This is a genomic window from Streptomyces sp. NPDC047061 (genome assembly GCF_040643955.1).
Classification (GTDB): domain Bacteria; phylum Actinomycetota; class Actinomycetes; order Streptomycetales; family Streptomycetaceae; genus Streptomyces.
Window position 1 is genome coordinate 1 of sequence record NZ_JBEYVI010000032.1, and the last position, 57,671, is coordinate 57,671.

30 protein-coding genes (1 of these 30 running past the window's edge) are annotated in these 57,671 nt (G+C 73.4%); 12 read left to right on the top strand and 18 right to left on the bottom strand.

The features are described from left to right. Positions 1-121: 121 nt before the first annotated feature. From ABZ887_RS35260 to ABZ887_RS35275, 4 genes are all read right to left on the bottom strand, one after another. Positions 122-2,122 carry an ATP-dependent DNA helicase gene (locus ABZ887_RS35260; RefSeq protein WP_361298695.1) on the bottom strand — a complete coding sequence of 667 codons (2,001 nt, stop codon included), beginning with the start codon at positions 2,120-2,122 and terminating at the stop codon, positions 122-124. A gap of 201 nt (positions 2,123-2,323) precedes the next feature. Beyond that, on the bottom strand, positions 2,324-3,157 hold the full coding sequence (locus ABZ887_RS35265) for a GNAT family N-acetyltransferase (protein WP_361298698.1): 834 nt from the start codon (positions 3,155-3,157) through the stop codon (positions 2,324-2,326). A 135-nt stretch (positions 3,158-3,292) separates the two neighbouring features. Next, complete coding sequence (locus ABZ887_RS35270; RefSeq protein ID WP_361298701.1) at positions 3,293-5,383, bottom strand: IucA/IucC family protein; 2,091 nt, start codon at positions 5,381-5,383, stop codon at positions 3,293-3,295. A 398-nt stretch (positions 5,384-5,781) separates the two neighbouring features. Then, complete coding sequence (locus tag ABZ887_RS35275; protein ID WP_361298704.1) at positions 5,782-7,335, bottom strand: diaminobutyrate--2-oxoglutarate transaminase family protein; 1,554 nt, start codon at positions 7,333-7,335, stop codon at positions 5,782-5,784. Between the two features lie 431 nt (positions 7,336-7,766). Here ABZ887_RS35275 and ABZ887_RS35280 point away from each other — a divergent pair, with 431 nt between their 5' ends. After that, positions 7,767-8,990, top strand: a complete 1,224-nt coding sequence (locus ABZ887_RS35280) for a hypothetical protein (RefSeq protein ID WP_361298707.1) — start codon at positions 7,767-7,769, stop codon at positions 8,988-8,990. Positions 8,991-9,168: 178 nt separating this feature from the next. Here ABZ887_RS35280 and hflX read toward each other — a convergent pair whose 3' ends face one another. The 6 genes from hflX to miaA form a co-directional block, all read right to left on the bottom strand. Further along, complete coding sequence (hflX, locus tag ABZ887_RS35285; RefSeq protein ID WP_361298710.1) at positions 9,169-10,662, bottom strand: GTPase HflX; 1,494 nt, start codon at positions 10,660-10,662, stop codon at positions 9,169-9,171. A gap of 189 nt (positions 10,663-10,851) precedes the next feature. Continuing rightward, complete coding sequence (locus ABZ887_RS35290) at positions 10,852-12,399, bottom strand: M1 family metallopeptidase (protein WP_361298713.1); 1,548 nt, start codon at positions 12,397-12,399, stop codon at positions 10,852-10,854. A 69-nt stretch (positions 12,400-12,468) separates the two neighbouring features. Continuing rightward, on the bottom strand, positions 12,469-14,640 hold the full coding sequence (locus ABZ887_RS35295; protein ID WP_361298716.1) for an HD domain-containing protein: 2,172 nt from the start codon (positions 14,638-14,640) through the stop codon (positions 12,469-12,471). Positions 14,641-14,918: 278 nt separating this feature from the next. Next, complete coding sequence (gene dapF, locus ABZ887_RS35300; RefSeq protein ID WP_361298719.1) at positions 14,919-15,824, bottom strand: diaminopimelate epimerase; 906 nt, start codon at positions 15,822-15,824, stop codon at positions 14,919-14,921. A 131-nt stretch (positions 15,825-15,955) separates the two neighbouring features. Next, positions 15,956-16,462 carry a hypothetical protein gene (locus tag ABZ887_RS35305; RefSeq protein WP_089104357.1) on the bottom strand — a complete coding sequence of 169 codons (507 nt, stop codon included), beginning with the start codon at positions 16,460-16,462 and terminating at the stop codon, positions 15,956-15,958. 107 nt (positions 16,463-16,569) lie between these two features. Next, complete coding sequence (miaA, locus tag ABZ887_RS35310; RefSeq protein ID WP_361298722.1) at positions 16,570-17,508, bottom strand: tRNA (adenosine(37)-N6)-dimethylallyltransferase MiaA; 939 nt, start codon at positions 17,506-17,508, stop codon at positions 16,570-16,572. A 183-nt stretch (positions 17,509-17,691) separates the two neighbouring features. Here miaA and ABZ887_RS35315 point away from each other — a divergent pair, with 183 nt between their 5' ends. Further along, entirely contained in the window at positions 17,692-17,988 is a 297-nt protein-coding gene (locus ABZ887_RS35315) for a hypothetical protein (RefSeq protein ID WP_361298725.1), read from the top strand. 33 nt (positions 17,989-18,021) lie between these two features. Further along, the gene (locus ABZ887_RS35320; RefSeq protein ID WP_361298728.1) at positions 18,022-18,327 is read left to right on the top strand and encodes an antitoxin; all 306 of its coding nucleotides are present in this window, start codon (positions 18,022-18,024) and stop codon (positions 18,325-18,327) included. Positions 18,328-18,405: 78 nt separating this feature from the next. Here ABZ887_RS35320 and ABZ887_RS35325 read toward each other — a convergent pair whose 3' ends face one another. From ABZ887_RS35325 to miaB, 3 genes are all read right to left on the bottom strand, one after another. Further along, positions 18,406-19,185: a class III extradiol dioxygenase subunit B-like domain-containing protein gene (locus tag ABZ887_RS35325; RefSeq protein WP_361298731.1), complete on the bottom strand. Its 780-nt coding sequence runs from the start codon at positions 19,183-19,185 to the stop codon at positions 18,406-18,408. A gap of 10 nt (positions 19,186-19,195) precedes the next feature. After that, positions 19,196-19,474 carry a hypothetical protein gene (locus ABZ887_RS35330; protein WP_361298734.1) on the bottom strand — a complete coding sequence of 93 codons (279 nt, stop codon included), beginning with the start codon at positions 19,472-19,474 and terminating at the stop codon, positions 19,196-19,198. 62 nt (positions 19,475-19,536) lie between these two features. After that, a complete protein-coding gene (miaB, locus tag ABZ887_RS35335) occupies positions 19,537-21,063 on the bottom strand; it encodes a tRNA (N6-isopentenyl adenosine(37)-C2)-methylthiotransferase MiaB (RefSeq protein ID WP_361298737.1) in 1,527 nt (508 codons plus the stop codon). A gap of 374 nt (positions 21,064-21,437) precedes the next feature. On the opposite strand from miaB, the gene ABZ887_RS35340 reads away from it, so the two are divergent. Together ABZ887_RS35340 and ABZ887_RS35345 are read left to right on the top strand one after the other, a co-directional pair. Further along, a complete protein-coding gene (locus ABZ887_RS35340; protein ID WP_361298740.1) occupies positions 21,438-23,111 on the top strand; it encodes a hypothetical protein in 1,674 nt (557 codons plus the stop codon). 165 nt (positions 23,112-23,276) lie between these two features. Next, entirely contained in the window at positions 23,277-24,443 is a 1,167-nt protein-coding gene (locus tag ABZ887_RS35345) for a beta-propeller fold lactonase family protein (protein ID WP_361298742.1), read from the top strand. Between the two features lie 34 nt (positions 24,444-24,477). Here the strand turns inward: ABZ887_RS35345 and ABZ887_RS35350 are convergent, their stop codons facing one another. Together ABZ887_RS35350 and ABZ887_RS35355 are read right to left on the bottom strand one after the other, a co-directional pair. Further along, the gene (locus ABZ887_RS35350) at positions 24,478-24,711 is read right to left on the bottom strand and encodes a hypothetical protein (RefSeq protein ID WP_361298745.1); all 234 of its coding nucleotides are present in this window, start codon (positions 24,709-24,711) and stop codon (positions 24,478-24,480) included. Further along, the gene (locus ABZ887_RS35355) at positions 24,708-25,451 is read right to left on the bottom strand and encodes an RNA polymerase subunit sigma-70 (protein WP_361298748.1); all 744 of its coding nucleotides are present in this window, start codon (positions 25,449-25,451) and stop codon (positions 24,708-24,710) included. Before ABZ887_RS35355 ends, ABZ887_RS35350 begins: the two co-directional genes overlap by 4 nt. A gap of 136 nt (positions 25,452-25,587) precedes the next feature. Between ABZ887_RS35355 and ABZ887_RS35360 the strand changes: the two genes are divergently transcribed. The 3 genes from ABZ887_RS35360 to ABZ887_RS35370 all read left to right on the top strand — a co-directional run bounded on the left by ABZ887_RS35360 (position 25,588) and on the right by ABZ887_RS35370 (position 30,299). Then, the gene (locus ABZ887_RS35360; protein WP_361298751.1) at positions 25,588-27,285 is read left to right on the top strand and encodes an ABC transporter ATP-binding protein; all 1,698 of its coding nucleotides are present in this window, start codon (positions 25,588-25,590) and stop codon (positions 27,283-27,285) included. Next, positions 27,282-29,129 (top strand): ABC transporter ATP-binding protein, encoded by a 1,848-nt coding sequence (locus ABZ887_RS35365; RefSeq protein WP_361298754.1) that lies wholly within the window; start codon positions 27,282-27,284, stop codon positions 29,127-29,129. The genes ABZ887_RS35360 and ABZ887_RS35365 overlap by 4 nt, the downstream gene beginning before the upstream one ends. A 99-nt stretch (positions 29,130-29,228) precedes the next feature. Then, positions 29,229-30,299, top strand: coding sequence for an iron-siderophore ABC transporter substrate-binding protein (locus tag ABZ887_RS35370; protein ID WP_361298756.1), 1,071 nt, complete (start codon positions 29,229-29,231; stop codon positions 30,297-30,299). Positions 30,300-30,357: 58 nt separating this feature from the next. Here the strand turns inward: ABZ887_RS35370 and ABZ887_RS35375 are convergent, their stop codons facing one another. Both ABZ887_RS35375 and ABZ887_RS35380 read right to left on the bottom strand, forming a co-directional pair. Then, a complete protein-coding gene (locus ABZ887_RS35375; protein WP_089104367.1) occupies positions 30,358-30,561 on the bottom strand; it encodes an MbtH family protein in 204 nt (67 codons plus the stop codon). A gap of 62 nt (positions 30,562-30,623) precedes the next feature. Further along, a complete protein-coding gene (locus ABZ887_RS35380; protein ID WP_361298759.1) occupies positions 30,624-52,652 on the bottom strand; it encodes a non-ribosomal peptide synthase/polyketide synthase in 22,029 nt (7,342 codons plus the stop codon). Positions 52,653-52,848: 196 nt separating this feature from the next. On the opposite strand from ABZ887_RS35380, the gene ABZ887_RS35385 reads away from it, so the two are divergent. From ABZ887_RS35385 to ABZ887_RS35395, 3 genes are all read left to right on the top strand, one after another. Further along, positions 52,849-53,874 carry an iron ABC transporter permease gene (locus tag ABZ887_RS35385; RefSeq protein ID WP_361298762.1) on the top strand — a complete coding sequence of 342 codons (1,026 nt, stop codon included), beginning with the start codon at positions 52,849-52,851 and terminating at the stop codon, positions 53,872-53,874. A gap of 125 nt (positions 53,875-53,999) precedes the next feature. Further along, the gene (locus ABZ887_RS35390) at positions 54,000-54,995 is read left to right on the top strand and encodes an iron chelate uptake ABC transporter family permease subunit (protein ID WP_361298955.1); all 996 of its coding nucleotides are present in this window, start codon (positions 54,000-54,002) and stop codon (positions 54,993-54,995) included. 4 nt (positions 54,996-54,999) lie between these two features. Continuing rightward, positions 55,000-55,935, top strand: coding sequence for an ABC transporter ATP-binding protein (locus ABZ887_RS35395; protein ID WP_361298765.1), 936 nt, complete (start codon positions 55,000-55,002; stop codon positions 55,933-55,935). 150 nt (positions 55,936-56,085) lie between these two features. On the opposite strand, the gene ABZ887_RS35400 is transcribed toward ABZ887_RS35395, so the two are convergent. After that, positions 56,086-57,039: a methionyl-tRNA formyltransferase gene (locus ABZ887_RS35400; protein ID WP_361298768.1), complete on the bottom strand. Its 954-nt coding sequence runs from the start codon at positions 57,037-57,039 to the stop codon at positions 56,086-56,088. Positions 57,040-57,123: 84 nt separating this feature from the next. Between ABZ887_RS35400 and ABZ887_RS35405 the strand changes: the two genes are divergently transcribed. After that, a protein-coding gene (locus tag ABZ887_RS35405) for a lysine N(6)-hydroxylase/L-ornithine N(5)-oxygenase family protein (protein WP_361298771.1) crosses the window boundary here: on the top strand, positions 57,124-57,671 show its beginning. 796 nt of this gene lie beyond the right edge of the window; the window shows 548 of its 1,344 coding nt (coding positions 1-548); it begins with the start codon at positions 57,124-57,126; its stop codon lies off the right edge, out of view.

Sequence of the window (57,671 nt, forward strand, 5' to 3'; positions counted from 1 at the left end):
GGGGGGGTTTTTTTTTTTTTTTTTTTGGGTGTTTTCCTCCCCGGTCGGGGGGGGGGGGGGGGCCCGCGGCCGCCCGGCGGGGGGGGGGGCGGGGGGGGGGGCCCCCCCCCCCCCCCCACGGTCATTCCGTCTCCGCCTGGCGCGCCACCGCGTCGATCGCCGCCAGTGACTTCCGCGCCTGGTTACGGTCCGTGGTGTACCAGAAGTCGGGCAGTGAGGACTTGAGATAGCCGCCGTACCGCGCGGTGGCCAGCCGCTGGTCGAGTACGGCCACCACGCCGCGGTCCCCCGACGCACGGACGAGCCGGCCGGCGCCCTGGGCCATGAGGAGCGCGGCGTGGGTGGCGGCGACCGCCATGAAGCCGTTGCCGCCGGCGTCCTCGACGGCCTTCTGCCGGGCACTCATCAGCGGGTCGTCCGGGCGCGGGAACGGGATCTTGTCCATGACGACCAGCTGGCAGCTGGGGCCGGGGACGTCGACGCCCTGCCACAGTGACAGCGTGCCGAAGAGGCAGGCCCTGGGGTCCGCCGCGAAGTTCTTGATCAGTTCGCCAAGGGTCTCCTCGCCCTGCAGGAGTATCGGGAACTCGGGAATCCGGACCCGCAGTTCCTCGGCGGCCTGCTGGGCGGCCCGCATCGAGGAGAAGAGACCGAGGGTGCGGCCGCCGGCAGCCTGGATCAGCTCGGTCAGTTCGTCGAGCATGTCGGCGCGGTCGCCGTCCCGCGCGGGACGCGACAGATGCTTGGCCACGTAGAGAATGCCCTGTTTCGGGTAGTCGAAGGGTGAGCCTACGTCGACGCCCTTCCACTGCGGGAGGTCGTCGCCCTCGGTGCCCTCCGGGGCGAGGCCCAGGGAGGCGCCGACGCCGTTGAAGTCGCCGCCCAGCTTGAGGGTCGCCGACGTGAGGACGACCGAGCGGTCCGCGAAGAGCTTCTCCCTGAGCAGGCCCGACACCGACATCGGGGCGACACGGAGGGAGGCGCCGCTGTGCCGATATGCGGCTCCGCCGCGGGGCTCGTGGCGTTCGTACCAGACGACGTCCCACTCGGAGCCGCCGACGATCCGCTCCGCCACGTCGTGCACGGTCTCCACCGAGGCCAGCGCCTGTTTGCGGACCGCGTCCTCGTCCTGGACCGACTTGTCGCGGGTCGTACCGATCGCGGAGATCACGGTCCGGGAGGCGTCCCTGAGCGCCGCCAGGGCGTACCCGAGATCCTCCGGAATCTCCTCCAGGCGCCCCGGCAGGGCCAGCTCCATCAGCCGTTCGAAGCCCTCGGCGGCGGTCTGGAGCTGGTCGGCGGCCTTCTCGTCGACCAGCTTGGCGGCGCGCCGAACCGCACGGTTGACCTGGCCCGGGGTGAGCTCGCCGGTGGCCACCCCGGTGACCCGGGAGACCAGCTCGTGTGCCTCGTCCACGATCAGCACCTCGTGCGGCGGGAGCACCGGGGCGCCCTCGATGGCGTCGATCGCGAGCAGGGCGTGATTGGTGACGACCACCTCGGCGAGCTTCGCACGCTCACGGGCCATCTCGGCGAAGCACTCGGCGCCGTAGGCACACTTGGACGCGCCGAGGCACTCCCGGGAGGAGACCGAGACCTGCGCCCATGCCTTGTCGGAGACGCCCGGTGTGAGGTCGTCGCGGTCGCCGTTCTCGGTGTCGTCGGCCCAGTCGCGCAGTCGCAGCAGGTCCTGGCCGAGCTTGCTGGTGGGCGCGGCCGCCTCGAACTGGTCGAAGAGGCCCTCCTCCTCGTCCTGGGGCACGCCCTCGTGCAGCCGGTGCAGGCACAGGTAGTTCGACCTGCCCTTGAGCATGGCGAACTCCGGGCGCCGGCGCAGCAGCGGGTGCAGGGCGTCGACGGTGCGGGGCAGATCCCTCTCGACGAGCTGTCTCTGCAGGGCGAGGGTCGCCGTCGCCACGACGACCCTCTCTCCGTGTGCGAGCGCGGGCACCAGATAGCCGAGCGACTTTCCGGTGCCGGTGCCGGCCTGGACCAGCAGATGGGATCCGTCGTCGATCGCTCCGGCGACCGATTCGGCCATGGTCACCTGGCCGGGGCGCTCCGTGCCGCCGACAGCTGTGACAGCGGCATGCAGGAGTTCAGGGAGTGAGGGCTTCGTCATAGCGCGACCACCCTACGGCCCGGCACTGACAATCGGGCGATCAAGGCGGGGACGTGGGGTGGGATCACGCCGGGGGCTCCGGACAGGCAGGCCAAGGGGGACGGCCGGGCCGGGGAACGGGCCGCCCGGAATTCTTTCGGACGGCCGGGAACTTGATCGGTCGCCGCTTCGTACTACATGTGTACACACAATTACTCAGCGCTACATCAGATGACGTAGGGACCGGTCCCGGATCATGAGGGCGGCCCGTTTGCCCGGCAGATCGACCTCGGCGGCGTAGCGGTAGCCGGCGTTGAGGAAGGCGGCCACGGAGGGGGTGTTATGAAGATCGGGTTCCGCGACGACTCGTGCACAGGCGGGGCGGTGATCGAGTACGAGATCGGCCACGGCCCTGAGCAGAGCGGACCCCAGTCCCCGTCCCCGGTCGGCGACATCGCCGACGAGAAGGTGGACACCGGTGTCGTGCGGGCGGGCCGGATAGTGGCGCGCGAGCGGGTCCAGGTCGGCTCGATAGATCTCCCAATAACTCATCGCGATGCCGTCGAGCATGCCCAGGCACGGCACGCTGCGTCCGTCTCCCGCGAGCTGGGCGCGCAGATGCTCCTCCGTCTGCGCGCGTGAGCCGGCCAACTGCCAGAACGCGGCCACGGCGGGGTCGTTCATCCAGCCGCTGATGATCGGCAGGTCGCGCTCGACGTGCACCGGCAGCAGCTGGAAGGCGCCGACCGGGGTCTGGGTGGGGCCCCAGCTGCCGACCTGGTCGAGCAGATCGAGCGCGTCCGGCGGGCCCGGGCGGCCGAGCGGTCCGGGCGAGCCGAGGACGCCGGGTGAATCGACCGGGCCGAGTCGGTCGTGGGTGGGCCCGTGGGTTTGTTGTCCGGCATCGGGAGTCTTCCCGGCGACGAGGGCGAGGAATTCGTCGGACAGGCGGAGGTCCAGGGTGTCCTCGCAGTCCCTGATGTCCTCGGCGGGTCCGGAACGGCCGGGGTGGACCGGGGCGGGGCCGGTGTCGGCGCTCGCGTCGGCGGGAGGCATCGTGCGCTCCTCTCAGGAGACGAGGTGGGTCATGTTCCTCGGTCGGTGAATGAAGGCGGTGAATGAAGGCGGTGGCTGAAGGGCGTGGGAAGAAGGGCGGTGATCGGTTGGGCGTCGGTGACGTTGTCGGTGGGGTCAGGAGGGCGCGGAATGAAGGGGGTTGGTGATGGTGACGTAGACGGACTGGGTGTCGACCGGGCCCACGAGTTCGTCGAGGCCGTGCAGCCGGGTCAGCAGGTTGGCCTTGCAGCGCAGGACGGGTGAGTCGAGCAGGCGGGCAGGGAGGGAGGTGCGCAGCGGGGCCGGGCCGGCGGCGGCGTCGGTGAGGAACCGGCGGAAGGCCGCGAGCAGCAGGCGCTCGTCGGCGAGCCGCTGGGAGCCGAACGCGCCGATCAGGCCGAGCACGTTGTTGATGCCGAGGTAGTAGGCGAAGCGTTCGTCGGTGACCTCGTCGGAGACGAAGGTGTCGCTGTGCTCGCCGATGCCGGGCAGCCGGGCGGCGAGGTCATCCCGTCGGGACTCGCGGAAGTAGTAGCCCTGGTTGTCGCGGTAGCGGCCACCGGCCGGCCAGCCGTCGTCGTCCAGCAGGAGCAGGGTGTTCTGCTGGTGCGCCTCCAGGGCGATGCCGGCCTCGCTGTCGAGCCAGAGCACCGGGCGGACGACCTGCTCCAGGTAGCGCAGGAACCACTCCGCGCTGACGGCACCGACCGGGCGGCCGGTGCGTTCGGCGAGCCGGGAGACCACCCGGGCCAGCCGGGAGCGGTTCGGCCGAGGCCGGCCCTTCGCCCCCGGGGCGTCGAGGGGCAGGGGTGTGACCAGCCCGGCGACGCAGGAGACATCGTCGGTCGGCGTGAACGGGTTGTGCCGGATCACCACGTCGAGTCCGGGTACCGGTCGGCCGTCCAGGCCGTCGACGGCCAGCCAGGCGGGGTCGCGCACGATGTCGAAACCGGGATGGGCGGCCTGCCACTGCTTGGCGAGGCCGGTGCGCAGCAGGCGGTGCACCTCGACGCCGCGGTGGAGTTCCTTGCGGAGGTTCTCCCGACGGGAGTTGGTGATGCGCAGGCCGAGCGACAGCTTGAGCATGGCGGGGGCACCGGTGCGGTGGACGGTTCGTACGGAGGAGGTGGGATGCCAGGGCGCGCCGAGCGGGCCCAGGTCGCGGAGGAGTCCGGCGTCGAGGAGCGCGGCGGTCTCCTCGCGGAGGCCGATCTCGCGGGCCTGCCAGGGGTGCAGGGGCAGGGCGGCGGCGCAGCCCTCTGGCAGGGGCAGGACCGTGCCGGACAGGCGTTCCATGAGGTGCGACGCGGGGAGGGGACGGCCTCGCTCGGTCCAGGCCGAGTCGGTGACGAGCAGGGAGGAGGCGACCGCCATCCAGTGCAGCGGGAAGGAGCCGCGCAGCTCCGGTGAGTAGAGCCGGGCTTCGGACTCGGTCAGGCCCTCGCGGCTCTTCGGGGTCGGGTGCAGCGGGTGCCCGAGGAGGAGTGCCTGCTCGGCGGTGAGGAAGCGGTCGGGGCCGTCGGCGGGGTGGGCGCGCCGGTCCGCGATGAAGGTGGCCGTGCGGCGCAGGGAGTCGGCGACCCTGGCCACGAGGTCGTCGCCGTCGGGGGTGGCCCACGCGTTGGGGGTGCCGTCGGCGGCGTGGCCGACCGGGCCGCGGACGGGGGCGGCGGCGCCTCCGGCGAGGCCGGTACTGTCCCCGGCGTGGCCAGTGCTGCCTCCGGCGTGGCCGGAGCCGCTCGCGGTGTGGCCAGTGCCGCCCGCGGTGTGGCCGGAACTGTCCTCGGTTCGGTCGGCCGTGCCCGCTGCTGCTGCGGTCGTTTCGCGGGTGAGCAGGGCGGCGAGGGTGACCGCGTCGACGGGTGGGGCAGTGTCGGGGGCGCCGGCCAGGCGGGGCGGGTCGAAGCGGTGCCAGCCGGCCGGGGACCAGTGGCGGACCGGGGTGATCAACGCCGTACCGCTCGCGGGCAGCGGGATGCGGAGGGTGCCGGTGGCGGGCGCGGGCAGGTTCGTCTCGCGGACCCAGCAGCGGAGCAGGTTCTCCACGGCAGCGGCCTGGGCGGCGATGTGTGGGGCGGGGTGTTCGAGGAGGTCTCCTGTGTCGTCGCGCGGTCGCTCGGGCTGGGCGCTGCGGCCTCGCTGCTGGGGGACCGACTCGGCGAGCGGAACGGGGCGCCCCGGCGGGCCCTGCTCTCCGTTGTCGTCGGGGGTGGGGGTGGCGTTCAAGGAGGGTTCCTCGGGGGGGCTCGGGCGGTGCGGGCGCTCGGCGTCGGGCCGGCGAACCGGGCTGGTCGGGTGGTGATCGGGTGGTGAGTCGAGTGCTGAGTGTCCTGATGAGAGGGGTGTGGATGATGTGGGGTTCGGTTGGCGGGGCCGTCGGCCGGGTCCGGGATCACGGGCCGGCTGGTCCGTCCTGGCTGCGCCGGTCGGCCGGCCTGCTGTCGGCGATTCGGCGGGCACGTCCCGCCCGGGGGTTCTGGGCGGTGGGGGTTGTGTGGGTGGTCTGGGTGCTCTGGGTGCTCTGGGCGGTCCGGACAGCCCCGGCGGCGATTCCCCTCCCGGAAGTTCGGTCGGCCGGTTCGTGTCGGGGGTGCCGCCCGGTCGTGGCGTTCCCGGTGTGCCGGTCAGTCGGCCGGCTCCTTGCGGCCCTCGGGGCGTCGCGGCCGAGCGCCGTGGGCGGCCGGGTCGCGGGCCACGGCTGCCACGGCGTCGGCGAGGCGGTCCAGTACGGCGGCCGCCTGTTCGTCGGTGATGGTCAGTGGCGGGAGCAGGCGTACGACACCGGCGTGGCGGCCGCCGAGTTCGACGATCAGGCCGCGTTCCAGGCAGGCGCGCTGCACGGCCGAGGCAAGTTCGGGGGCGGTGGGGCGGGGCCCGGGCCGGGCTTCACCGTCCCACTCGCTCACCGCATCGCCGGACATCCGCACCGCGCCGCCGGGTCCTCGAGCCCCCGCCTCCCCCATGGCCTCCTTCGCCTCCATCTCCTCCTTCCCGTCCTTCGCGCGCCCCTCCGCCGGCCCCGCGGGTCCCTCCCCCTCCGGGTCCACCAGCTCCACGCCGATCATCAGCCCCCGCCCCCGCACATCCCCCACGCACGCGAAGTCGTCCTGGAGTCGGCGCAGTTGGGTGAGCATCCGGGAGCCGAGGAGGCCGGCTCGTTCGGCGAGGGCGTTCTCGCGGACGTGGGCGAGGGTGGCGGTGCCGGCGGCCATGGCGAGCTGGTTGCCGCGGAAGGTGCCGGCGTGGGCGCCGGGTTCCCAGACGTCGAGGTCGTCGCGGTAGACGACGACGGCGAGGGGGAGGCTGCCGCCGATGGCTTTGGAGAGGACCATCACGTCGGGGGTGACGCCGCTGTGCTCGACGGCCCAGAAGGCGCCGGTCCTGCCCACCCCGGTCTGGATCTCGTCGGCGATCAGGGGGATGGACCGGTCGGCGGTGAGCTGGCGCATCCGGCGGAGCCAGTCGTCCGGCGCGGGGATCACCCCGCCCTCGCCCTGGACGGGTTCGAGGATCATGCCGGCGGGGAGGGGGATGCCGGACTTGGGGTCGTCGAGGACGGTCTCGGTCCAGCGGGCGGCGAGTTCGGCGCCGCGGGGGCCACCGACGCCGAACGGGCAGCGGTAGTCCTGGGGATAGGGCAGCCGGGCGACGCGCACGTCGCCCGCCCCGCCGGAGGCGGCCAGGGCTCCGGCGGTCATCCCGTGGTAGGCGCCGGTGAAGGCGAGGATGCCGGTGCGGCCGGTCGCGGCCCGGACGAGCTTGAAGGCGGCCTCGACGGCGTCCGTACCGGCGGGCCCGCAGAACTGGACGCGGGCGCGGTCGGCGAGGCCGGGCGGCAGAGTGCGGAACAGTTCGGTGACGAAGGCGTCCTTGACGGGGGTCGCCAGGTCGAGGACGGAGAGCGGGGCGCCGGAGTCGAGGACCTTGCGGATCGCCTCCAGCACGACGGGGTGGTTGTGGCCGAGGGCGAGGGTGCCGGCGCCGGAGAGGCAGTCCAGGTAACGGCGTCCGTCGGCGCCCTCGATGGTCAGGCCGCGGGCCCGCACCGGCACGATGGGAAGGGCGCGCGCGTAGGTACGTGCCCGCGACTCGCGCGCCGACTGGCGCCTCAGGATCCCCTCGTGCGCCGCGCGCGCTCCCCCGAACGCCCCCTCGGTCACCGACTCCGTCACGGCCACGGCTCGCTGTCCTCCCCGCTGTCCAGAGGCGACTTGATCGGCGGGCACCGGGCGCAGGCAGCGGGCCCCCCACCGTTACCAACCCCGGACCGGCCGACGGGTTACGGGTCGCCTCAAGATCCTTGCCGCGAGCTCGCCCTTCCCGGCCCATCCGCCGCTCGACCCGCCGGACACGGATCCACCTCCCGACCGCCTCCCGAACGCCCTCCCGACCGGCCCCCGGCCATGTCTCGCCAGGCGAATCGAGCGGTGCACAGCTTGGGCGAACGCGCGACGGCACCGGCTACATGCGACGCGTGGACCCCACGTACGAACTGGGGTTGCCTGGCTGGTGAGGCCGTAGCGAAACCGTTGCCCTTCCATCGGAAGCGGCGCACAGCGAGCGCATAGTGTGACGCTGAAGTTCCTTACCAACAGGGGGAGTCACCACCATGCGATCCATCCGGCCGTCGTTCACCCTTCGAGGTGGAAGGGGCGCGCCCCGTGCGCTGGCGGCCGTCGCCCTCGCCTCGGCGCTGTCGCTGACCGCCACCGCCTGCGGCGGCTCCGGCGACGACAACGCGGGCGGCCCGGCGTCCGCGTCCGCCACGGCCGACACCGGCGACGGCAAGATCAAGATCCCGGACGACATCAAGAACAAGCTCAAAGAGCACGGGATCGACATCGACAAGTGGAAGAACGGCGCGTGGAAGAACTGGGACAAGGACGACTGGCTGCGTGAGGCCAACGACTTCGTCAACCCCATCATCAAGGGCCTGTGGGACCCGAACCGGATGCGGGACGCCGACGACCCCGACAAGGACAAGGGCGTCGACGACAACGACCTCTCGGGTGACCAGGGGGTGACCGACCCGACGCCGGAGCCTGTTCAGGCGAAGGCGGTGCGGCCGGCGTACCACGCGAGTGCGGCCACGGCCGGGAAGGTCTTCTTCGACTCCCCCGAGGGCACGATGGTCTGCTCGGCGACGGTCGTCGAGGACCCCGCGCACCCGGGCAAGTCCAACCTGGTGTGGACGGCGGGGCACTGTGTGCACGCGGGCAAGAACGGCGGCTGGTACCGCAACATCGCGTTCGTGCCGTCGTACAACGACAAGGGGCTGACCGGTTCGGCGCTGGCGGCGGCGACCCGTTCGCAGGTCGCACCGTACGGCGTCTGGTGGGGTGACGGGGCGCAGACCTCGCAGCAGTGGATCGACCAGGGCGGTGAGACGGGCGGCGACGGTGCGTCGTACGACTACGCCGTGATCCATGTGACGCCCGAGCAGGGCAGCGGCGGCAAGTCCCTGGAGGAGACGGTCGGTTCGGCGCTGCCGGTGAACTTCGACGCGCCCGCGGTGCCGAAGGTGTCCAGCATCACCGCCACCGGGTATCCGGCGGCGAAGCCGTACGACGGGTCGCTGCTGTACCAGTGCGCGGACCGGCCGGGGCGGCTGTCGGTCGACGCGGCGGCGCCGACGATGTACCGGATCGGGTGCACGATGACCGGTGGGGCGTCGGGTGGCGGCTGGGTGGAGACGGGCGCCGACGGCAAGCCGGCGTTGGTGTCCAACACGTCGATCGGGCCGGTGAGTTCGGGGTGGCTGGCGGGGCCGCGGTTCGGTGATGTGGCCAAGGGTGTGTATGAGGGGGTCAGTAAGGAGTTTGCAGACCAGTGAGGGGGGTGGGTGTCGCCCTCGCGCCCTGGCACACAGGGTGCGTGGGCGGCTGACTCGCCGTCGTGGCTGATCGCGCCCACGCGGCGGAGCCGCATATCGACAACAGCCCCGCGCCCCTGAAGGGGCACGACAAGGCCCGCCCCCTTGAAAAGGGAGCGGGCCGCTGGCTTACGAAGTGTCAGGCAGCCGGAGCCGGCACGTACGGCGCGAGATCCGCCGCCAGTTCCTCGTGGACGCGGACCTTGAGGAGGGTGCCCTCGGCGGTGTGTTCCTCCGAGAGGACCTCGCCCTCGTTGTGGGCGCGGGCCACGAGCTTGCCGTGGGTGTACGGGACCAGGGCCTCGAGCTCCACCGACGGGCGGGGCAGCTCGTCGTCGATCAGGGCGAGCAGTTCCTCGATGCCCCGGCCGGTGCGGGCCGAGACCGCGAGGGAGCGCTTCTCGTTGCGGAGCAGTCGCTGGAGGACCAGCGGGTCGGCCGCGTCCGCCTTGTTGATCACGACGATCTCGGGTACGCCGGTGGCGCCGACGTCCCTGATCACCTCGCGCACGGCGGCCAGCTGCTCCTCCGGGACCGGGTGCGAGCCGTCGACCACGTGGAGGATCAGGTCGGCGTCGCCGACCTCCTCCATGGTGGAGCGGAACGCCTCGACCAGGTGGTGGGGCAGGTGGCGGACGAACCCGACGGTGTCGGTCAGCGTGTAGAGGCGGCCGCTCGGGGTCTCCGCGCGGCGGACCGTCGGGTCCAGGGTCGCGAACAGCGCGTTCTCGACCAGGACGCCGGCGCCCGTGAGTCGGTTGAGGAGGGAGGACTTGCCCGCGTTGGTGTAGCCCGCGATGGCGACGGACGGCACCTTGTTGCGGCGGCGCTCCTGGCGCTTGATCTCGCGGCCGGTCTTCATCTCCGCGATCTCCCGGCGCATCTTCGCCATCTTCTCGCGGATCCGCCGCCGGTCCGTCTCGATCTTGGTCTCACCGGGACCACGGGTGGCCAGGCCGCCGCCCTTGCCGCCGCCCATCTGGCGGGACAGCGACTGACCCCAGCCTCGCAGCCTCGGCAGCATGTACTGCATCTGCGCGAGCGAGACCTGTGCCTTGCCCTCTCGGGACTTGGCGTGCTGGGCGAAGATGTCCAGGATGAGGGCGGTCCGGTCGATGACCTTGACCTTGACGACGTCCTCCAGCTGGATCAGCTGGCCCGGGCTGAGCTCACCGTCGCAGATGACGGTGTCGGCGCCGGTCTCGAGGACGATGTCACGCAGCTCCAGGGCCTTGCCGGAGCCGATGTAGGTGGCCGCGTCGGGCTTGTCGCGGCGCTGGATGACGCCGTCGAGCACGAGCGCGCCCGCCGTCTCGGCGAGGGCGGCCAGCTCCGCGAGGGAGTTGTCCGCGTCCTGCACGGTGCCCGAGGTCCACACCCCGACCAGTACGACGCGCTCCAGGCGGAGCTGTCGGTACTCGACCTCGGTGACGTCCTCGAGCTCGGTGGAGAGGCCCACGACACGGCGCAGGGCCGCGCGCTCGGAACGGTCGAACTGATCGCCGTCCCGCTCTCCGTCGATCTCGTGGCTCCAGGCGACATCCTCTTCCATCAGGGCATCGGCCCGAAGACCGTCGGGGTAGTCCTGCGCGAGGCGCCTGGTGTCCTGGGAAGAGGAAGAAGAGGAGGTCATTGGGTCCTTACGTCGATGTGGATACCGAAGCCGGCGTTCAACTGTCTCAACGTACGAGTACCCCGGGAGATTCCCCTCGACCCGTACCGTGCCGACCTGTACCGACCTGAGCCGGCCTGTGCCGACCCCACGATGGTCGCACGGTACGCCCCGTCCCGGCATCGTGTTATTCGGGGGGCCGCCCCGCCGTCACTTCCTGGTCTGCTTCTTGGGGGCCGGTACCTGCTTCCAGTCCGGGTGGCCGGGCATCAGCGGGGTCTTCTCGCCGTAGAGCCAGGCGTCGAAGAAGCCGCCGAGGTCGCGGTTCGCAACGGCGGAGGCCAGGTGGACGAAGTCGGCCGTGGTCGCCGTGGCGTCCCTGTGCTGCTGGACCCAGATCCGCTCCAGGCGCTCGAAGGCCGACTTGCCGATCTCCTGGCGCAGGGCGTAGAGGGCGAGAGCGGCGCCGTCGTAGATGTTCGGGCGGAAGATGCTGATCTTCTGACCCGGCTTGGGGGCCTTGGGCATGGCCGGCGGTCCGCCTTCGGCGCGCCAGCGGTCGGAGAGGCCGTACGCGGCCTTCATGCGGTTGATCATGGGCTGGTGGCCCTTCTCCTCCGCGTACAACTCCTCGTACCAGGTGGCATGGCCCTCGTTCAGCCAGACGTCGGACCAGACGTGCGGGCTGACGCTGTCGCCGAACCACTGGTGGGACAGCTCGTGCACCATGATCGACTCGATGTACCACTTGGGGTACGCGGGCTCGGTGAACAGGTTCTTCTCAAAGAGGGAGAGGGTCTGGGTCTCCAGCTCGAAGCCGGTGGAGGCCTGCGCCATGAGCACGCCGTACGTCTCGAACGGGTACGTGCCAACCTTGCTCTCCAGCCAGGCGATCTGGTCCGGGGTCCTGGCCAGCCAGGGTTCGAGCTTCTTGGCGTCGGCGCTCGGGACGACGTCCCGGACGGGCAGCCCGTGCGGTCCCGCGCGGTGCAGTACGGCGGAGCGGCCGATGGAGACCTGGGTCAGCTCGGTGGCCATGGGGTGCCGGGTGCGGTAGGTCCAGGTGGTCGTGCGGCCGGACCGGGCCGTCTCGGTGGGCAGCCCGTTGGCGACGACGGTGTAGCCGTTCGGGGCGGTGACGTGGAAGGTGAACATCGCCTTGTCGGACGGGTGGTCGTTGCACGGGAAGACCAGGTGGGCGGCGTCGGCCTGGTTGGCCATGGCGAGCCCGTCGGTGGTGCGCACCCAGCCGCCGTCCTGGCCCTTGGCGGACACCGGGTCGCTGGTGTGCTTCACCGTGATGCGCGTCCAGTCGCCCTGTCGCAGCGGACTGCCGGGCGTGACGACCAGGTCCTCACCGGCGCCTTCGAAAGAAGCGGGCCGCCCGTCGACCTCGACGGACTGGACCTTGCCGTGCGCGAAGTCCAGGTTGAGCCGGTCCAGGCCGGTGGTGGCGACGGCGTTGATGGTGGTGACGGCCTGCAGCGGCTTGTCGTTGCTGCCGGGATAGGTGAAGGAGAGGTCGTACGACGCCACGTCGTACCCCGGGTTGCCGAGGTACGGGAAGAGCCGGTCGCCCAGGCCCAGCGGGACCGGCGGGGCGCTCGCGCCGAGAAGGGCGACGGAGACGGCGGAGGCGAGGAGAGCGGCGGCCCGCCGGTGCCGGAGCGGGCCGGTGACGCGCCGGGCCGGGCGGGTGCCTTCCGGCAGCGGGCGGGTACGTCCCGGCAGCGGGCGGGTGCGGAGGGTGAGCGGCATGGACCACCGCTACCAGCGCACCCCACCCTCACGTCGACGAATCGCGACCAATCCACTCGAACGAGTAGCTCACTGGTGTTGCGCTCGGCCGACGTCGTACACACCGGGCACGTTGCGCATCGCGCGCATCAGGGCGGGCAGGTGGGCCGCGTTGGGGAGCTCCACGGTGTACGTGTGGCGGACGCGCTGCTGGCTGGGGGGTTCCACGGTCGCCGAGACGATCTCGGCGCCCTCCTGGGCCATCGCCTCGGTGAGGTCGGCGAGCAGATGGGGGCGCCCGAACGATTCGGCGACCAGGGTGACCCGGCAGGCCGTGCTGTCGCCCCAGCTCACGGCCACCTCGGGGCGCCCGGAGCTCTTCATGTGCAGCACCGAGGCGCACTCCACGCGATGCACGGTGACCGCTCCCCCGCGCACGGCGAAGCCGGTGACCTCGTCGGGCGGTACGGGGGTGCAGCAGCCGGCGAGCCGTACGGTCGCTCCGGGGCGGTCGGCGACCACGGCGCTGGCGGTCCGGGCGGCGCTGCTCGGGGCGCCGCCGGGGGCCGGAGAGTCGAGTACGGGACGGCTGATGACCGGGGCCGGCGGCTCTTCGGCACGGTCCGGGTGGGCGGCGAGCCAGCGCTGGATGGCGATCCGGGCCGCCGGGGTGTGGGCGTGCTCCAGCCATTCCCGGGAGGGCTCGGAGGCCGGGTCCTGGCCCATCAGGAGCTGGACGGTGTCGCCGTCCCTGAGGACCGTGCTGAGGGTCGCTAGGCGGCCGTTGACGCGGGCGCCGATGCAGGCGTGGGCGTCCTCGCCGTACTGGGCGTAGGCGGCGTCGACGCAGGTGGCGCCCTCGGGGAGGCCGAGCGCGCCGCCGTCCGGGCGGAAGACGGTGATCTCGCGGTCCTGGGCGAGGTCCTCGCGCAGGGTGGACCAGAAGGTGTCGGTGTCCGGAGCGGCCTTCTGCCAGTCGAGGAGACGGGAGAGCCAGCCGGGGCGGGTGGGGTCGGCGCGCTCGCCGTTCTCCGGGTCCTCCGCGGAGTCGGAGGCGGGCGTACCGGTGGCAGGGGCGTCGGCGCCGGGGGTCTCGGCGGCCGGGGCGTAGGGATTGCCGAGGGCGACCACGCCGGCCTCGGCGACCTTGTGCATCTGGTGGGTGCGGATGAGGACTTCGACGACCTGTCCGTCGCCGCGGGCGACCGCCGTGTGCAGCGACTGGTACAGGTTGAACTTCGGTACGGCGATGAAGTCCTTGAACTCCGAGACCACCGGGGTCAGACAGGTGTGCAGTTCACCGAGGACGGCGTAACAGTCCGCGTCCTCGTTGACCAGCACGAGCAGCCGGCCGAAGTCGGCGCCGCGCAGTTCGCCGCGTTTGCGGCTGACGCGGTGGACGGAGACGAAGTGCCGGGGGCGGATGAGGACTTCGGCCGGGATGTCGGCGTCGCGCAGCACTCCGCGGACCTCGTCGGCGATCTCGGCGAGCGGGTCGCCGGTGCGCGCCGCGTTCCCGGCGATCAGCTCGCGGGTGTGCTCGTACTCCTCGGGGTGCAGGATGGCGAAGACCAGGTCCTCCAGCTCGGTCTTGAGCGCCTGCACGCCGAGCCGCTCGGCGAGCGGGATGAGCACGTCACGGGTGACCTTGGCGATGCGCTCCTGTTTCTCGCGGCGCATCACGCCGAGGGTGCGCATGTTGTGCAGACGGTCGGCGAGCTTGATCGACATCACGCGGACGTCGCTGCCGGTGGCGACGAGCATCTTCCGGAACGTCTCGGGTTCGGCGGCGGCCCCGTAGTCGACCTTCTCGAGCTTCGTCACCCCGTCGACCAGGTAACGGACCTCCTCGCCGAACTGTTCCCGTACCTGGTCCAGCGTCACATCGGTGTCCTCGACGGTGTCGTGGAGCAGGGACGCCGTCAGGGTCGTGGTCTCGGCGCCGAGTTCGGCGAGGATGAGGGTGACCGCGAGGGGGTGGGTGATGTACGGCTCGCCGCTCTTGCGCATCTGGCCGCGGTGCGAGGACTCGGCCAGGACCCAGGCGTGGCGCAGGGGTTCGAGGTCGGCGTCGGGATAGTGGGCGCGGTGCGCCTCCGCGACATGGCCGATGGCATCGGGGAGCTTGCCGCGGGCGGCGTTGCCGAGCAGCGCGGCCCGGCCGAGCCGGCGCAGGTCGATCCGGGGGCGGGCCTTCCTGCGGACCGCCGCTGTGGGCGCTGCAGGACCGGGCGTCGCAGGGTTCGTGGCCTCCGCACTCATGGGCACACCTCCGGCTCGTGGACCGGCGGACGGGGCCCCAGGGCATACGCGGCTCAGGGATTGGCGACGTTCCCCCGTCCGTGCCGGTGCTTGATGCTACCGAGCCCATCGCGCCCGATTGACCGGCTCCCGCCGAGCGTGAAACGGATCACCCAATCGAGCGACGATTTCGAGGTTTACGATTTTGCGCCACCTGTTCGGGGGGTGGCCGATGTTTCTCGCCACCGCGGCAACGCGGGCCGTGGATCCGGGCGTTGGAGCACCGCCCGGACCACGGTTTACGACATGCGGTCAGCTCGGCGGACGGCGCTTTCCAGCCACTCCGTACTGATCTCGCCCGTGGCGACAATCACTGCGGGGCCGGTCATCTCGATCTCGCCGTCGGGCCGCTCGGTGATGACGAGCCGTCCGCCGGGCACGTCCACGGTGTACGTCGCCGGGGCACCGGTGACCGTGGGGTCGCCGCCGTCACGGCGGGCGGCGGCCACGGCGACCGCGCAGGCGCCGGTGCCGCAGGAGCGGGTCTCACCGGAGCCGCGCTCGTGCACGCGCATCGCGACGTGGTGGGGGCCGCGGTCGACGACGAACTCGACGTTGACCCCTTCGGGGTAGGCCGACGGGGGGCTGAAGGGGGGCGGGCTGTAGAGGTCACCGGCGTCCGCGAGGTCCTCGACGAAGGCGACGGCGTGCGGGTTGCCCATGTTCACGTTCCGCGCGGGCCAGGTGCGGTCGCCGACGCTCACGGTCACGTCGCCCTCGGGGAGGCGGGCGCGGCCCATGCCGACGGTGACGTCCCCCGCGGCGGAGCCGCTGTCGGACACGGTCTTCGCGATGTGCACGGTCTTGACGCCGCCGCGGGTGGCGACGGCGAGGTCCCCCTCCGTGACATGGCCGGCGTGCTGGAGGTAGCGGGCGAAGACGCGGACGCCGTTGCCGCACATCTCGGCGATCGAGCCGTCGCCGTTGCGGTAGTCCATGAACCACTCGGCGTCGGCGGCCATCCCCTTGGCCTCGGGGTGCGCGGCGGACCGCACGACGTGCAGCACGCCGTCGGCACCGATGCCGGCGCGGCGGTCGCAGAGGGCAGCTACGGCGGCCGGGGTGAGGTCCAGGGCGTTGTCGGGGTCCGGGACGATCACGAAGTCGTTCTCGGTGCCGTGGCCCTTGAGGAAGGGGATGCTCATTCTTCGAGGGTAAGGGAGGGTTGCGTGGTGGTTCGGGTGCGGGTGGGTGGGGGCTGGTCGCGCCCACGCGGCGGAGCCGCAGATGAATACAGCCCCGCGCCCCTTTCGGGGCACTCCGGTCCGGGGCGTTTTCAGCGCAGGCGCGCTACGCGCCACACCGCCAGGACGGCCACGATCGCCACCAGGACCACGTAACCGATCACCACGCGCCAGTCGGGCCGCCGGCCCGAGCCCCGTGCCGGGAGGCCGGGCCACGTGTAACCGACCTTCCTCGCCGCCATCATTCCCCAGCCCGCCGCGCAGGAGCAGATCAGCAGGCCCAGCATCGCGATCACCGCGCCGCTGTCGCCGAAGTCGAAGGCCAGCGGGAAGGCGAACATCAGGGAGCCGACCGCGGCCAGGCCCACGATGGGGGCCAGCTGCCACAGGCGCAGGCGGCGCTGCGGGCGGAGCTCCACCTCGACCTCGGGGCCGCTCGCGAACATCTCCTCCGGCTCGGGGCCGTCGGCGGTGACGCCGCCGCCCACCGTGTCGTCCGGACCGTCGGAGCTCAGCCGGTCCTCGGCCTCCACTGCCTCACTGGCCCCGACTGCGACGTGCTCGGTGTCTTGTGCGGTGTCGCGAGGGCCGGCCTCCATCGCCACGCGCCCTCCCAACCTAGGACTCCACTTGCGATCGAAGCTCGATGATGGCACGGCGCCGGAGGCGTCGATGACCCGTGGCGCATCCCGATGCAATGACGTGATCAGGCTGTGACCGGTCGTTCGACCAACGCCAGGGCCAGCCGCGGAAGTTCCTCGCGGTCCGCTGCGGCCCCACTCAACCAGTGCACCCGGGGATCGCGCCTGAACCATGAATCCTGGCGGCGCGCGAAGCGCTTGGTGGCACGAACGGTCTCGGCCCGCGCTTCCGCTTCCGTGCACTCGCCGGCGAGCGCCGCCAGCACCTGCTGGTAGCCGAGCGCGCGCGACGCCGTGAGTCCCTCGCGCAGCCCGTGCGCCTCCAGCGCGCGCACCTCGTCCACGAGACCGGCCTCCCACATCCGGTCGACGCGCAGCGCGATGCGCTCGTCGAGTTCGGGGCGGGCCACGTCGACGCCGATCTGGACGGTGTCGTAGACCGAGTCGTGGCCGGGCAGGTTGGCGGTGAAGGGGCGCCCGGTGATCTCGATCACCTCCAGCGCGCGGACGATACGGCGGCCGTTGCTGGGCAGGATCGCGCGGCCGGCCTCGGGGTCGGCGGCCGACAGCCGGGCGTGCAGGGCTCCGGAGCCGCGCAGCGCGAGCTCGTCCTCCAGGCGGGCCCTGACCTCGGGGTCGGTGCCGGGGAACTCCAGGTTGTCGACGGCACCGCGGACGTACAGCCCGCTGCCGCCGACCAGGACGGGCCAGCGGCCCTCGGCGAGCAGGGCGTCGATGCGGGCGCGGGCGAGCCGCTGGTACTCGGCGACGGAGGCGGTGACCGTGACGTCCCAGATGTCGAGCAGGTGGTGCGGGACGCCGGCGCGCTCCCCGGGCGTCAGTTTGGCGGTGCCGATGTCCATCCCCCGGTACAGCTGCATGGAGTCGGCGTTGACGACCTCGCCGCCGAGCCGTTGGGCCAGGAAGACGCCGAGGTCGGACTTTCCGGCCGCGGTGGGGCCGACGACGGCGATGACACGGGGGGCGGGGGGTGCGCTGCTCACGGCACCAGTCTCGCAAACCTCGGAGGCAGGTCTCGAACGAGTTACGTGACGGAGCGTATCCGGCTTCGTTGCCCGTTGCGAGGTTCCCGCCACCGCCGGCGAGAGGCGGCGACCGGTCCGGCGCAATCGGACGCACCGGGGTCACGCGGGATTTCGCTCGCACGAGTAACGTATGGAGTGGATATGGGCGTTTTTGCACGGTTCCTTGGGAAGAAGCCGAAGGCGTCGGAAGAGCCGGACGCGAAGGTGCCGGCCGGTGCCGAGCCGGACGGGCCCGGACCGGAGGACGTCGCGGCGGACGCGGCGGAGGAAGCGGCCGAGGCGGCGGCGAAGGGCTCGGGCGAGGACGACGGCCGGGGCGAGGACGCGAGGACGGAGACGGAGCGCACCGCGGTCGCCGCCGACAGCACCGAGATTCCCAAGCAGCAGTCCGCCAAGGAGGCCGCCGACAACGAGGCCGGCGAGGGCGCCCGCACATAACGGCCCGCGAGGGAAGCCATAGGGAAGGTAACCATGGGTCTTTTGGACAATTTGAAGGCCAAGCTCGCCCCGGCCAAGGACAAGGCCTCTCACTTCGCGCAGCAGCACGAGGACAAGGTCGACAAGCTCCAGCACGGCATCGACAAGGCCGCGCGGGTCGTCGACGAGAAGACCAAGGGCAAGTACAGCGACAAGATCCAGACGGGTACCGGAAGGGCCAAGGGTGCCATGGACCGGTTTGTGCACCCGGACGCCATGGGCGGTGCGGGTGACACGGGTGGTACGGCCCCCGGCCCCACCACCTCGACCCGGCCGGAGGGGCCGCCGTCGGCTTCCTGAGCCGGGCGGGTCCCGGAGCGGATCGGCGGACGGCCGAGAGTCACCCGACTCCCGGCCGTCCGCCGTTTCACCGGGCTTTCAGGACCAGGTCGCCACCAGGTAGCAGACGCCGTACGGTGCGTCGTCGTAGAGCAGGGCCCCGGCGAGGTCCGCGTCCTCGGCCGCGCCGGCGAGGACCTGCCAGGGGGCGCGGCCGGCGGCCTTGAGCTGGTACGCCAGGTCGGCGTCGAGGGCCTTGATCGCCGCGATGTCGGCCGCGCCGAGCGCCCTGGCGGCCTCGGCGTCGAAGGGGGCCGCCCGCTCGTCGAGGTAGCCCGGCGCCTTCAGGGTGCGGCAGGCGCTGGCGTCGCCCATGACCAGCATCGCCACCCGCGCGGCGCGGCCGGCGATCTCCCGGCCGGTCCCCACGCACCGCTCGGCCTCCAGGGGTTCGCCGACGCCGAGCCCCTCGATGGGGGCGTCGGCCCAGCCGGTGCGTTCCAGCAGCCAGGCGGCGACGGCGAGCGAGGGCGGCAGCTCACGCTCACCGGCCGCGTCCCGCCCACCTGCCGCGGCCCGCCCACCGACCTCGGCGCTACCGCCGACTTCGGCACTACCACTGGCCTCGGCACTGCCCAGCCGTACGTCGACCTCGGCCCCGAAACCCCGGAACGTGCCCGGGCTGCCCTGGGGGAACACACCCCGCCCCGGCTGCTCGGCGGGCCCCACGACCACCAGGAGGTCGGGCCGGGCGGCGGCGAGCACCCCGAGTGCGTCGGCGCAGGCGGCACGCGCGGCGTCCAGCTCCGGCGCGGCTCCCGCGGCGACCTCGGGGACGAGGACGGGCGGGCAGGGACAGACGGCGGCTGCGACAAGCATGATCGGCAGCCTACTGCGGGTAGGCGGGCGCGGGACCGGTGCTCCACGCCAGTTCCGCCAGCCGGTAGAAGACACGGTGCGTGGACATCATGCCGTCGATGTGGACGTAGTACGCGTCCCCGTCCCCCACCCGGAACACCTCACGGCGCTGCTGGCGCAGGCCCGCGCGATGGCGGTGCGTGCAGGCGACCTCGTACAGGGTCGCCCGGGCCTGCTCCCGGGTGCTCTCGAAGCGGGTGACCTCTTCGACCTTGTAGTAGTCCCCGTTGCCGAACTGTACGACAACCACCCAGCGCACCATGCTCCGCCCCCGCCCCGCCTCCTGATCGACGTGAGGAGTATGGCGGGTGCTCAGTGCGCCGCGCAGCCCCCGGTCGCCACCGGCAGCGGCTCGGGCACGCCGATCTTCGGCAGCCCCAGCAGCACGCCCGCCGGCTTGGCGGTCTCGGCCGCGTTCCGCTTCTCCCAGGCGTCGCCGGCGCGGGTACGCCGTACGCCGAGCACCGGGCCCTCGGCGAGGAGGTGGTGCGGAGCGGCGTAGGTGATCTCGACCGTGACGACGTCGCCGGGGCGGACGTCCTGGTCCGGCTTGGTGAAGTGGACCAGGCGATTGTCGGGGGCACGGCCGGAGAGGCGGTGGGTGGCGCCGTCCTTGCGGCCCTCGCCCTCGGCGACCATCAGCTCCAGGGTGCGGCCGACCTGCTTCTTGTTCTCGTCCCAGGAGATCTCCTCCTGAAGGGCGACGAGACGCTCGTAGCGCGCCTGGACGACCTCCTTGGGGATCTGGTTCTCCATGGTCGCGGCGGGGGTGCCGGGCCGCTTGGAGTACTGGAAGGTGAAGGCCTGGGTGAAGCGGGCCTCGCGCACGGCGTGCATCGTCTGCTCGAAGTCCTCCTCGGTCTCGCCGGGGAAGCCCACGATGATGTCGGTGGTGATCGCGGCGTGCGGGATCGCGGCCCGCACCTTCTCGATGATCCCGAGGTAGCGCTCCTGCCGGTACGAGCGGCGCATCGCCTTCAGGACGGTGTCCGAGCCGGACTGCATCGGCATGTGCAGCTGCGGCATCACGTTCGGGGTCTCGGCCATGGCCGCGATCACGTCGTCCGTGAAGTCACGGGGGTGCGGGGACGTGAACCGCACCCGCTCCAGGCCCTCGATGTTCCCGCAGGCCCGCAGCAGCTTGCTGAAGGCCTCGCGGTCGCCGATGTCGGAGCCGTACGCGTTGACGTTCTGCCCGAGCAGCGTGATCTCGGAGACGCCCTCGGCGACCAGGGCCTCGATCTCGGCGAGGATGTCGCCGGTGCGGCGGTCCTTCTCCTTGCCGCGCAGGGCCGGGACGATGCAGAAGGTGCAGGTGTTGTTGCAGCCGACGGAGATCGAGACCCAGGCCGCGTAGGCGCTCTCGCGCCGGGTCGGCAGGGTGGAGGGGAAGGCCTCCAGCGACTCGGCGATCTCGACCTGCGCCTCTTCCTGGACGCGGGCGCGCTCCAGCAGGACCGGCAGCTTGCCGATGTTGTGCGTGCCGAAGACGACGTCGACCCAGGGGGCCTTCTTCACGATGGTGTCGCGGTCCTTCTGCGCGAGGCAGCCGCCGACCGCGATCTGCATCCCGGGGCGGGACGCCTTCCTGGGCGCGAGCCGGCCGAGGTTGCCGTAGAGCCGGTTGTCGGCGTTCTCGCGGACCGCGCAGGTGTTGAACACGACCACGTCGGCGTCGCCGTCCGACCCCTCGGGGGCGCGCACGTACCCGGCGTCCTCCAGCAGCCCGGACAATCGCTCGGAGTCGTGGACGTTCATCTGGCACCCGTAGGTACGGACTTCATAGGTCTTGGGTGCTGACGCGTCCACTGCCGGGCTCCGGTCGCTGCTGCTGGTCATGCGTCAAGGGTAGGCGCTCTTCCTGGAACCCCGTCCCCACCCGTCCAGGGGCCGGAGTTCCAGGAAGAGCGCCTGACGGCGGGTGGCGGGTGCCCCTGCCACCCGGCGCCGCTCCGCCCCAGGCCAGGCGGCCAGGACCGGGCGCCGACTCCCGATGTCGTGCCGGTCCGTGACGGCTGTCGTGGGCCGCGCCGACGGGCGCTCACCCGCCGCCGGATCGCCCGCCGCCGCCCGGAACACCCGAACACAGGCATGTCACAGCCCACCGCTAGAGTTCTCGATCACTTGACCGGCCCGGCGGCGTCGGGGGGGGACCTCTCTCGGGTCCTTGCGCTCCCGGTCGCAGTGGACCGGATTCTCTGGGGGGGGACACCATGAGACGCAGCACCTTCCTGGCGGCGGCCACGGCGACCGCGCTGTCCGCCTCCCTGTTCACGGGGCTCTCCCCGGCACGGGCGGACGGGACCGCCGGCGGTCCCGTGCTGTCCGACGCCGACGGCTGGGACGAGCCCGGCCTGCTCTTCGTGACGGCGCACTCCGACAGCCCGCTCACCCGCATCACGGCCCACTTCTATCCGCTGGACGCACCGGACGGGGCGGCCGAAGCAGGCTCGACCGAGGACTTCACCCAGTACACGGGGGACGACGCCCGGTCCGGAGTCTGGCGGGCACCGGTCCACCTCGCGGAGCTCGGCGACTACCGGGTCACCGTCGATCTGCAGGACGCCTCCGGCGCCACCGTCACCGGTGCGCTGTCGCCGCACCCCCTGCGGTACCGGACCGTCGTCACGATCTCCGACCTCACCACCACCCCGAGCGTGCCGGACTACCTCCACCAGCGGGTCTCCGTGAGCGGCACCGCCGTCGCCCGGGACCCCCGCGACCCCGGCGCCGCGGCTCCCGCCGACGGCACGCCCGTCGACGTCGTCGTCCACGCCGGGGCGAGCCAGGCGATCACGACCGGGACCACCGGACCCGACGGCCGCTTCACCGCCGCCTACGTCCCCACCGAGCCGTCCTTCCGGCTGTTCGCCGTGCCCCGGGCCTCCAGCGGCCACCCGGGGGCGATCGGCCTGCCGACGTACCCCGACCAGTACCTGCACACCGCACAGGCACCGGTCCGCTTCACCGCCGGCACACACGCCCTGAACCTGAAGCAGGGCGCCACCGGCAAGGTTACCGGCCACGCCGAGATCCAGACCACCGCCGGCTGGCAGCCGCTGCCGAACACCGCGATCACCCTTGAGGACTCCTCGGTGGTGGCCGGGCAGACGACCACCGACAGCCGGGGCGACTACACCCTGCGCGTCTCGTCGGACAACCCCGCGCCGAGCGCCGAACTCGTCGCCGGCACCGGCGACATGCCCTTCCAGCAGATCGCCGCCGAACCCTTCAGCCTGCATGTCGCCTACACCACCCACACCGACATGGGCGCAAGCCTCGACGACGACGGATCCCTGACGACCTACGGCTACGTCTCCTACGAGGACCCGCGCGCGAAGTGGCCCGCCAGGCCCACCGTCACCCTCCAGTACTCCCAGGACGGCAAGACGGGCTGGAAGAACGCCACCACCGTGCCGCTCCCGATCCGCTACAACAAACCCCTGTTCCAGGAGACGTTCGCGCGCACCCTCACCGCGCCGGACACCGACGCCTACTGGCGGGCCCGCTTCGACGGCAACCCCGACCTCGGCACCAGCACCACCAAGCCCGTCCGCCTCTACCGCTACGCCACCCGCGTCACCGGCTTCCGCGCCTCTCCCGACCCGGTCCGCAAGGGGCAGCCGATCAGCTTCGGCGGCACCCTCCAGTACAAGAAGGGCTCCACCTGGAAGCCGTTGTCCGGCGGCTCGCCCACCCTCTACTTCAAGCCGCGCGGCTCCAGCACCTACCACTACGTCTGTGAGCTGGACTCCGACAGGCACGGCCACCTCGTCGGCATGGTGAGCGCCGGACGGGACGGCACCTACGCCCTCGCCGTCAGCCGTGAGACCGGTGACCACTACCTGAGGAGCGCCAGGGTCACCGACCACGTCGACGTCCGCTGACCCGCCGTCCTCCTGTCCCGGTGCCGAGTTCTTACGGAGATCTTTCGTGGGGGCCGGGTGCGGAAAGGTCGGCGGCGCCCTCGACGCGGATCTGGTGTGAGGCCGAAGCAGGTCTCGCACCAGTGCCGGCGGCCGAGGCCGCCGCGTCGACAGGAGCGCAGGAACATGGCGATGGACATGAAGACGGTGGACATGAAGACGGTGGGCATGAGGTCGAAGGCCGTCGCGGCGGTCGCCGTGATGGTGGCCGCCGGGGCGTCTCTCGCCCTGGGCGCCGGATCCGCCTCGGCGTACCCGGGCGGCGCCCACGGAGCCGTGTTCGTCCAGACCGACGGCGTGGCGGGCAACGCCGTGGTGGTCTACAGCCGTGCCGCGGACGGCACGCTGCACCAGAGCGGTGTGTACCGGACCGGCGGGCTGGGCGGTGTCCTCGACGGCTCGGCGGTCGACCACCTCGCCTCGCAGGGGTCGCTGACGTATGACAGGGCGCACGGTCTGCTGTACGCCGTGAACGCCGGCAGCGACACGGTCACGGTGTTCTCGGTCCGGGGCGACAAGCTGATCCGTCGTCAGGTCGTCTCGTCCGGTGGCGACTTCCCGGTGAGCGTGGCCGTCCACGGCGACCTTGTGTACGTGCTCAACGCGCTCGGCGGCGGCTCCGTACAGGGCTTCCGGAACGTGCACGGCTCGCTGGTGAAGGTGGCCTCCTGGCACCGCTCCCTCGGCCTGGACCCGGCCGCCACGCCCCAGTTCACGCACACCCCGGGGCAGCTCGCCTTCACCCCGGACGGCCGTGCGCTGGTGGTGACCACGAAGGCCGGCGCCAACACCGTAGACGTGTTCCCGGTGCACCGGTCCGGCATCGCGGCCCGGCCCGTGGTCACCGCCACCCCGGGCGCGGTCCCCTTCGGCTTCACCTTCGACGCCCGGGGGCGGCTGGTGGTGACCGAGGCGGGCACCAACTCGGTGGCCACCTTCCGGATCGGCGCCGACCTGCGGCTGACCAAGGTCTCGGAGGTGGCGACCGGTCAGGCGGCGACCTGCTGGATCGCCCGGGACGGCGCGCGCGTCTACGCCTCCAACGCGGGCAGCGGCACGCTGTCGGGCCTCCGGGTCGGCACGGACGGCACGCTCACGGCGGTCGGCACCACCGCGACCGGCGCCGGCACGGTGGACGCCGACGTCTCCTCGGACGGCCGCTTCCTGTACGTCCAGACCGGCAAGGAGGGCGGCGTCGACGAGTTCCGCGTGAACGGCGACGGCTCCCTGACCCGGGTGGGTTCGGTCGTCGTCCCCGACGCCGTCGGCGGCGAGGGCATCGCCGCCTCCTGACGGCAGGCCGCTCGCCGTCGTGCCGGGGCCGGGTTCAGGTCCCCAGCACGGCGGCGAGCAGCCCGTGGTAGTCGTCGTCGCAGGGGCCGCAGGCGAGCAGGTGCGCCGCGACGCCCGGCCAGTGCCGCTCGGGATCGCCCCCGGCGGCCTTGAGTTCCACGTACACATGGAGCACGCGCAGCGCCTCGTCGCAGCCCACGTCCCTCGGGTCCGTGGTCAGGAAGCGCTCCAGCGACGCCCGCGCGGAGAGCCGGTCCGGCTCCGTCATGACCGCCTCCCGGGGATCACGTCCAGATAGCCCTGCGCCACGAGATGGTCGCGCAGCCTGCGCCGGGCGTCGAACATCGCCTTGTAGACGGCGTTCCGGCTGGTGCCGAGTTCCAGGACCAGCGTGTCCAGCGGTACGGCGTCGAGGACCAGCGACACGAAGACCCTGCGTTGATGGCGGGTCAGTACCTGGTCGGCCGCCGCGCGCACGGCTGCGGCCAGGGCGCGTGCCTCGGACGAGTCCGCGGGGTCGGCGCCGAGCCGGTCGGGCAGCCGGTCCCAGTCCTCGCCGTCGAGTTCCACCCGCCCGGTGCGCCAGAAGTGGCGGCCGATCTTCGCCGAGACCTCCAGGACGACGAACCGGTAGGCCCAGGTGGTGAACCGGCTCTCCCCGCGGAAGTCGCCGACCTTCCTGGTGATGGCGAGGAGGGCGTCGGCGGCGGCCTGGTGGGCGAGGTCGTCGACCTCGGGGCCGTCGAAGCCGTACCGGGAGCGCCGCCTGGCCAGTTCCCGTCTGGCGATCCGCAGCAGCTCGCCGTGCAGCCGGGTGCAGGTCTGCTCGTAGGCGGCCCCGGTCGACGACAGGCCCCGCACCCAGGAGGCCGAGACCGGGTCGAACACGGGCGTCACGTCGGCGGGGACCACTTCGGCGGGCACTGCGTTGGCAGACGCCACACCGGCGGGCGCCGCGGCCGTCTCCCGCGTCGGCTCGCCCTGCTCATCTCTGGTCACCGACCCCATGCGCCCCATCGTAGGTGCCGCAGGCACGGCTCGCGGAGGGCGGTGGCGGCAAGGCGCGGTGGGGATACGGGGATTGACGCCACCACATTTACTTAGAGTAGCCTTGCCTAAGTTGACCGCTTCCGGAGGGTGGCCGGTGGGATCAGGGGAACTGTCGGGGCGGGATGTCCTGGCCGGCTCGGTCAGAGGGCAGGGGCGGCGGGTCGCTCTCGGTGCGGCGCTCGGGAGCGTGCACCAACTCGGGGAGGCCCTGGTCCCCGTGCTCATCGGTGTCGTCGTCGACCAGGCCGTGGCCGGGCAGGACGCCGGGCGGCTGGTGCTGTGGCTGGCCGTGCTGGCCGTCTTGTACGTGTGCCTGTCGTGGAGTTTCCGGCTGGGCGCGCGGGCCGGGGAGCGCGGGGCCGAGGAGGCCGCCCACGAGCTCCGGCTGGCGGTCGTGCGCCGGGTGCTCGACCCGCGGGGCGGGGCCGGGTCGGACCGGCTCTCCGGTGAGCTGGCCAACGTCGCCACCGAGGACGCCAAGCGCGTCGGGGCGGTCAACATGGCGCTGATGAGCGGGGTTTCGGCCGTCGCCGGCATCACCGTCAGCGCGGTGGCGCTGCTGCTGACGTCCGTGCCGCTCGGTCTGATCGTGCTGCTGGGCACGCCCGTGCTGCTGTGGCTCGGGCATCTGCTCAGCAAGCCCCTGGAGCGGCGCAGCGAGGCCGAGCAGGACCGGGCCGCGGGCGCGGCGGGGGTCGCGGCCGATCTCGTGGCCGGGCTGCGGGTGCTGAAGGGGCTGGGTGCGCAGCGGGCCGCGGTCGAGCGTTACCGCCGTACCAGCCAGGTCTCCCTCGCGGCCACCCTGCGCGCGGCGCGGGCCGAGTCCTGGCAGACCGGGCTCGTGCTGGCCCTCACCGGCGGGTTCATCGCGCTGATCGCCTGGGTGGGCGGCCGGCTGGCCCTCGACGGCTCCCTCACGCTCGGCCAGTTGGTCTCGGCGGTGGGGCTCGCGCTGTTCCTGCTTGGGCCGTTGGAGACGTTCGCCTGGGTCAACGCCGAACTGGCACAGGGCCGTGCCTCCGCCGCCCGGATCGCCGAGGTGCTCTCCGCCGGACCCGCCGTCACGGGCGGCGAGGAACCGGTTCCGGACGCGGTGCGCGGGGAGCTGCGGCTGCGTGGGGTACGGCTCGGCGGCCTCCACGGTCTGGACCTCGAGGTGCCCGCCGGGCGGCTGACCGGGATCGCGGTGACCGATCCGGCCTGCGCCGAGGCCCTGTTGAGCTGCCTGGGCCGGGAGGCCGACCCGGAGTCGGGCTCGGTCGAGCTGGACGGCGTGCCGCTGACCCGGCTGGACCCGGCCCGGCTGCGGGCCGCGGTGCTGGTCGCCGCCCACGACGCCGCGCTGTTCGAGGGATCCCTCGCCGACAACGTGGTCCCGGCGGACGCGCACGACGACCTTCTGACGGCACGTGCCATGGCCGCCGCCGGCGCCGACGAGGTGGTCCGCTCGCTGCCGCGCGGCGCGGCCACCGGGGTGGGCGAGGGCGGGCGTTCGCTGTCCGGCGGGCAGCGGCAGCGCGTCCTGCTGGCGCGGGCCCTGCGCGCCGGCCCCCCCGTCCTGGTCGTGCACGACCCGACGACCGCCGTGGACGCGGTCACCGAGGCCCGGATCGCCGAGGGACTCAGGGAGTTCAGGCAGGGCCGTACGACGGTCGTGGTGACCAACAGCCCGGCACTGCTCGCCGTCACCGACCGGGTGGTGCTGCTGGACGGCGGCCGGGTCGGCGCCGAGGGCACCCACGCGGAACTCGCCCGGACCCATGAGACCTACCGGACGGCGGTACTGGCATGACGGACACCACCGCGGGGCCGGACGTCACCGCAGGGCCGGGCGGCGCCGAAAGCGACCTGCTGCCCACCGCCACGCCCGCCCGCACCCGGGCGGCCGTACGCGAACTCCTGCGCCCCGACCGGAAGCTGGCGGCCGCCGGTTTCGGTGCCATGACGCTCGCCACGGCCGTCGGACTGCTCACCCAGCCGCTGCTCGGGCACATCGTGGACGTGGTCACCGAGCACCGCTCCCCCGACGCGCTGACCTGGCCCGTCCTCGCGCTCGCCGGGGTCGCCGCGGTGCAGGGCGTCACCACCGCACTGGGCATGTCCCTCGTGTCCCGGCTCGGCGAGACCGCGCTCGCCCGGCTGCGCGAACTGTTCGTGGAACGCGCCCTGTCGCTGCCGCTGGAGCGGCTGGAGCGGGCGGGCTCCGGCGACCTCAACGCCCGGGTCACCCGGGACGTCTCCCGGGTCGCCGACGCGGTCCGCACCGCCCTGCCCGAACTGGCCCGCTCCGGCCTGTCGATCGTCCTGACGCTGGCCGCCCTCGCCCTGCTGGACTGGCGGTTCCTGCTGGCCGCGCTGCTCGCGGTGCCCGTGCAGGCGCACACCGCCCGCTGGTACGTGCGCAACGCCGTGCCCCTGTACGCGAAGGAGCGGATCGCCACCGGGGCCCAGCAGCAGCAGTTGCTGGACACCATCGGCGGGGCCCGGACGGTGCGGGCGTACCGGCTCCAGGACGACCACACCCGCCAGGTCACCGAGCGCTCGCGGGCGGCGGTGGAGCTGACGATGCGCGGGGTGCGGCTGGTGCTGCGCTTCTACAGCAGGCTGCACATCGCCGAGTACGTGGGCCTCGCCGCCGTGCTGGTCACCGGGTTCCTGCTGGTGCGGTCCGGTTCCGCCTCGGTCGGTACGGCGACGGCCGCCGCGCTGTACTTCCACAGCCTCTTCGGGCCGGTCAACACCGCGCTGGTACTCCTTGACGACGCCCAGTCGGCGACGGCGGGACTGGCCCGGCTGGTCGGGGTCGTCGACGAGCCGGCGCCCGCCGCCGACGAGCACACGGACGGCCGTACGACCGCCGCCGACGAGCACACGGACGGCCGTACGACCGCCGGGGCGGGCGATCCGACCGTGACGCTGACCGGGGTCTCGCACGCGTACGTGCCCGGCCGTCCGGTACTGCACGGCGTCGACCTGGAGGTGCGGCCCAAGGAACGGGTCGCACTGGTCGGCACCACGGGCGCGGGCAAGACGACCCTGGCCCGGCTGGTGGCGGGACTGCACCGCCCGGAGGCCGGCCGGGTCGACGTGGGCGGCGCCGAACCGGACGGCTCCGGCCGCCTGGTGGGGCTCGTCACCCAGGAGGTGCACGTCTTCGCCGGCCCGCTCGCCGACGACCTGCGCCTGGCCCGCCCGGACGCGAGCGACGGGGAACTCCGGGACGCGCTGGCCACGGTGGGCGCCCTCGGCTGGGCCGAGGCGCTGCCGGAGGCGCTGGACACGGTCGTCGGCGACGGCGGGCACCGGCTCACCGCCGACCAGGCCCAGCAACTCGCCCTGGCCCGCCTGCTGCTGGCCGATCCGCCGGTCGTCGTGCTCGACGAAGCGACCGCCGAGGCGGGCAGCTCCGGCGCCCGGCTGCTCGACGAGGCCGCCGAGCAGGCGCTGCGGGGCCGTACCGCACTGGTCGTGGCGCACCGCCTCAGCCAGGCCGCCGCGGCCGACCGGGTGGTCGTGCTCAGCGACGGCCGGGTGGTGGAGGAAGGCAGCCACGGCGAACTCCTCGCCGCCCGGGGCCGGTACGCCGCCCTGTGGCAGGCCTGGTCCGACCACCGCTCCCCTGCCGCTCCCCACTGATTTCCCCCGATACCCACCGATTTCCAAAAAGCCAAGCCGCCCCCGCCGAACCCAGAACCGAGAACAGCCGAGAACGGCCAAGACCAGAAGGATCAGCCGATGCCCCGCGCCACCAGAGTGTCCAGGCTCACCGGCCTGCTCGCCTCCGTACTCCTGCTCACGGCGACGGCGGTCGCCTGCGGCTCCACCGACTCCGACAGCGACTCCGGTTCGTCCTCGTCCGCGGCGAAGGACTCGTCCGCCGGCGCGTACCCCGTGACGATCGCCCACAAGTTCGGCAGTACGACCATCAAGTCCGAACCCAAGCGGATCGTGACGGTCGGCCTCACCGACCAGGACGCCGTCCTCGCCCTCGGCAAGGTCCCGGTCGGCACCACCGAGTGGCTGGGCGGCTACAAGGGGGCGATCGGCCCCTGGGCCCAGGACAAGCTGGGCAGCGCGGCCGCGCCGACCGTGCTCAAGGACACCGGCACCGGCCCCCAGGTGGAGAAGATCGCCGCGCTCAAGCCGGACCTGATCCTCGCGGTGTACTCGGGCCTGACCAAGGCCCAGTACGAGAGCCTGTCGAAGTTCGCGCCGGTCGTGGCCCAGCCGAAGCAGTACAACGACTACGGCGTGCCGTGGCAGCAGCAGACCGAGGAGATCGGGCAGGCGCTCGGCAAGGCGGACGAGGCCAAGACGCTGGTGTCGGGCGTGGAGGCCAAGTTCGCGGCGGCCGAGAAGGCCAACCCCGCGTTCGCCAAGGCCACGGCGGTCATGGCCACGCCGTACCAGGGAGTGTTCGTCTACGGCAGCCAGGACCCGCGCTCCCGGCTCCTGTCCGACCTCGGCTTCGAACTGCCCAAGGACCTCGACAAGGTGATCGGGGACCAGTTCGGCGCCCAGATCAGCAAGGAACGCTACGACCTGCTCGACCAGGACGTGGCCGTGTGGATCGCGCCGGACACCACCACGTCGGTCACCAAGCTGCACAGTGACCCGGTCTACGGCGATCTGAACGTGGTGAAGCAGGGCCGTGAGGTCTACATCAAGGAGACCAGCGACTACGGCAACGCGGTGTCCCTGTCGACCGTGCTGAGCATCCCCTACGTCCTGGACCGTCTGGTGCCGCAGCTGGCGGCGGCGGTGGACGGCAAGACGGCCACGAAGGTGGAGCAGCCGGCGTCGTAACGCAGACAAGTGAAGGGGGTGGATCCGGTCTCCCGGATCCACCCCCTTCACTTGTCTGTCAGGAGCCGTCCACGAGGCTCTTGGGCCGCATGTCCGTCCAGTGCGTCTCGATGTGGTCCAGGCACTCCTGCCGAGCCGCCGGGCCGTGCACGACCGTCCAGCCGGCCGGTACGTCCACGAAGTCGGGCCACAGGCTGTACTGGCCCTCGTCGTTGACGAGTACGGAGTAGACGCCGTCGGGGTTCTCGAACGGGTTGCTCATGTCAGCGGGTCCTTGCCTTTCGGTCTGTTCGTCTGTTCGGTGGGTGCGGGCGGTGCGGTCGGTCAGTTCAGTTCGTCCGCGCGTGCCACCAGTGCCTCCAGCGCCCGGAACCAGGTCCCGGCCAGCTCCCTGACCGCGTCCTCGGAGAGGAGTCCGGCCGCGTAGGCCCAGTGGGCGCTGAGTTCCGGTCCTTCGGGGCGGTCCTCGGTGAGGGCGTTGAGGGTGAGCGTGTGGGACATCGGCATGCCGGCGTCGGCGTCGAGGTCGGCGGCGTCCTCCTCGGTGGCGTAGGACCAGTCGGCGGCCGCGGGACGGTCGAAGCGGCCCATGTAGTTGAACTCGATCTGCGGCTCGGCGAGTTCGGCGAGGAGCGGGCCGGTCGCGGGGTTGAGGCGGCGCAGCAGGCCGTGACCGATGCCGGCCACCGGCAGGGCGGTGAGGTGGTCGCGGATCCGGGCCACGGCCGCGTCGAGGGCGGGTCCGCCGGCCAGGGCCTCCGGGCCGGACGCACCGGGGTCGAGCCGTACCGGGACGACGCTGGTGAACCAGCCGACCGTGCGGGACAGGTCGGCGTCGCCCGCGAGTTCCTCCTCGCGGCCGTGGCCTTCCAGGTCGACCAGGACCGGACCGCCGGCTTGCTCGGCGCCCAGGGTCCGGGCCCGCCAGTCGCCGACGGCCAGGGCGAACGCGGTGAGCAGGACGTCGTTGACGCTCGCCCCGAAGGCGGCCGGGACCCGGCTGAGCAGGGGGCCGGTGACGGCGGCGGGCAGGGAGAGGGACAGGTAGCGGGTCGTGGCGACGGTGTCCCGGGCCGGGTCGAGAGGGCGGGGCAGCGGCAGATCGGCGCCCTCGGCGAGGACGGAGCTCCACCAGGGCAGCTCGTCCTCGGCAGCCGGTTCGCAGGCCCGGGCGCCGAGCAGCCGCGACCAGCGGGCGAACGACAGCTCCACCGGCGCCAGTTCGGGGGTACGGCCGCCGCGGACGGCCGCCCAGGCAGTGGCCAGGTCGGGCAGCAGTACCCGCCAGGAGACGCCGTCGACCACCAGGTGGTGGACGAGGAGCAGCAGCCGCCCGGGGTGGTCGGGTCCGGCGTCGAACCAGACCGCCCGCACCATCGCCCCGGCCTCGGGGTCGAGCCCCGCCAGAGCCGTCGGCGCGTGGCGGGTGATGGCGTCCCGCAGCGCGCTCTCGTCCGTGGCTGCCTCGCGTACGTCGACCCGGGTGAGCCAGGTCCGTACGTCGGTGCCGCCAGCTGCGGGCACCGACAGCGTGGCCTCGGGGGTGCGGACGAGCCGGGCCCGGAGCATGTCGTGCCGGGCGGCGAGCGCCCCGAGCACGGTCAGCAGGCCGGGTTCGGTGAGGTCCGCCGGGGTGCGCAGCAGGGCCGCCTGGTGGTAGGCGGCGACGGGGCCGCCGCGGTCGAGCAGGGCGCGCATGATCGGGGTGAGCGGGACGGTGCCGGTGCCGTCGTCGTGCGTGGCCTGCCGGTCGCCCGTGCCCAGCGGGACGGCGACGGCGGCGAGGGCGGCGACCGTGCGGTGCTGGAGGATCTGGCGCGGGGTGACCCGCAGGCCGCCCGACCGGGCGCGGGCGACGAGCTGCATGGCGACGATGCTGTCCCCGCCGAAGGCGAAGAAGTCGTCGTCCGTGCCGATCGCCTCGGCGGGCAGCCCGAGGGCGTCCGCGAACAGGTCGCGCAGGATGCGCTCGGTGTCGTTCTCCGGGGCCCGGCCGCCGCCCGCCGCGGTGAAGTCCGGGGCGGGCAGGGCGGCCCGGTCGAGCTTGCCGTTGGAGAGCAGCGGCAGCCGCTCCAGGACGACCACGGCGGCCGGGACCATGTAGTCGGGGAGGCGGGCGGCGGCATGGGCGCGCAACTCCGCGCCGTCCGCGCCATCCGTGCCGTCGACTTCGTCCGAGACCGCGTAGGCGATCAGCTGCCGTACTCCGGGCCGGTGTTCGCGGGTCACGACGACGCTCTGCGCGACCGCCGGGTGGGTGTCCAACGCGGCCTCGATCTCGGCGAGTTCGACGCGGTAGCCGCGGATCTTCACCTGGTCGTCCGTGCGGCCGGCGAATTCGAGCAGTCCGTCCTCGGTCCAGCGGGCCAGGTCGCCGGTGCGGTACATCCGCTCCCCCGGCAGCCCGAAGGGGTCGGCGACGAAGCGTTCGGCGGTGAGGTCGGGCCGGCCGAGGTAGCCGCGGGCCAGGCCCGGTCCGGACAGGTACAGCTCGCCGGTGACGCCGGGCGGGACCGGGCGCAGGGCGGTGTCCAGGACGTAGGCCCGGGAGTGGTGGACGGGGCGGCCGACGACCGGGCGGGCGCTGTCGCCGACCCGGCCGACGAGGGCGTCGACGGTGGCCTCGGTGGGGCCGTACAGGTTGACCGCCTCGGTGTCGGGGAGCGCGGCGAGCCGCTGCCACAGCGACTCGGGCACGGCCTCGCCGCCGAAGCCGACCACCGCGAGCGGGCAGTCGCCGCCGGGCCCGATCAGGCCGCTGTCGGCCATCCGGGCGAGCAGGGACGGGGTGACCTCGATGAAGTCGATGCCCAGGTCGCGGATGAACCCGGCGAGGAGCTCGGGGTCACGGCGGGTGTCGTCGTCGGCGATGTGCAGGGCGTGTCCGTCGAGGAGCCAGAGCTGCGGCTGCCAGGAGGCGTCGAAGGAGAACGACCAGGCGTGCCCGACCCGCAGGTGGCGCCGCCCGGTGCGCTCCTTGGCGAGGTCGTGCAGGTCGTGGCGGTGGCTGTGGAAGAGGTTGGCGACTCCGCGCTGGGTGACGACGACGCCCTTGGGGCGGCCGGTGGAGCCGGAGGTGTAGATGACGTAGGCGGGGTGGTCGGGGCCGGGGGCGGTGGGTTCGGCCTGCGGGAGGTCGTCCGGCAGGTCGTCCGGCGGACCGTCCTTAGGGGCGTCGAGGAGCAGGACGGGGGTCTCGGTGGCGGGCAGGCCCGCGGCGGTCTCGGTGGTGGCCAGGACGAGCACCGGGCGGGCGTCGGCGAGCATGCTGGTGAGGCGGGCCTCGGGCAGCTCGGGGTCGAGGGGCAGATAGGCGGCGCCCGCCCTCATCACGGCGAGGATCGCGGCGATGTGGTCGGCGGTGCGGGGCAGGGCGAGGGCCACGATCCGCTCGGGTGCGGCGCCGTGCCCGGCCAGGACGCGCGCCAACTCGTTACTACGGGCGTCGAGTTCGGCGAAGGTCCAGGTGGTGCGGCCGTCGGTGACGGCGACCGCGTCCGGAGTGGCGGCGGCCTGGGCGGCGAACAGCGCCGGTACCGTGCCGAGGCGTTCGGCGGCCGGGAGGGCGGTGTCGTTCCAGGTCTCCAGGACGGTGTACCGGTCGGCGGAGCCGAGCAGGTCGAGGCGGCCGACGGGGCGACCGGGGTCGGCGGCCATGCCGGTCAGCAGGCCGGTCAGGGCGTCCGTGATCCGTCGTACGGTGGCCGCCTCGAACAGGTCGGGGCGGAACTCGGCGGTCACCCGCAGCCGTTCGGCGGGCTCGACCGCCCAGGCGAGGGGGTAGTGGGTGGAGTCCGCGTGCTCGCGGACCGTGGCGCGCGGTGCGTCACCTGCGTCTTGGTCGGGTTCCGCCACCGGGTACGACTCGAACACCACGAGCGTGTCGAAGAGTTCGCCGAGTCCGGCGATGCGCTGGATGTCGGCGAGGCCGAGGTGCTGGTGGGCGATGAGCCGGGACTGCTCGTCCTGGACCCGTTCGAGGAGGGCGGCCGTGCTCTCCTCGGGGCGAATCCGCACCCGGACCGGGACGGTGTTGATGAACAGGCCGATCATCGCCTCGGCGCCGGGGAGTTCGGGCGAGCGGCCCGCGACGGTGGCGCCGAACACCACGTCGTCGCGCCCGGTGAGCCGGCCGAGGAGCACGCCCCAGGCCGCCTGCACGAGGGTGTTGACGGTGACGCCCGCGCGCCGGGCGAACGCCTCCAGCTCCGCGGTGCGGCCGGCGTCCAGCTCCACGGTGTGGGTGTGCGGGACGGCGGCGGCCCGGTCGGGGTCGGCGGGCGCGAGCCGGGTGGGTTCGGCGAGGCCGGTGAGCGTCTCGGTCCAGGCGGCGGCGGAGACGGCCGGGTCCTGGGCGGCCAGCAGCCGCAGGTGCTCCCGGTAGGGGGCGGGCGGGGCCGGGGTGCGGCCCTCGTAACGCGCCCACAGCTCGGCGGTGAGCAGCGGCAGCGACCAGCCGTCGAGGAGCAGGTGCTGGTGCGAGAGCACCAGGCGGTGCCGGTCCGGGCCGGTACGGGCCAGCAACAGGCGCAGCAGCGGCGGGCGTTCGGGGTCGAACCGGCGCCGCTCCTGCCCGAGCAGCCGGGTCCAGGCCGCACCGTCGCCATCAGCGACGTCGAGCTGTCGCCAGGGCAGTACGGCGGTGCGTGGTACGACGGCCACCGGGCGTCCGGAGGACAGGTACCGGAAGCCGCTGCGCAGGTTCTCGTGGGCGTCGAGCAGGTCCTGTGCGGCGGTGCGCAGCCGGTCGGCGTCGACGGGGCCTTCGAGGTCGTAGGTGATCTGGACGGTGTAGACGTCCGGGCCGTCGTCGCCGGAGTCCAGGGCCGCGTGGAAGAGCAGTCCGGCCTGGAGCGGGGAGAGGGGCAGCACGTCGGTGCCGGCGGGCAGGGCGGCGACGTCGGCGCGTTCGGCGTCGGTGAGGTCGAGGAGGACGGTTTCCCTGGCCCGGTCCCCGGACGTGGCGGTGGTCGCCACCGCGGCCAGCCCCGCCACCGACTTGTGCCGGAACACGTCGCGCGGGCTGAACGCCAGCCCGGCGGCACGGGCCCGGGCGACCAGTTGCATGGCGACGATGCTGTCCCCGCCGAGGGCGAAGAAGTCGTCGTCCACACCGACCCGTTCGAGGCCGAGCACCTCGGCGACGAGGGTGCCGAGGGTCTCCTCCAGCGGGGTCCGCGGCCGGCTGTCGGTCACCTCCGCGGCGAAGTCCGGGGCGGGCAGGGCCCTGCGGTCCAGCTTGCCGTTCGGGGTGAGCGGGAGGGCGTCGAGGGTGACGACGGCGGCCGGGACCATGTGGTCGGGCAGCGAGCGGGCGGTGTGGGCGCGCAGTTCGGCGGAGTCCGCGCCGGGGCCGGTGGGCACCACGTACGCGACGAGCCGTTCGTCCCGCATCACGACGGTGGCGTGCGCGACGGCCGGGTGTGCGGCGAGCACGCTCTCGATCTCGCCGAGCTCGATCCGGAAGCCGCGCAGCTTGACCTGGTCGTCGGTGCGGCCGAGGTACTCCAGCTCACCGTCGGCCGTCCAGCGGGCCAGGTCGCCGGTTCGGTACATGCGGGCCCCATCCGGACCGTACGGGTCGGCCACGAACCGCTCGGCGGTCAGGCCGGGCCGCTCCAGATAGCCGCGTGCCAGCTGCACGCCCGCCAGGTACAGCTCCCCCGCGACACCGGGCGGCACCGGACGCAGACCCGCGTCGAGGACATGGGCGCGGGTGTTCCAGACCGGGCGGCCGATGGGGACGCCCGTCGCGCCCGGGACGATCTCGGTCGCGGTCACGTCGACGGACGCCTCGGTGGGACCGTAGAGGTTGTGCAGGCGGGTGTCCGGCAGGACGTGGTGGAACCGGGCCGCCAGCGGCAGGGGCAGGGCCTCGCCGCTGCACATCACCTGGCGGAGGCCGGTGCAGTCGGCGGCGGCCGGCTCGTCGAGGAAGGCGCGCAGCATGGACGGCACGAAGTGGGCCGTGGTGACGCGCTCGCGCCGGATCAGGCCGGCCAGGTAGGCCGGGTCCTGGTGGCCCTCGGGCCGGGCGACGACCAGCGTGGCGCCGGTGATCAGCGGCCAGAAGAACTCCCAGACCGACACGTCGAAGCCAGCCGGGGTCTTCTGCAGCACGCGGTCGGCCGCGTCGAGGCGGTAGGTGTCCTGCATCCACAGCAGCCGGTTGGTGATCCCCCGGTGCGGGACGGTGACGCCCTTGGGGCGGCCGGTGGAGCCGGAGGTGTAGATGACGTAGGCGGGGTGGCGGGGGTCGTAGGAGGTGGGCAGCGGGGCGTCGGCGGGCTGGTCCGGGATGCCGTCGGCGGTCACCGTGAGGCGGGGTACGCCGGTGTCCGGAACGGCCACGTCCGCTCCCGTGACCAGGCAGGCCGGGCGGGCGTCGGTGAGCGTGTACGCCAGCCGCTCGGCCGGGTAGCCGGTGTCGAGGGGCAGGTACGCGGCGCCCGCGCGGTGCACGGCGAGCAGGGTCACCACGAGGGCGGCTGAGCGCGGCAGGGCGACGGCGACGGTCGTCTCGGCGCGGGCGCCGTGCGCGGCGAGGGTGTGGGCGAGCCGCTCGACGCGCTGGTCGAGTTCGGCGTAGGTGAGTACGGTGCCCTCGAAGACGAGGGCCGTGGCGGCGGGAGTCCGGGCGACCTGGGCGCGGAACAGTTCGGGGAGGGTGAGGTCCGGGACGGGCCGGGCGGTGTCGTTCCAGCCGGTGAGGACGCGGGCCCGCTCGTCCCCGTGCAGGACGTCGAGGGTGCCGACGCGGCGGCCGGGGTCGGCGGCGACCTGGGCCAGCAGGGACTCCAGGCGGCGGGCGAGGAGTTCGGCGGTCGGCTCGTCGAAGAGGTCGGCGCTGTACTCGATCCAGCCGTCGATGCGCTCGCCCTGCTCGACGAAGTCGAAGCTGAGGTCGAACTTGGCGCTGTCCTGCCCGACGGTCTCGCGGCGGGCGGTCAGGCCGGGCAGTGCGGGTGCCTCGCCCTGTCCCGCGAGGTGGACGACCATCACCTGGAACAACGGGTGCCGGGCCAGGGAGCGTTCGGGGTTGAGGGTCTCCACCAGCCGTTCGAAGGGCAGGTCCTGGTGCTGGAAGGCGGCCAGGTCGGTGTCCCGGACCCGGGCGAGCAGCTCACCGAAGGTGGGGTCGCCTGTCAGGTCGGTGCGCAGGACCAGGGAGTTGACGAAGAACCCGACCAGGTCTTCGAGTGCCTCGTCGGTCCGCCCGGACACCGGGGCGCCGAGCGGGATGTCGTCCCCGGCGCCGAGCCGGTGCAGCAGCGCGGCCACCGCGGCCTGGGCCACCATGAACATGCTGACGCCGTGGGTGCGGGCCAGGCCGCGCAGGGCGCCGGCCAGGGCGAGCGGGACGGTGAAGCCGGTGGTGCCGCCGCGCCCGGTGGGCTCGGCGGGGCGCGGCCGGTCGGTGGGCAGGTTCAGCTCGGCGGGCAGCCCGCGCAGGGTCTCGGTCCAGTGGGCGAGCAGCTCCGGCTCGGTCGCGGCCAGCAGGTCGCGCTGCCAGAGCGTGTAGTCGGCGTAACTCGCGGGCAGCGGCGCCCAGTCGGGGGCGTGCCCGGCGGTGCGGGCCGCGTAGGCGGTGGCGAGGTCGGCGAGCAGCGGCCGGTCGGACCACTCGTCGGTGGCGATGTGGTGGAGGAGGAGCAGCAGGACGTGTTCGCCGGGGCCGGTCTCGAACAGGGTGGCGCGGAGGGGGAGTTCGCGCTCCAGGTCGAAGACGTGCGCGGCCCGGTCGGCCAGCTCCTCCAACGGGGCCGAATCCAGCGGGACTCGGACCTCCGCCAGGATCCGCTGGTACGGGACCCCGTCGACCGCCGGGAAGACGGTGCGCAACGGGGTGTGCCGGGCGGCCACGTCGTCCAGGGCGGCCTGGAGGGCGTCCCGGTCGAGGGCGCCGGTCAGCCGCCAGGCGGAGGGGAGGTTGTACGCCGTGCTCGCGCCGTCGACCTGCGCGAGCAGCCACAGGCGCCGCTGGGCGGAGGACAGCGGCAGCAGCGCGGGGTGCGGGCGGGAGCCGGCGAGTGCGGGACGCGCCCCGGCGGCGGACGACCCGGCGGCGGACGTGTCGGTGCGGGCGGCGAGGAGGGCCACCGTCGGCGCCTCGAAGACGTCACGGACCGTCAGTTCCGTACCGAGTGCGGTGCGGACGCGGCTGACCAGGCGCATGGCGAGCAGCGAGTGGCCGCCGAACGCGAAGAAGTCGTCGTCCGCGCCGACCCGTTCGCGGCCGAGGACGTCGGCCAACAGGGCGGCGAGGATCTCCTCGCGCGGGGTGCGCGGCGCGGTGCCGTCGGCCGGGCCCGTGGTGAACTCGGGGGCGGGCAGGGCCTTGCGGTCGAGCTTGCCGTTCGGGGTGAGCGGCAACGCGTCGAGGGTGACGTAGGCGGCCGGGACCATGTGGGCGGGGAGTACGGCGGCGGCGTGGGCGCGCAGGGCGGTCGCGTCCACCACCGGGCCGGTGGCGGGGACGACGTAGGCGACGAGCGTCTGGCCGTGCACGGTGACCGTGGCGTGTGCGACGGACGGGTGGGCGGCGAGCACGGCCTCGATCTCGCCGGGCTCGACGCGGAAGCCGCGCACCTTCACCTGGTCGTCGGTGCGGCCGAGGTACTCGACCGTGCCGTCCGCCGTCCAGCGGGCCAGGTCGCCCGTGCGGTACATGCGGGTCCCCGCCGGACCGTACGGGTCGGCGACGAACCGCTCGGCGGTCAGGCCGGGCCGCTCCAGATAGCCGCGCGCCAGCTGCACGCCCGCCAGGTACAGCTCGCCCGGAACCCCGGGCGGCACCGGGCGCAGACCGGCGTCGAGGACGTACAGGCGGGTGTTCCAGACCGGGCGGCCGATGGGGACGGCGGTCGCGCCGGGGCCGATCTCGATCGCCGTGACGTCCACGGACGCCTCGGTGGGGCCGTAGAGGTTGTGCAGCCGAGCGTCGAGAACCTCGTGGAAGCGGCGGGTGAGGGCAGCCGGAAGCGCCTCGCCGCTGCACAGCACGCGGCGCAGGCCGGTGCAGCCGGCGGCCGTCGGCTCCTCCAGGAAGAGCTGGAGCATGGACGGCACGAAGTGGACGGTGGTGACGTCCTGTTCCCGGATCAGCGCGGCCAGGTAGGCGGGGTCGCGGTGGCCCTCGGGCCGAGCAACGACCAGCGTGGCGCCGGTGATCAGCGGCCAGAAGAACTCCCACACCGACACGTCGAAGCCGGCCGGCGTCTTCTGCAGCACGCGGTCGTCGGCGCCGAGGCGGTAGGTGTCCTGCATCCACAGCAGGCGGTTGGCGATGCCCTCGTGCGGGACGGTGACGCCCTTGGGGCGGCCGGTGGAGCCCGAGGTGTAGATGACGTAGGCCGGGTGCCGGGGGTCGTACGACGTCGGGAGCGCCGCCTCCGGGCCGGTGGGCAGGGCGTCGCGGACGACGCACACCGGGCGGGCGTCCTCGACCATGAGGGCGAGTCGGTCGGCCGGGTAGTCCGGGTCCAGCGGCAGGTAGGCGGCACCGGCGCGGTGCGTGGCGAGGAGGGCGACGACGAGGTCGACCGAGCGCGGCAGGGCGACGGCGACGGTCCGCTCCGGGCCGGCGCCGAGCCCGGCGAGGACCCGGGCGGTGTGCTCGACCCGGGCGTCCAGCTCGGCGTAGGTGAGCCGCTGCTCCTCGAAGACGAGGGCGGTGGCGTCGGGGGTGCGGGCCGCCTGGGCGCGGAACAGCTCGGGGAGCGTCAGAGCCGGGACGGGCCGGGCGGTGTCGTTCCAGCCCGTGAGGACGCGGGTCCGCTCGTCCTCGTCGAGGAGGTCGAGGTCCCCGAGCAGGGCGTCCGGTTCGGCGGCGGCGTGGGCGAGGAGCCGGGCCGCGCGGTCGGCCAGGGCCTCGGCGGTGCCGTGGTCGAAGAGGTCGGTGGCGTACTCCAGGAGCAGGACCACGCGGTCGGCCTCGTCGACGTACGTGAAGTGCAGGTCGAACTTGGCCATGCCGGTGTCCATGTCGAACCACTCGGTGGCCAGGCCCAGCACGTCGGGGTCGCCGTCGGGCCGGTGGTGGTAGCCGAGCATGACCTGGAAGAGCGGGTTGCGGCCGGCCGCCCGGGGCGGGTTGAGGGCCTCCACCACCCGGTCGAAGGGCAGGTCCTGGTACTCGAAGGCGGACAGCGACGACTCCCGGACCCGGCCGAGGAGTTCACGGAACGTCAGTCCGTCGCCGGACAGGTCGGTGCGCAGCACCAGGGTGTTGACGAAGAAGCCCACCAGGTCGCCGAGCGCCTCGTCGGTGCGCCCCGCGATGGGCGCGCCGAGGGGGATGTCGTCGCCCGCGCCGAGCCGCTGCAGCAGGGCGGCGGTGGCGGCCTGGAACAGCATGAACATGCTGGTGCCGGTGGCCGCCGTGAGGTCGCGCAGGGCGAGGCCGGTGGCGGCGGGCAGCTCCAGGCGGACCTTGCCGCCGCGGCCGGTCGGCTCGGCCGGGCGTGGCCGGTCGGAGGGCAGGGTCAGCTCGTCGGGCAGCCCGCGCAAGGCGTCCCGCCAGTGGGCGAGCTGGGTCTCACCACTGGTCGCGAGCAGGTCCCGCTGCCACAGGGTGTAGTCGGCGTACTGCACGGGCAGCGGCGCCCACTCCGGGGCCGTACCCGCGCGGCGGGCCGCGTAGGCGGTGCCGAGGTCGGCGAGGAACGGCCGGTCGGACCACTCGTCGGTGGTGATGTGGTGCAGGACGACCGCCACCACGTGGTCGTCGTCGGCCAGCCGGAACACCTCGCAGCGCAGCGGGAGTTCGGTCGTGAGGTCGAAGGGGCGGCGCTGGGCCGCCTCGATCAGCGCGGGCAGCGCCGCCTCGGTGGCCTCGGCGACGGTGAGGGCCGGATGGGCCTCCTCGGCGGGGACGATGCGCTGGTACGGCTCGCCGTCGTGGGCCGGGAACACCGTGCGCAGCGCCTCGTGGCGGGCGGCCACGTCCCGCAGGGCGGCGTGCAGGGCCTCGGTGTCGAGGTCGCCGCGCAGCCGGAAGACCAGCGGGAAGTTGTAGGCGACACCGCTGCCGGTGATCTGCTCCACGAGCAGCAGCCGGCGCTGGGCCGGGGACAGCGGGATCCGGGCGGGCCGGTCGGTCACCGGGGTGACGGGCGGCCGGGCCGGGCTCGCCGCGCCGACGCGGGAGGCGAGCCGGGCCGGGGTAGGGGCCTCGAAGAGGTCGCGGATGGCGAGTTCGGCGCCCAGTTCGGTGCGGGCGCGGCTGACCAGCCGGGTGGCGAGCAGCGAGTGGCCGCCGAGGTCGAAGAAGTTGTCCTCGGCGCCGGCCTCGGGCAGCCCGAGCACCTCCGCGAACAGGCGGCAGAGCACCTCCTCCTGCGGGGTGCGGGGGCCGCGGCCGCCGCCGAGGGCGACGGCGGGTTCGGCCTCGGGCAGGGCGCGGACGTCCAGCTTGCCGTTGGCGTTCATGGGCAGGCCGTCGACGGTGACGAAGGCGGCCGGGACCATGTACTCGGGCAGTTCGCGTCCGAGGTCCTCGCGCAGCCGCCGGACCAGGGCACTGGTCTCGCGGGCGGCGGTGGGGTCGTTGGCGTAGGGGGCGCTGCCGCCGCCGGGGCGGAACAGGCCGCCGACGAGCCGGTGTCCGGCGGTCTCTTCGGTGAGGAAGACGGCGTCGTAGGTGCCGGTCCGCTCCGACCAGGTGGTCAGCATGCGGTAACCGGCGGTCTCTCCGAGCGCGTGGAGGGTCTCCGGGTCGACGCCGTCCTCGCGGGTGCGGCCGTCGGGGATGCCGGTCACGCGCAGGGCGGCGGGCCGCTCGACGCGCGGGCGGTCGCCGACCCGGCCGGTCGTCAGGGCGCTCGAGTGCAGCAGTTGGCCGACGGCCTCGGAGGACCAGCCGCCGCGGGCGAGTTCGCCCACGGTGTGGGCGGTGGTCCACTCGACCGTCGGTGCGTCGTCGAGGCGGACGTCCAGCTCACCGGCGTACAGGACGACGTCGTAGCGGTGCCGGGTCAGCTCGTTGTGGTGGCGGCCGCGCTTGGTGCGCAGGTCGAGGCCGTAGCCCAGGGTGGCGAAGTAGTCGGGGTCGACCAGGAGTTCCTTCTCCAGGCGCAGCCCGCGCTCCACCGACCGCTCCAGGTCGGCCTCCGCCGTGCCCCGGGCGCGCTGGATCTCGGTGTGGAAGGTGCGGGCGAGCCGCAGGTTGCGGACGTCGCCGACGAACAGGGCGCCGCCGGGCGCGAGCAGCTCCATGGCGCCGTCGATGACGGCGGTGAGGTACTCGATGCTCGGGAAGTACTGGATGACGGAGTTGACGACGATCGTGTCGAAGTGGCCGGCGGGCAGGCCGCTCAGGTCGTCGGCGGGCCGGCAGCGCAGTTCCACCCGGGAGGCCATCTCGGGATCCCGGCTCCTCAGCTCCGCACCGATCTTGCGGATCACCGGGGCGGCGAAGTCGGTCGCCCAGTACTCCTCCGCGTCCGGCGCGAGCCGGGACAGCAACAGGCCGGAGCCGACGCCGATTTCGAGGATGCGGCGCGGGTTCAGGGCGCGGATGCGGGCGACGGTGGCCTCGCGCCACTCGTGCATCTGCTCGAAGGGGATGGGCCGACCGTCGTAGGAGCTGTCCCAGCCGTCGTACTGCTCGGTGAAGACGGCGGTGCCGATCTCCTCGTACTCGTCGGAGTAGATCTCCTGCCACTCCCCGACCTGCGCCGCCTCGGCGGCGATGCGGCCGGCACTGCGGTCGGCGGGGTCGGCGCCGGAGGGCACGACGTAGCCGACGAGGCGTTCGTCGCGGACCACGATGGCGGCCTGGGAGACCAGCGGGTGGCGGCTGAGGGCGGTCTCGATCTCGCCGGGTTCGATGCGGTAGCCGCGGATCTTGACCTGGTCGTCGGTGCGGCCGAGGAAGTCGAGGTTGCCGTCGGGGTTCCGGCGCACCAGGTCGCCGGTGCGGTACATGCGCTCGCCGGGCTCCCCGAACGGGTCGGCCACGAACCGCTCGGCGGTCAGGCCGGGCCGGTCGAGGTAGCCGCGGGCCAGGCCGATGCCGGCGATGTACAGCTCGCCGGGGACGCCGTCGGGCACCGGGCGCAGCCAGGCGTCCAGGATGTGGGCACGGGTGCCCCGGATGGGCTTGCCGACGGTGGGGGTGTCGGAGTCGAGGGTGCCGCCGCCGAGGGTGTTGATGGTGTACTCGGTCGGCCCGTACAGGTTGTAGCCGTAGGTGCCCTCGGTGTCGCGCAGGGCCGCCCACACCGTCTCCGGGACGGCCTCGCCGCCGAGCAGCACGAGCGGTGGGATGTGGCCGGTCAGCAGGCCCTGCTCGATCAGCAGCCGGGCGTACGTGGGCGTGACGTTGACGACGTCGATGCGGTACTGCTCGCAGTAGGCGACCAGTGCCTCCGCGTCCCGCCGCAACTCCTCGTCGCACACGTGCACTTCGTGACCCTCGACCAGCCAGAGCAGCTCCTCCCACGACATGTCGAAGGCGAAGGACACGGTGTGCGCGATCCGCAGCCGCCGGCCACCCGCTGCGGCGATCGCGGGTTCGAAGATCTCCTTCTGGTGGTTGAGCTGCATGTTCGTCAGGCCCCGGTAGGGGGTGACGACACCCTTGGGACGGCCGGTGGAGCCGGAGGTGTAGATGACGTAGGCGGGGTGTTCGAGGCTGAAGCGGCGGCGGACGGGGGTGTCAGGGAGCCCGGCCAGCTCGTCCCGCACCGCCGGGTCGTCGAGCAGGACACGGGGCAGGTCGTCGCCGTCGAGGGTCGCGGAGACGGCGGCGGTGGAGAGCAGGAGCAGCGGGCGGGCGTCGGCCAGCATCAGGGAGAGGCGGTCGGCCGGGTGGTCCAGTTCCAGGGGCAGGTAGGCGGCGCCGGTGCGCAGGACGGCGAAGAGCGCGACCACCATGTCGAGCGAGCGGCCCAGGCCGAGCGCGACCACCCGCTCCGGACCGGCGCCGCGCTCGATCAGCAGCCGGGCCGTCCGGTTGACGGCCGCGTCGAGTTCGGCGTAGGTCAGCGCGCGCTCGCCGAGGACGAGGGCCCTGGCGTCCGGGGTGCGCGCGGCCTGGGTGGCGAGGAGGTCGGCGATGGTCTCCTCGGGGACCTCGACCCGGCCGGCCGCCCGCTCCTCGCGCAGCGCCGCGTGTTCGGCGGGCAGCAGCGGGTCGAGGGAGCCCACGGGTGCCGTGAGGTCGGTGGTGAGGCGGTCGACGAGGAGGGTGAAGCGGTCGAGCAGGGCGCGGGCCCGGTCGGCCGGGACCAGGTCGGGCCGGTGGGTGAGGGTGACCGTGATCCGCTGCCCGGGGGTGACGACGAGGTTGGCCGGGTAGTGGGTGGCGTCGACGTTGGCGACGGCGGCGGCGCCGTGCCGGGTGCGCAGCTCCGCCAGCCGGTCCTCGGTGTCGTTGTTGCGCAGCACGAACAGCGTGTCGAACAGCTTGCGGTGCCCGGTCTCGGCCTGGAGCACGCCGAGGCTGAGGTGCTCGTACGGCATCAGGTCGAGGCGCTCGCCCTGGACGCGCCGGAGCAGGTCGAGGACCGGCTCGGCGGGGTCGAAGGCGATCCGGGTGGGCACGGTGTTGAGGAACAGGCCGATGATGTTCTCGACGTCGTGGACCTCGCTGGGCCGACCGGCGACGGTGGTGCCGAACACGACGTCGGTGCGGCCGGTGGCGGAGCCGAGGGTGAGGCCCCAGGCCGCGTTGAGCAGGGTGTTCAGGGTGAGGCCGTGGACACGGCCGGTCTCCCGCAGCCGGTCGCCGAGTTCGGCGGTGAGGCGTACGTCGAGCTGGTCGGGGATGACCGGTTCGAGGCCGTCGGCGGCGGTCGGGGCCAGCAGCGTAGGCTCCTCCAGGCCGGTCAGCGCGGTGCGCCAGGCGGCGGTGGCGGACGGGTCGTCCTGCTGGTCCAGCCAGGTCAGGTAGTCCCGGTAGCTGCCGGGCGCGGGCAGCGCGGAGGCGTCGCCGCCGGCCTCGTACAGGGCGAACAGCTCGTCGAGGAAGAGCCAGGCCGACCAGCCGTCCCAAAGGATCAGATGCCGGCCGATGACGAGGCGGTCGCCGCGCTCGGCGCCGAGGCGCAGCAGGAGCAGCCGGAACAGCGGGGGCGCGGACAGGTCGAAGCGGCGGTTGCGCTCGGCCTCGGTCAACTCCCGTACCCGTGCGTCCTGTTCGACGGCCGGGAGCTGGGAGAGGTCGACCTCGTCGAGCGGGATCTCCGGTGTCTCTGGGGTCTCGACGATGAACTGCACCGGCTGGTCGAGGCCTTCGCTGGTGAAACCGGCCCGCAGACCCGGGTTGCGGTCCAGGAGCGTGCGGGCGGCGGCGCGCAGCCGGGCCGGGTCCAGGCCGGTGGCGAAGTCGAAGGTCTCGTGGACGGTGTAGACGTCCAACGCGCCCTGGTCGTAGGCCGAGTGGAAAAACAGGCCCTCCTGGAGGGGGGCCAGCGGCCAGACGTCGGCGACGGCGGCCGGGGCGGCGAGGGCGCGGATCCGGGCGTGTTCGGCGTCGGTGAGGGTGAAGTCGGCAGCGGCGGGCGCGGCTTCTGTGGTGGTGCGGGCGGTGGCCGCGAGGGCGGCGGGCGTGCGGTGGGTGAAGACGTCCCGCGGGCTGAGGTCCAGGCCTGCCGCGCGGGCCCGGCTGGCGACGCCGATGGAGCTGATGCTGTCGCCGCCGAGCCGGAAGAAGTCGTCGTCCGGACCGGCGTCGGCGATGCCGAGGACGGCCGCGAAGATCTCGGTGAGCTGCTGTTCCAGCGGCCCGGCGGGCTCGCGGCGGACGGCTCGTTCGGCCTCGGGGGCGGGCAGCGCGGCCTGGTCGAGCTTGCCGCTGGGGGTGAGCGGCAGGTCGGCGAGGACGACGTACGCCTCCGGGACCAGCGGCGCGGGCAGCGCCTCGGCGAGGGCGGTACGCAGGTCGGCGGGGTCGGCGACGGCACCGGCCGTGGGGACCGCGTAGGCGACCAGGCGCTGGTCGCGGACGACCACGGCACCGCGCGCCACCGCCGGGTGCCGGGTCAACGCCGCCTCGATCTCGCCCAGTTCTATGCGGTTGCCGCGCAGCTTGACCTGCCGGTCGGTGCGGCCGAGGTAGTCGAGGCTGCCTCCCCCAGCCTCCGGCCGGGGGGACCCCCATGGGCGGCGGCGCACCAGGTCGCCGGTGCGGTACATGCGGGTGCCGGGGGCGCCGAAGGGATCGGCGACGAAGCGGTCGGCGGTGAGTGCGGGCCGCCGGTGGTAGCCGCGGGCCAGCTGGACGCCGGTCAGGTAGAGCTCGCCGGGCACCCCGTCGGGCACCGGGCGCAGGCAGGCGTCCAGGACGCGCAGGCCGGTGTTCCACACGGGCCGGCCGATGGGCACGGTGGTGCCGGGCGCACCGTCGAAGGCGTGGTGGGTGACGTCGACGGCGGCCTCGGTGGGGCCGTACAGGTTGTGCAGCGGTACGCCGGTCAGGTCGTGCCAGCGCCGGGCCGCCGTGCCGGGCAGGGCCTCGCCGCTGCTGAGGACGCGGCGCAGACTGCCCGCCCAGGCCGGATCGGCGGTGACCTCCTCGGCGGCGAGGAACGCGTCCAGCATCGACGGCACGAAGTGCATCGTCGTCACGCCCTCGGCCCGGATCAGCCGGGCCAGGTAGGCGGGGTCGCGGTGCCCGTCGGGCGCGGCGAGCACGACCGCGGCGCCCTCGTGCAGCGCCCAGAAGAACTCCCAGACGCTGACGTCGAAACTGGACGGGGTCTTCTGCAGCACCCGGTCGTCGGCGGCGAGTCCGTACGCGCCCTGCATCCAGGCCAGCCGGTTGCCGATGGCCCGGTGGGTGACGACGACACCCTTGGGGCGGCCGGTGGAGCCGGAGGTGTAGATGAGGTAGGCGGGGTGGTCGGGGGTGAGGGACGCGGTGTCCGGTGCTTCCTCGGGGATGTCGTTCTCGTCCTCAACGTACACGACCTCCAGTCCGTCCACCGCGGGCAGGCGTACGGCGTCCCGTGCCGTGGTGACGACGGTCCGGGCGCCGGAGTCGGCGAGCATGTACGCGATGCGGTCGGCCGGGTAGTCGAGGTCGACCGGCAGATAGGCGGCGCCGGACTTCAGCACGCCGAGCAGCGCGACCATCAGCTCGGCCGAGCGCGGCACGGCGACGGCGACGAACCGTTCGGGTCCGGCGCCCCGGGCGCGCAGGCGGCGGGCCAACGCCTCGGCTCGGGTGTCGAGTTCGGCGTAGGTGAGGGTGGTGCCCTCGTACACGACGGCGGTCGCGTCCGGGGTGCGTGCGGTCTGCGCGGCGATGGCGGCGGGCAGGGTGGTCGGGGGTACGGGGCGGCGCTCGCCCGCGGGGTGGACGCGCTCGGCCTCGGTGAGCAGGTCGAGGGCGGCCACCGGGCGCGCGGTGTCCTCGGTGAGGGCGTCCAGGACCCGGGTGAGCCGGTCGGCGAGCACGTGCACGGCCTCGCCGGGGACCCGGTTCGCGTGGTGCTTGAGGCGCAGGTCGAGCCGGCGGCCGGGCTTGACGATGAGGGCCAGCGGATAGTGCACGGCGTCGTGGAAGGCGTGCCCGGCCAGCCGGACCGTGCCGGTGGGGTCGGTGAGGTCGGATTCGGCGGGGTAGTTCTCGAACACCACCAGGGTGTCGAAGAGTTCGCCGCCGCCCGCGTGCCCGGCGGCCCGATGGATCTCGGCGAGGCCGAGGTGCTGGTGGTCGAGGAGGGCGCTCTGCTCCTGCTGGAGGCGCTCCAGGACGGCGCCGAGGGTGTCGGCGGGGGCCCAGCTCAGGCGGGTGGGCAGGGTGTTGATGAAGAGGCCGGCCATCGACTCGATGCCGGGCACGGCGGCGTCGCGGCCGGAGACGGTGGTGCCGAAGACCACGTCCTGGCGGCCGGTCAGCCCGGCGAGGAGCAGACCCCAGGCGGCCTGGACGACCGTGCCGAGGGTGACGCCGTGTTCGCGGGCGCGGGCGGTGAGCCGGGCGGTGGTGCGCTCGGGCAGTTCGACGCGGAGCTGGGCGGGCTCGATCGGCCCGGCGGCCGGGGTCTCGACCAGGCGGGTGGGCTCGTCGGTCCCGGCGAGGGCGGTGCGCCAGGCGTCCCGGGCGGCCTGCCGGTCGGCGCGCGCGACCCGGGCCAGGTAGCCGCGGTACGGGGCGACTTCGGGCAGTGAGGCGGGCTGGTCGCCGTAGAGGGAGAGGAGTTCGCGGTGCAGGACGGGCAGTGACCAGCCGTCGGCGACGATGTGATGGAAGGTCAGGACCAGGCGACTGCGGTCCGGGCCGAGGCGGACCAGGGCGCAGCGCAGCAGTGGCGGCCGGGCGAGGTCGAAGCGGCGGGCGCGTTCGTCGGCGGCGACGGCCTCGGCGAGGCCCGCGCGGACGGCGGTGTCCTGGGCGGACAGGTCGACCTCGTGCCAGGGCACGTCGAGGCCGGTGGCGACGAGCTGGGCCGGGCGGCCGTCCGGGAGCTGGCGGAAGCAGGCGCGCAGTGGGGCGTGCCGGTCGAGGAGCCGCTGGGCGGCCTGCCGGAGGAGGCCGCTGTCGACCTGCCCGGTGAGTTCGATCACCTGCTGGACGACGTAGGTGTCGTGCTCGGCGCCGTCCACGAGGGCGTGGAAGAAGAAGCCCTCCTGGAGCGGGCCGAGCGGCAGGACCTCGGCGACCGTGAGCGGGGCGTCGCCCTGGAGCGCGGCGAGTTCTTCGGCGGTCGGCGGGTCCCAGGGGGTGTCGGCCGGGTCCTCGGCGCCGTCGGTGGTGCGGGCGACGTCGGCGAGCTGGGCGACCGTGCGGTGCCGGAAGACGTCCCGCGGGGTCAGCTCCAGTCCGGCCCGGCGGGCCAGGACGAGCAGCTGGATGGCGACGATGCTGTCCCCGCCGAGCGCGAAGAAGTCGTCGTCGACGGTGACCGAGGGCACCCGCAGGGCTCGGGCGTACAGGTCGCACAGCAGGCGCTCGCGTTCGGTGCGCGGGGCCCGGCCGGAGCTGAGCAGGCCGTAGTCCGGGACCGGCAGGGCGGCGGAGTCTAGCTTGCCGCTGGGGGTGACGGGGAGCCGGTCCAGCGGGACGAGGGCGGCCGGGACCATGTACTCGGGCAGGAACTCGGCGGCGTGCGCGCGCAGCCCGGCCATCAGCGCGGTGACGTTGCGGAACGGCGCGGGACGGTTGGCGTGGGCGCGGACCTGGTCGGCGGGCACGTACAGCGGGCCGAGCGGCGTGTCGTCGCCGCGCGCGAACACCGCGTCGAGGCTGCCGTCCTCGGCGTCCGCGGTCCAGGTGAGGCCGGCCCGGTAGCCGTGCCGGGCGGCGGTCTCGTGCAGGGCCTCCGGGTCGACGCCGGCGCTGCCGGTGCGGCTGCTGTCGTCGAGGGCGCCGAGCGCGGCCAGGTCGGGGGCGAGGCGGGCGTTGGGGATGCCGGTGACGCGGAGGCGGGCGGGGCGGTCCGGGGCGGCGAGCCGCTCGGCGAGGGCGTCGGGGGTGCCGAGCGCGGACCAGGGCACCGAGGTCGAGGCGTCCGAAGCCGAGGCGTCCGGGGCCGGTTCGGTGCCGGGCCGCAGGACGACGTCGTACCGGTAGCGGGTCAGCTCGTTGTGGTGGACGCCCCGCTTGGTCCGTACGTCTGCCGTGAAGCCGTCCAGGGTCGCGAAGTAGTCCGGGTCGAGGAGGAGTTCGCCCTCCCAGGCCACGGCCCGGTCGACGGCGGCGCGCAGGGCTTCCTTGTCGTCGGCGGACCCGGTGTGGGCCCGGCCCGACTCGATGGCGGCGGCCAGCGTCCGCAGCAGCCGCAGATTGCGTACGTCGCCGACGAACAACGACCCGCCGGGCGCGAGCAGGTGCGCGGCCGAGCGCAGGACGCCGGTGAGGTAGTCGGCGTCCGGGAAGTACTGGACGACGGAGTTGACGACGATCGTGTCGAAGTGCCCGGCGGGCAGTCCGGTCAGCTCGTGCGCGGGCCGGGCGTGCAGGGTGACCCTGCCGGCCAGTTCCGGTACGGCGTCGACCTGGGCGCGCAGCGCGCGTACGGCTTCCTCGGAGAGGTCGGTGCCGACGTACTCGGCGCAGTCGGGGGCGATCCGGGAGAGCAGCAGGCCGCTGCCGACGCCGATCTCCAGGACCCGGCGGGGCCGCAGTTCGCGGATCCGGGCGACGGTCGCGTCCCGCCACTCGCGCAGGTCGGCGAGCGGGATGGGCAGGCCGTCGTACATGCTGTTCCAGCCCGCGAAGTTCTCCTCGAAGCCGTCGGATCCGGCGGCGGAGTAGAGGAGTTCGTGCAGGTCCTTCCAGTCGGACACGGCCTCGTCGGCCTCGGTGGCGGTGTCCAGGGAGGGCACGACGTAGGCGGCGAGGCGGCGGTCGCCGGGGCGGTCCTCGCGGACCACGACGGCGGCCTGGTCGACGGCCGGGTGGGCGCGCAGCACGGACTCGATCTCGCCCGGCTCGACACGGAAGCCGCGGATCTTGATCTGGCTGTCGACGCGGCCGTGGAACTCCATCCGTCCGTCGGACTTCCAGCGGACCAGGTCGCCGGTGCGGTACAGCCGTTCGCCGGGCACGCCGAACGGGTCGGCGACGAAGCGCTCGGCGGTCAGCGCGGGACGGCCGAGGTAGCCGCGGGCGAGCCCGGCGCCGCCCAGGTACAACTCCCCCACCACACCGGCGGGTACCGGCCGCAGCCGCTCGTCGAGGACGTAGGCGCGGGTGCCCGGGTCGGGGACGCCGATGGGCACGATGGTCCCGGCCGGGGTGTCCGGGTCGCACAGGCCGAGCGTGGAGTTGGTGGTGGCCTCGGTGGGTCCGTACGCGTTGAACATCATCCGGCCGCGCGCGTAGCGGCCGACGAGTTCGGGCGAGACGCGCTCGGTGCCGGCCAGCAGGGTGGCGGTGGGCGGGAGTTGCACGTCGTCGGGCATGGCCGCGAGCAGCGCGGGCGGCAGGATCATGAAGGTGATGCCGTGCTCGTTCGCGTAGTCGGCGAGCGGCGCGCCGGGTACCCGGCGGTCGGCGGGTACGACGACCAGCCGGCCGCCGGAGAGCAGGCCGAGGCACAGGTCCCAGAAGGCCACGTCGAAGCTGGGCGAGGCGAACTGCAGGACCCGGCTGTGCGGGCCGATCCCGAACCGCTCGCGCTGGGTGGCGACCAGCTTGGCGACGCCGGCGTGGGAGAGCACCACTCCCTTGGGGCGGCCGGTGGAGCCGGAGGTGTAGATGACGTACGCGGCGTGCGCGACCGTCAACTCGTCCGCGGTGGCCGGGTCGTGGGCCGGGTGGGTGGCCAGCTCGGCGACCGTCTCCGGGGCGTCGAGGACCAGCGGGTCCGTGCCCGGGGGCAGGTCGGGGACCATGTCGGCGGTGGTGACGAGGCAGACCGGGCGGGCGTCGTCGAGCATGTAGGCGATGCGGTCGGCCGGGTAGTCGGTGTCGACGGGGAGATAGGCGGCGCCCGTCTTCAGGACGGCGACCTCCGCGACGATCATGTCGGCGGACCGGGGTACGGCGAGCGCCACGACCTGCTCGGGACCGGCGCCCCGGGCGACCAGGGCGTGCGCCAACCGGGCTGCGCGGGCGTCGAGTTCGGCGTAGGTGAGGCGGACGTCCTCGTGGATGAGGGCGACTTCGTCGGGGCGGGCGGCGACCTGGTCGGCGAACATGCGCGGCCAGGTGAGCGCGGGCACGTCGTGCGCGGTGTCGTTCCAGTCGGCCAGGACCAGCCGCCGCTCGTCGGCGCCGAGGAGTTCGAGGTCGGCGAGCGGGGTGCCGGGACGGTCGAGGGCGTCGGCGAGGAGCGCGGCGTAGTGGCCGAGGACGCGGTCGGCGGTGCCGGGTTCGAAGAGGTCGGCGGCGTAGTCCGCGCGCAGCTGCCCGTCGGTGACGGAGAGCGCCAGGTCCAGCGGACCGCCTTCCCCCCAGGGTGCGGTTCCGAAGCCGACGGCGCACAACAGGGCGCCGCCGCGACCGGGTTCGGGAGCGAGCAGTCGTAGCAGCTCGGCGGTCGGCAGCCGGTGGGCCGTGGCCTGGGCGCGGGCGGCCGTGACGTGGTCGCGCAACTCGGCGAACGGCATGGCGCCGTTCACCACCAGCCGGAGCGGCAGGCCCTCGTGAGCGACCGTCAGGTCCTGTGCCGCGCCACCGCCGTAGCGGTGCAGGAGGGCGACGAAGACGGCGAGCAGAGTCGGCTCGTCGGCAGGACCGGGAAGCCCGGCAGGTCCGGTCAGCTCGACCGTGCGTCCGGCGCGCGGCCGCGGCTCCTGCGGGGGCGCCGGGTGCGGGTGGTCGAACGGCAGCGAGGTCTCCGGTACCGGTGCGGCGAACCGTTCCCGCCAGTAGTCCTCCGCGGGTCCCGTCCGCGCCGTCGAAACAGAAGTCGAAGCCGCAGAAGAAGGTGCGGAAGAACGCGTGTTGCCCGACACAGCTGCCCGTGCCTCCCCATAGGTGTGGAACGGCTCAGCGGAGCCGCGACCGCTCGCATAGTAAGGTAAGGATTGCCTAACTCAACAGGGTCAATCCGACTTCAGCGGCCCAAGTCACAGCGGCTGAGGTTATGCTCACCTAACCTGCTATCAGGACTGTTCGCGGACCACCGGACGACGGCATGGAGACCGGCAAGTGGCTTCAGGCAGAAGGCTTCGCACCACGGTGCTGGTGACACTGATCATCGCCCTCCTGGCCCTTTTGTCCCTTCTCTCCGTGGCGCTGGGCGCGTTGAGCATCCCGCTCGACCAGGTGGTGCGCTCGGTCCTCGGGCATCCGCCGAGCCGGCTGGTCGACAACGTGATCTGGTCGGTGCGCGTCCCCCGGACCCTGCTCGGCCTGACCACGGGCGCCGCGCTCGGCATGTCCGGCGCCCTGATGCAGGCCCTGACCCGCAACCCCCTTGCCGATCCCGGCATCCTCGGGGTGAGCGCGGGCGCGTCCTTCGCGATCGTCGTGTCGGTCGCGGTGTTCGGGGTCGGATCGCTGTATGGCTACGTGTGGTTCGCGTTCGCCGGAGCGCTCGCCGCGAGCGTCCTGGTCTTCCTCCTCGGACGACTCGGCCGCTCCGGGGCGACCCCGGTGAAGCTGGCGCTCGCCGGCGTGGCCGTCACCTCGCTGCTGTCGTCGCTGACCAGTGCCGTGGTGCTCACCGACCAGGACGCGCTGGACCGTTACCGCTACTGGTCCGCCGGCACCCTGGCCGACCAGGACTCCGGCGACCTGGTGCGCATCCTGCCCTTCCTCGCGGTGGGCGCGGTCCTCGCCCTGTCCTGCGCCCCGGCCCTGAACAGCCTGGCGCTCGGCGACGACGTGGCCGCCTCCCTGGGCCGGCGGCTGGGGCTGGTACGGCTCCAGGGGGTGACCGCGATCGTGCTGCTGACCGGCGCGTCGGTCGCCGTCATCGGTCCGGTGGTCTTCCTCGGCCTGGTCGTCCCGCACATCGCCCGGCTGCTCGCCCAGTTCGCCGGCATCGGCCCCGACCACCGCTGGCTGCTGCCGCTGTCCGCCGCGCTGGCGCCGGTCCTGCTGCTGTCCGCCGACATCGTGGGCCGGACGGTGGCCCGGCCCACCGAGATCCAGGCCGGTGTCCTCGTCGCCTTCCTCGGCGGCCCGTTCTTCATCGCCCTGGTCCGCCGCCGGAAACTCGCGGAGGTGTGAGCGTGCCCGCACAGTCCTCTCCCGCTCCCGTGCCCTCTCCCTCCCTGGCTCCCGCTCCCGCCGTTTCCGCCCGGCCCGCGCTGCGCGACCGGCCGTTCCGGCTGGCCGTGCCCCCGGTGTCCGGCATGCTGCGGCCGCGCCTGGTGCTGACCGGAGTGCTCGTCGGCGTGGGCGCGTTCGCGCTGTTCTGCTGGGGCCTGGCCCTCGGCGACTACCCGGTGAGCCTGCCCGACGTCGTCAAGGCCCTGTTCGGCGTGGGCGACCCCGGGACCCTCGTCGTCGTACGGGACCTGCGGCTGCCGCGCGCCCTGACCGGCCTCCTGGTCGGCCTCGCCTTCGGGGTCTCCGGGGCGGTGTTCCAGACGATGACCCGCAATGCGCTGGCCAGCCCCGACATGATCGGGCTGACCGAGGGCGCCGGCACGGCGGTGGTCGCGGCGGTGGTCCTCGGCTGGTCCGGCGGGCTCGGGCTGTCCACCGTGGGGCTGCTCGGCGCCCTGGCGACCGCGCTGCTCGTGTACGCGCTGGCCTGGAAGGGCGGGGCCACCGGCTACCGCATCATCCTCGTCGGCATCGGCGTCTCCTGGATCTGCACCAGCGCCACCGACTTCCTGGTGGCGCGGGGCAACCGGTTCCAGGCCGAGGAGGCCATCGGCTGGCTGGTCGGCAACCTCAACGGCCGCACCTGGAGCCAGGTGGACTCCCTGGCGATCGCCCTCGCCGTGCTGCTGCCCGTCACCCTGGGCCTGGGCCGCTGGATGCGCACGCTCCAGCTCGGCGACGACGTGGCCGCCGGGCTCGGCACCCCCGTCCAGCCGGTCCGGCTGGCGCTGCTGCTGACCGGGGTGGGCCTGGTCGCCTTCGGCACGGCCGCAGCGGGACCGGTGGCCTTCGTGGCCCTGGCCTGCCCGCAGATCGCGCTGCGGCTGGCCGGCACCTCGGCACCGCCCCCGCTCGTCTCCGGTCTCACCGGTGCGTTCGTCGTCCTCGGCTCCGACCTCCTCGCCCGCGAGGCGGTCCCCGGGACGGAACTGCCGGTCGGGATCGTCACCGGCGCCCTCGGCGCGCCGGTCCTGCTGTGGCTGCTCGTCCGCGCCAACCGCGCGGGATCTGGAGGCTGATCCCATGTCGACCACCGCCCCGCGCACCCCGGGCTCCCCCGAACAGCCGTCCCCCGGACCCGAGTTGCGGGCCCGCGGCCTCCATCTCGCCTACGACGGACGGCCTGTGGTGGCCGACCTCGACCTCACCGTGCCCACCGGCCGGATCACGGCCATCGTCGGCGCCAACGCCTCCGGCAAGTCGACCCTGTTGCGCGCCCTCGCCCGGCTGCTGGCCCCGCGCCAGGGCGTCGTCGAACTGGACGGCATCGCCCTGCGCTCCATCGCGACCCGCGAACTCGCCCGCAAACTCGGCATCCTGCCGCAGACACCGGTGGCACCGGAGGGGGTGACCGTCGCCGACCTGGTCAACCGCGGGCGCTCCCCGCACCAGACCTGGTGGCGGCAGTGGTCGGCGGCGGACGAGGAGGCGGTGCGGGCGGCGCTGGCGGCGACCGGCCTGACCGAGCTCGCGGACCGGCCGGTGGACGAGCTCTCCGGCGGCCAGCGGCAGCGCGCCTGGATCGCCATGGCCGTCGCCCAGGGCACCCCCGTGCTGCTCCTGGACGAGCCGACGACCTATCTCGACCTCGCCCACCAGATCGACGTCCTGGACCTGGTCACGGACCTCAACCGGCGCGAGGGCCGCACGGTGGTGATGGTGCTGCACGACCTCAACCAGGCCTGCCGGTACGCCGATCACGTCTTCGCCATGAAGGCCGGCCGTATCGTCGCCGAGGGCCCACCGGCCGAGGTGGTCACCGAGGCGACCGTCGAGGACGTCTTCGACCTGCGCTGCCGGATCACCCCCGACCCGGTCAGCGGCACCCCGATGGTCATCCCGCTCGGCCGCCACCACGACGGTGGCGACGCCCGCGACGGCGACATGCGCGACGGCGGCACCCCCCGCGACGAGGGCACCCGCGACGCCGAGGGCGCGGTACCGGCCGCGGTCGACTGACCGGCCGGCCGGGACGACGCCCGGGACTCCCCGCCCCGCCGGAAGAACCCGCGCGGCAGACCGCCCCGGCACACGCGCGGACCCCCGCAGACACGGCCCCGGCCGGAGCCGGAGCCGCTCGGGATGCCGCCCCTGCGAGAGGCGCCCGGCTCAGGGACGCGACGTCAGATACCCGCCCATGGTGCGGAAGTAGTCCGCCGCCGCGTACTCCGTGCCGTCGTCCGTGCGTACCCGCCGGACCAGCAGTCCCCGTCCGCGCCCGGTGTGGGCGTCGGCGCCCGCGACGACGACCACACCGTCGCCCTCGCGGATGAAGATCCGGCCCGGGGTGCCGCCGTAACGGCCCTCGGAGACGGCGGCGGAGACGATCCTGAGCCGCTCGCCGCGGTGGAAGGCGTAGGCGTTCGGGTACGGGTCCGACTGGGCCCGCACCAGGCGCTCCAGGCGCTCCGCGGGCCAGGTCCAGTCGATGCGGCTGTCCTCCAGGGACCGCTTGTGGAAGAAGCTGGCGCGGGTGCGGTCCTGCGGCACCCACTGCCCGGCGTCCCGGCCGGCGGCGATCAGGTCGAGCGACTCGCGCACGATGGGCGCGATCAGGCCGACCGTGCGGTGGAAGAGGTCGGTGGCGGTGTCGGCGGGGCCGACCGGCACCGAGCGCTGCACCAGGACGTCCCCGGCGTCGAGTTCGGTGTTCATGCGGTGCGCGGTCACCCCGACCCGCTCCTCGCCGTTGATCAGCGCCCAGATGATCGGGGAGAACCCGGCGTAGGCCGGCAGCAGGGAGTCGTGGATGTTCAGGGTGCCGTGCGGGGGCAGGTCGAAGAGCTCCGGGGGCAGCCAGGTCCGCCAGTTGTTGGCGACGATGATGTCCGGCCGGGACTCCCGTACGGCGGCGAGGAGTTCGGCGTCGTCGGGGCGGTTGCGCAGCAGCACCGGGACGCCGTGCTTCTCGGCCAGCTCGGCGACGTTGTCGTCCCAGATCTTCTCGTAGGCGTGCTCGCTCCTCGGATGGGTGACGACGAGAACCACCTCGTGATCGGAGTCCAGCAGCGCCTGAAGCGTGCGGTGACCCCAGGTCTGGTAGCCGAGCATGACGACCCGCATGACGGTCCTTCCCTTCACTGACTCCATTGCTAGGTAAGCCTTACCTTATCTAGCATGGGTCTGCCTGAGGGAGGCGATGCAAAGGTGAAATCACCGGTCATGGGTTCCGACGTCGTCCACGACATCATCGGAATCGGTTTCGGCCCGTCAAATCTCGCTCTGTCCATAGCGGTTGAGGAGCACAACGCGGGTCTCGCGGCGGACAGCCGTCTCAACGCCCTGTTCCTGGAACGGCAGCCGCGGTTCGGCTGGCACCGGGGCATGCTGATCGACGACGCCACGATGCAGGTCTCCTTCCTCAAGGACCTCGTCACCCTGCGCAACCCGACCAGCGACTACAGCTTCCTCTGCTTCCTGCGCGAACAGGGCAGACTGATCGACTTCCTGAACCAGAAGACCCTCTTCCCGCTGCGGATGGAGTTCCACGAGTACTTCGAGTGGGCGGCGGCGCGGGTCGCCCACCAGGTGTCGTACGGCAGCGAGGTGGTCGCCGTGGACCCGGTGCGCGACGACGACGGCCGGGTGACGTTCTTCGACGTCACCTGCCGTGACACGGCCCGCCCGGGGACCACCGTGACCCACCGCACGCGCAACATCAGCGTGGCGATGGGCCTTGAGCCGCATGTGCCGCC

Excerpts from the sequence above, each read along its gene's own strand:
- ABZ887_RS35260 (WP_361298695.1), bottom strand. The coding sequence starts at position 2,122 with ATGACGAAGCCCTCACTCCCTGAACTCCTGCATGCCGCTGTCACAGCT.
- ABZ887_RS35375 (WP_089104367.1), bottom strand. The coding sequence starts at position 30,561 with ATGAGCAACCCGTTCGAGAACCCCGACGGCGTCTACTCCGTACTCGTC.
- miaB (WP_361298737.1), bottom strand. The coding sequence starts at position 21,063 with ATGACCAGCAGCAGCGACCGGAGCCCGGCAGTGGACGCGTCAGCACCC.
- ABZ887_RS35395 (WP_361298765.1), top strand. The coding sequence starts at position 55,000 with ATGTCGACCACCGCCCCGCGCACCCCGGGCTCCCCCGAACAGCCGTCC.
- ABZ887_RS35290 (WP_361298713.1), bottom strand. The coding sequence starts at position 12,399 with ATGCCGCTCACCCTCCGCACCCGCCCGCTGCCGGGACGTACCCGCCCG.
- ABZ887_RS35400 (WP_361298768.1), bottom strand. The coding sequence starts at position 57,039 with ATGCGGGTCGTCATGCTCGGCTACCAGACCTGGGGTCACCGCACGCTT.
- ABZ887_RS35280 (WP_361298707.1), top strand. The coding sequence starts at position 7,767 with ATGCGATCCATCCGGCCGTCGTTCACCCTTCGAGGTGGAAGGGGCGCG.
- ABZ887_RS35325 (WP_361298731.1), bottom strand. The coding sequence starts at position 19,185 with ATGCTTGTCGCAGCCGCCGTCTGTCCCTGCCCGCCCGTCCTCGTCCCC.
- ABZ887_RS35365 (WP_361298754.1), top strand. The coding sequence starts at position 27,282 with ATGACGGACACCACCGCGGGGCCGGACGTCACCGCAGGGCCGGGCGGC.
- ABZ887_RS35370 (WP_361298756.1), top strand. The coding sequence starts at position 29,229 with ATGCCCCGCGCCACCAGAGTGTCCAGGCTCACCGGCCTGCTCGCCTCC.
- ABZ887_RS35315 (WP_361298725.1), top strand. The coding sequence starts at position 17,692 with ATGGGCGTTTTTGCACGGTTCCTTGGGAAGAAGCCGAAGGCGTCGGAA.
- ABZ887_RS35305 (WP_089104357.1), bottom strand. The coding sequence starts at position 16,462 with ATGGAGGCCGGCCCTCGCGACACCGCACAAGACACCGAGCACGTCGCA.
- ABZ887_RS35340 (WP_361298740.1), top strand. The coding sequence starts at position 21,438 with ATGAGACGCAGCACCTTCCTGGCGGCGGCCACGGCGACCGCGCTGTCC.
- ABZ887_RS35265 (WP_361298698.1), bottom strand. The coding sequence starts at position 3,157 with ATGCCTCCCGCCGACGCGAGCGCCGACACCGGCCCCGCCCCGGTCCAC.
- ABZ887_RS35320 (WP_361298728.1), top strand. The coding sequence starts at position 18,022 with ATGGGTCTTTTGGACAATTTGAAGGCCAAGCTCGCCCCGGCCAAGGAC.
- hflX (WP_361298710.1), bottom strand. The coding sequence starts at position 10,662 with ATGACCTCCTCTTCTTCCTCTTCCCAGGACACCAGGCGCCTCGCGCAG.
- ABZ887_RS35350 (WP_361298745.1), bottom strand. The coding sequence starts at position 24,711 with ATGACGGAGCCGGACCGGCTCTCCGCGCGGGCGTCGCTGGAGCGCTTC.
- ABZ887_RS35355 (WP_361298748.1), bottom strand. The coding sequence starts at position 25,451 with ATGGGGTCGGTGACCAGAGATGAGCAGGGCGAGCCGACGCGGGAGACG.
- ABZ887_RS35345 (WP_361298742.1), top strand. The coding sequence starts at position 23,277 with ATGGCGATGGACATGAAGACGGTGGACATGAAGACGGTGGGCATGAGG.
- ABZ887_RS35390 (WP_361298955.1), top strand. The coding sequence starts at position 54,000 with ATGCTGCGGCCGCGCCTGGTGCTGACCGGAGTGCTCGTCGGCGTGGGC.
- ABZ887_RS35295 (WP_361298716.1), bottom strand. The coding sequence starts at position 14,640 with ATGAGTGCGGAGGCCACGAACCCTGCGACGCCCGGTCCTGCAGCGCCC.
- dapF (WP_361298719.1), bottom strand. The coding sequence starts at position 15,824 with ATGAGCATCCCCTTCCTCAAGGGCCACGGCACCGAGAACGACTTCGTG.